This is a genomic window from Rhodococcus sp. PvR099, from assembly GCF_017833315.1.
Classification (GTDB): Bacteria; Actinomycetota; Actinomycetes; order Mycobacteriales; family Mycobacteriaceae; genus Rhodococcus_G; species Rhodococcus_G oryzae.
In genome coordinates this window covers 1207388-1265058 of sequence record NZ_JAFIBV010000001.1, presented here as the reverse complement: position 1 = coordinate 1265058, position 57671 = coordinate 1207388, and the positions used below count along the sequence as shown (strand labels likewise).

Below are 57671 nucleotides of genomic sequence, written 5' to 3'. Positions count from 1 at the left end.
TGCAGGCGGACAGGTTGACCGTGGTGCGACGCTCCTCGTCCATGATGCCGACCTTGAGCGTGTTCGCGGGCAGGCCGAGGACCTGCTCGACGCGACCGAACAGCTCGGTGGTGAACGCGACCTCTTCGGGGCCGTGCTGCTTCGGCTTCACGATGTAGACCGAGCCGGTGCGGCTGTTGTCGTGCGGTCCGTTGGCCTCGCTGATGGTCAGGCCGTGCACCGCGCAGAGGCTGGTGATCAGCGCGTCGAGGATGCCCTCGGGGACCTCGTTGCCGTCGGCGTCGAGGATCGCGGGGTTGGTCATCAGGTGCCCGACGTTGCGCACGAACAGCAGCGAACGACCGTGCAGGGTGAGTTCGCCGCCGTCGGCCGCGGTGTAGGTGCGGTCGTCGTTGAGCCTGCGGGTGAAGGACTTGCCGCCCTTGCTGATCTCCTCGGCGAGGTCGCCGCGGTTGAGTCCCAGCCAGTTGCGGTAGCCGACGACCTTGTCGTCGGCGTCGACAGCCGCGACCGAGTCCTCGAAGTCCATGATCGTGGTGAGCGCGGACTCGAGGACGACATCCTTGACCCCGGCCGCATCGGTCTGGCCGATGGGGGAGCTCGCGTCGATCTGGATCTCCGCGTGCAGTCCGTTGTTGCGCAGCAGGACCGAGGTGGGCGCGTCCTTCTCGCCGAGGTAGCCGACGTACTTCTCCGGCTGCGCGAGCGTGGTGACGGTGCCGTCGGTCAGCTCAACCTTCAGCTCGGCGCCGTCGACCCAGTAGCGCTTGGAGTCGGCGTGGCTGCCCGCCGCGAGCGGCGCCGCGGTGTCGAGGAACTCACGGGCCCAGGCGATCACCTTGTCGCCGCGGACCTTGTTGTAGCTCTTACCCTTTTCGGCGCCGTCCGCCTCGGAGATGGCGTCGGTGCCGTAGAGCGCGTCGTACAGCGAGCCCCAGCGAGCGTTCGAGGCGTTGAGTGCGAACCGGGCGTTGAGCACCGGCACCACGAGCTGCGGGCCTGCGGTCGTCGCGATCTCCGCGTCGACGTTCTGGGTCTCGATGCTGAACGGGGCAGGCGTCGGCAGCAGGTAGCCGATCTCCTGCAGGAATGCCTTGTACTCGGCGGCGTCGAAGGCCGGGCCGGAGTGATCGCGGTGCCAGGCATCGATCTGCGCCTGCAGGTCGTCGCGCTTGGCCAGCAGTGCCTTGTTCTTCGGGGCGAGGTCCTCGATGACCTTGACGGCACCCGCCCAGAACGCGTCTGCGTCTACGCCGGTACCCGGGAGAGCTTCGGTGCCCACGAAATCGTGGAGAACCTTGGCGACCTGAAGACCACCGACCTGCACGCGCTCAGTCATGAAATGCCTCACTTCTCTGGGAATGCCTCATGTAGACGGACTAGATGTTACTCGGCGGTAATCGTCTAGCTGTTTGTCCTGGTGGGCTAACAGTCCAACCGTACTGATTCGGCCGGTATTCCAGGGGGACACGGCGGTGGCCGGCTAAGCGGGCGGCGCGGCGGGCCCGATGAAGATCCCCTCGGCCTCCACGGTGACGCCGAGGGCGTCCGAGAGGGTCCCGACCACGATGGTCTTGCGGCCCTCGTTGCGATCGATCCGGGCCTCGGCGCGCAGCGGCCCGAGCGGGGTGCCGCGCCGATAGCGCAGCGTGAGGGTGCCGGTGAACCGCGGCTCGATCGAACTGGCGGTGGTGCCGAGCAGGTGATCCATCACCAGTGCGCAGATCCCGCCGTGCACGAGCCCCGGCGGGCCCTCGTAGGCGGCGCCGAGGCTGACCTCGGTCCAGTGCAGGCCTGCGTCGTCGGACTCGATGACCAGCGGGGGAGCGATCGCGTTCCGCAGGCCGATCCCCGCGTTGCCCCAGGCGATCGACTCGCCGTCGGCGGTGAACCGCATCCCGAACCCGCCGTCGATCTGGGTGGCGCGCAGCTTCGCGGTGGCGTCGACGATCGTGGCCTGGACCTCGCGGATCACCGCCTCGTCGACCTCGGTGCGAATGGTGGCGTCGACGAGGTCGCGGACCGCCGCGGTGAGCGGGCCGTAGAGCGCCCGGCGCCGGGCGAGTTCCTGGGTGTCGATGTCTTCTCGGGTGAACTTCACCGTGTGATCGTGCAGCACGCGTTCGAAGGACGCGAGCGATTCGGTGCCGCCCATGGCACTCTCGCGTTGCGTCACACCGGGACTCGAGCTGTGAAACCATGGATTCGTGATCGAGACCATGCAGAACCTGCCGGCGGGCACCCTGGGTTTCCGGGCGACCGGGACGGTGACCGCGCAGGACTACAGGGACGTACTCGACCCGGCCATCGACGCCAAGATCGCCGAGCACGAGAAGGTCAACATCGTCTATGTGCTCGGCGACGACCTGAGCCGCTACACCGCCGGTGCGCTGTGGCAGGACGCCGAACTCGAGACCCGCCCACGGCACAGTTGGGGTCGCATCGCGCTGGTCACTGATCACGAGTGGATCGGCACGGCCATTCACCTGGTCAGGTTCCTGATTCCCTGCGAGGTCCGCGCCTTCGCGCTTGCCGACGAGCAGGCCGCGATCGAGTGGGCCTCACAGGGCGGCTGATCGGGAGGGCAAGGACCTCGGCCGGGCGGCGGCGGGCTGGTGGCACGTCGCGCATATTCGCACTCACGATGTGGATCGGCCGGCGATGAGGTCGCGCACGGCGTGAAAGGCGGGCTTGGGCGTGTAGTCGTCGCGCAGGAGTCCGAAACGGCTGGTCCATTCCGCGCCGCTGTGCCCATCTCGCAGCCCGAAGAACTCGTATGCCGTGACACCCACGCCGGAATCGAGAGCGGCGTCGGCCACGGTCTCCAGGACGAAGCGCTGCGTTGCCTCGTCCCGATCGGCGCCCGTCGGCCACCCCGTTTCGGTGACGTGAATCGGGGTGCTCTCGGGGACCCCGGATTCTGCTGTGACGGAACGGAAACGCTCCAGTAGATACGTGACCGAAGCGGCGAGCCGATCGTGCGGGATGGGGTGGAATACATCGGGAAAAGCATCCAAGCCGATGTAGTCGAGTGCCTCGAGGTGTTCTACGCCGACGGTGTCGGCCAGCCGCCGCCAAAAGGCCGGATCGGCCATGCCGGCCGAGTTCACCCCGATCTCGACGTCGACGCCGAGTCGCTCACGTTCCTCGAATGCGGCAGCGATGCCGGCCGCAACGGCATCGAAGCATCCCGGGCTGCCCCCGTCCTGCGGTGCCGGCATGTTCAGCTCCTCACCGACCTGCACCTTGCCGCCGCCCCATTCGGCGACGTCTCGAACAGCGTCGCGGACGAACTCGGCGAAGCCACTCGCGTCCGGCGCCGGGCTCTGATAGCAGGCGACCAGGTCGATCAGACGCCCGTCTCCCGCGTACAACCCGGGGCGGTCGGGAGTTCGGGAGGTCGCCGTTCCCCGCTGTGCACCGACCCCGAAGTGTCGATAGCAGCGCACATAGAAGGCGGGCGCGTCACCTTGCAGACTCCGAAGGGCCGCCAGGGTCGCTGTGGGGTCTTCCGGTGGGCAGTCGAGTGGTCGAAAGTCGACAAGGTCGGCCGCGACCACGCCAGGCCAGATCCCGAAAATCACGTCACCTCCATTAGCCGTATACGGCTAAATGTATACGACTAGCCGTATACGGTCATTGGATAGGCTCCGATGGTGCCCAAGAACGCGCTCGACAATCCACTCGTGTTGCCGATGCTCGGCCTCCTGGTCGAGCAACCGCGCCACGCATACGCGCTGTTCCGCGAACTCACGCGGCGCTATGAGTACCTCCGAGTGCGCAATGCGACCGTCTACACCCTCCTGGACCGTCTGACCGCAGAAGGCTGGGTCACCGCGGCGAGCGGAAACGACTGCGCCGCCATTGCGGTGACCGAATCGGGTGTAGCTGAACTCGCCAAGCGGGTGCAGCAGCAACTTCGCGAAGCCGACCTGACCGGCGGTCCCACCTTCGTCACCGCACTCGCGTACCTCGGGATCCTGCGGCCCGCGGAAGCCGTCACGGTTCTCGAGAGGCGGGTCGAACTCATCAGAGGCGAGGTCCGCGAACTCGAACGGGCAGCCCACGACCCGGCCGAACCCGAGGTCCACATGATCGAGGTGCAGTACTTGCTGTCGCGTCTCCGGCACGACATCGACTGGCTTGAAGGCACTGCTCGGCGAATCGCGGCAGGGGAACTCAGCTGGATTCGCTGAACGAGGTCCGGTTCAGCAACGACCGGCAGCGACTCAGCAACTCAGCCCGCAGCGGTGCGGCCCGCTCCGCCAGCGCCGACTGCGCCCGCACGTAGTCCGCCCGGCCCGCCGCGGTCTCGATCGGCACCGGCTCGTAGCCGAGGGCGCTCAGGTCGTACGGGCTCGCCCGCATGTCGAGCTCCCGCGCGGCCATCGCCAGCTCGAAACACCGCAGCAGCAGGCCGGAGTCGACCAGCGGCGCCAGTTTGTAGCACCACTTGTAGAGATCCATGCCCGCATGCAGGCAGCCCGGCTGTTCCCGCGCCGCCTGGTCCTCGCGCTGCAAGGGGGTGTCGTTGCGGCCCACCGCGTCCGGGGTGAAGAACCGGAACGCGTCGTAGTGCGTGCAGCGCAGGTTCATCGACTCCACCACCGCGTCGGTGCCGTCCGGCCCGAGCCGCAGCGGGGTGCCCGAATGCCGGACCGCTTCCGCGCCGCCGCGATACACCATCGCCCACTCGTGCAGGCCGAAGCAGCCGAGCTGCGCGGGCCGCGCGGCGGTGCCCGCGAGCAGGCGCTCGGTGAACTCGAGCATCGTGCGGCGCTGGGTCAGCACGCGTGGATCGGCCTCGGCGTCGTCGCCGCGCCGGTGGTACCCGGAGTAGTCCCAGTACTCGCGCGCCGCGGGTCCGGTCAGCCGCACCCCGAGGCCGGGGTGCCAGCGTCGCAGCTGAGCTGGCCGCAGGCTGTAGTAGGTGAACAGGAAGTCGATCACCGGATGCTTCTCCCCGCGCGTCTGCCGGGACAGGTGCGCCCCGATCAGGGCATCCACCCGATCCCGGTGCGCGTCGCGGCGGGCGGTCCACTCGTCCTGCGTCAGAACGAGTGGACCGCTCGAGAGGTCCGGCTGTGTCACGGTGTCCGTTGCCCCGGCACCGCGTCGTCGATCCGGTGGGTGCCGTCGCGCACGGTACCGATGAACTCCTCCACCAGGTCCTCCAGCGCGACGATGCCGATCGTCTGCCCGGTCTCGTCGACCACCGACCCCAGGTGGCTGCTCGCGCGCCGCAGCGTGCCGAGCGCCTCGTCGAGCGGGGTCTGCACCTGCACCTGCGGCAGCGGTCGCACGTCCGAGCGGGGGATCACCGTGTCCGGACCCGCGTGGACGTCGCCGACCTCGTCGAGGACGTCCTTGAGATGCAGGTACCCGGCCAGCGTTCCGTCGGCCAGCCGCGCGGGATAGCGCGAGTAGCCGGTCTCGATCACCGCTTCCTCGACGGCGCCGAGCGTGGTCCCGTTCGCGGTCAAGGGCACGCTGCGCACCTTGTCGAGCGGGATCAGCACATCCGCGACGGTCCGGTCGGCTGTGTGCAGCGCCAAGGTCAGCCGGCGGTGCTCCTCCTCGTCGATCAGCCCTTCGGACCGGGACTCACCGATCATCTCGGCGAGCTCCAGCGCCGACACCGTCGTGTCCAGCTCGTTCTTCGGCTGCACCCGCATCAACCGCAGCGAAGCGTTCGCGCAGAAGTTGTAGAACGAGATGAGCGGGCGGACGAGCCGGATGAACGCCAGGTGCATGGGGACCAGCAGCATCGCGCTGCGCTCCGGCCCGGCGATGGCGATGTTCTTCGGCACCATCTCGCCGAGCAGGATGTGCAGCACCACCACCAGCGAGAGCGCCAGCGTGAACCCGATCGGGTGCAGGAACCCGGCAGGAACGCCGAGGGCGTCCAACGGCGCCTCGATCAGGTGCGCGATCGCGGGCTCGCCGACCCGGCCGAGCAGGATCGAACAGATCGTGATGCCCAGCTGTGCGCCGGCCAGCATCAGCGAGAGGTTCTCGCCGGCCCGGATCACCGTGCGCGCCCGCTTCTTGCCCTGCGACTCCAGCGCCTCGAGCCGGTCGCGTCGCGCCGAGATCAGCGCGAACTCGGCGGCCACGAAGAACGCGTTACCCGCGAGCAGGAGAACGGTCAGGGCGACCGCGAACAGGTCACTCATCGTCGTCCTCCTTCGTCTCCGCCGAGTGATCGGCCAGTGTCTCCGCCGAGTGATCGGCCAGTGTCTCCGCCGAGTGGTCGGCCAGGTCGGCGACCGGGGTCAGCACCACCCGGTCGATCCGGCGGCCGTCCATCGCGGCGACCCGGGCAATCCAGCCGCCCGCGGAGCGGCCGTCGTCGTCCGGATGAGGCAGGACGACCTGGTCACCGACCTCGGGGATCCGGCCCAGGTGGGCCAGGACGAGGCCGCCGAGGGTGTCGTACTCGCCCTCGGGCGCCGAGTAACCGGTGGTCTGGCTGACCTCGTCGATGCGGAGCAGGCCCGAGCAGATCCAGCTGTCGCCGCTGCGCTGCACCTCGATCTCCGGCTCGTCGTGCTCGTCGCGGACGTCGCCGACGATCTCCTCGATCAGGTCCTCCATTGTGACCATGCCCGCGGTGCCGCCGTACTCGTCGACCACGAGCGCGACCTGCATGCCGTCGGCGCGGACGCGTTCCATCAGCTCGTCGCCGTCGAGGCTCGACGGCACCACCGGGACCTTCTGCGCGAGGGTGATCAGCGGCGTGGTGGCGCGTCCCGTGGCGGGCACCGTGAACGCGTGCTTGATGTGCACGACGCCGACCGTGTCGTCCAGGTCGCCGTCGACGATCGGGAACCGCGAGAAGCCCGTCCGGGACGCGGCCTCGATCAGGTCGGCGACGGTGTCCCGGAGTTCGAGGGTCTCGACCTTCACCCGCGGGGTCATCAGCTCCTCCGCGGTGAGCTCGCCGAATCGCAGCGAGCGATCGACGAGCAGCGCGGTCCCGGCGTCGAGCGCGCCGCGGCGCGCGCTGGTGCGCACCAGCGAGCCCAGTTCCTGGGGAGAGCGTGCCGAGCGAAGTTCCTCGGCGGGTTCGATGCCGAGCCGTCGGACCACCCAGTTGGCGGATCCGTTGAGCCCGTTGATAGCCCATTTGAACACCGCCGAGAAGCCGGCCTGCAGGCCCGCGGTGGCGCGCGCGGTCTGCAGCGGACGCGCGATGGCCAGGTTCTTCGGCACCAGCTCGCCGTAGATCATCGACAGCGAGGTGGCCAGCACCAGGGCGAGGGTCAGCGAGATGCCGCTGGCCACGGATTCGCTGATGTTGACGGCTGTCAACAGCGGGTCGATGAGCTTGGCCAGCACCGGCTCCGCGAGATAGCCGGTGATCAGCGTGGTGATCGTGATGCCGAGCTGGGCGCCGGAGAGCTGGAACGAGAGCGTGCGGTGTGCGTGCTGCACCTGGCGCGAACGCCGGTCGCCGTCGCGCGCGTGGGAGTCGACGGTGCTGCGCTCGAGCGCGGTGAGCGAGAATTCCGCGGCCACGAACAACGCGGTGCCTGCGGTCAGGGCCGCGAACCCGATGAGGCTCAAGACGGTGAGTGCGATCTCCATCAGCTATCGCCGCCGAGCGTGGGTCCGAACAGTGGGGGATGTGCGCCGGGTTTGTCGCCCGGCTCGGTAGAGGAGCCCTCCGTAGAGGTGCTCTCGTCGCCGGACTCGGTCGAGTCGACGACGGTCAGAGTGGGTGCCTCAGGCACCTTGTTCCTTCCTGTTGTGCGCAGGCTTTCGCTGCGCGTGTGCGAGTGCAGACCACGATTCTACCGGGCACGGCGGACCGTGCCCGGTAGTAGTGGTGGTGCGTCGGTGTGTCGGCTCGCTACCAGCCGGCAGGCAGCGGGCGCCCCTCGGCGAACCCGGCCGCGGACTGGACCCCGAGCAGCGCCTTCTCGTGCAGCTCCTCGACCGTGCGGGCGCCTGCGTACGTGCAGGTGCTGCGCACGCCGGAGCAGATGTGGTCGATGAGGTCCTCGACGCCGGGGCGGTCCGGGTCCAGGCGCATGCGGGAACTCGAGATGCCCTCCTCGAACAGGCCCTTGCGGGCACGATCGAAGGCGCTGTCGGTGGCCGTCCTTGCCGCGACAGCGCGCTTGGACGCCATGCCGAAGCTCACCTTGTATGCGTTGCCCGCCTGGTCCATCCGCAGATCACCTGGCGACTCGTAGGTGCCCGCGAACCACGAACCGATCATCACGTTCGAGGCGCCCGCCGCGAGGGCCAGTGCCACATCGCGGGGGTGCCGGACGCCGCCGTCCGCCCACACGTGGGCGCCGAGTTCCCGTGCGGCCGCAGCACACTCGGCCACCGCGGAGAACTGCGGCCTGCCGACGCCGGTCATCATCCGGGTGGTGCACATCGCGCCGGGTCCGACGCCGACCTTGACGATGTTCGCGCCAGCGGCGATGAGGTCCCTTGTGCCTGCCGCGGAAACGACGTTGCCCGCGGCCAGCGGCACGCCGAGGTCGAGCTCCGCGACGGCGCCGAGGGCGTCGAGCATCTTCTGCTGGTGCCCGTGTGCGGTGTCCATCACGAGGACATCCGCGCCCGCCGTGACCAGTTCCTTCGCCTTCGCGGCCACGTCGCCGTTGATGCCGACGGCCGCGGCGACGCGCAGCCTGCCGTCCGAGTCGAGTGCCGGTTCGTAGATGCCCGCCCGGATCGCGCCGGTGCGGGTGAGCACGCCCGCCAGGGATCCGTCCTCGTTGACGATGACCGCCATCGGGTCGTGCTTGGTCTCGAGCAGCTCGAAGACCTCGCGCGGGGAGGCCGTCACGGGCGCGGTGACGAAGTCGGTGATGGCGACGGAGCGGAGCCTGGCGAACCGGTCGACGTCCGCGCACGCGGCTTCGGTGACGACGCCGATCGGCCGGTCGTTCTCGACGACGACCAGGGCGCCGTGCGCACGCTTGGGCAGCAGGGCTATCGCGTCGGAGACGGAGTCCTCGGGGCCGAGGGTGACCGGGGTGTCGGCCACCAGGTGGCGGCTCTTGACGAACGCGACGGTCTCGGCGACGGCGGAGGCCGGGATGTCCTGGGGGATGACGACGATCCCGCCGCGGCGCGCGACGGTCTCGGCCATCCGGCGGCCGGCGACCGCGGTCATGTTGGCGACGACGATCGGGATGGTGGTGCCGGATCCGTCGAGCGTGGACAGGTCCACATCGAAGCGCGAGGTCACATCGGTGCGATTGGGCACCAAGAAGACGTCGTCGTAGGTCAGGTCATAGGGCGGCTGCTGGCCGTCGAGGAAGCGCACGTCTTACGAGAGTACCGGCTGCGACGTCTGGGCGTGGGTGGTCACATCGGCCTGGGACCGGGACAGTCCGATCGTGGTCACGACCATGACGAGCACCGCGACGGCGATCAGGGCGATGCCGGGACCCTCCACCCGAAGCCGCTCACCGAGCACCGCGAACCCGAGGAAGGCGGCCACCAGCGGCTCGGCGATGGTGATGGCAGGCAGCGACGCCGAGAGCGAGCCGGCGTGGAATGCGCGCTGCTGGAGGTAGAACCCGGAGAGACCGGCGGCGATCAGGGCCCAGGTGGTCCAGCTGCCGAGCACGGCCGCCGGGCCCAGGTGCAGCAGGTCGATGACGGACTTGGTCAGCGCGACCGCGACGCCGTACAGTGCGCCGCTGGCGAACCCGAGCAGCAGGGCCCGGGGACCGGGGCCGATCCGGGTCATCGCGGCCGCGATCGCCGCGGCGACCAGCCCGAGCATCCCCGCGAGTGGTATCAGCCAGTCGGCGATCGCCGCCGAGTTGTGGCCCTCGGTCGGATTCCCGACGATCAGGAACACGACGAGCGCCGCCGCAAGCGCCAAGGCCATCGACCAGGTGCGGCCGGTCATCCGCGCGCCGCTGAACCGGGCAGAGAGGGGGAGCGCGAACAGCAGCGAGGCCACGATCAGTGGCTGCACCACGAGCACCGACCCGACGCCGAGCGCGATCGCCTGGAACACGTACCCGCCACCGTCGCCGAGCATGCCTGCCCACCATCGCTTGCTGCGCACCAGCTCGGCGAGCAGGGCGTCGCCCTCGGCGACCCCCGCCGCCGCGCTCTGCTGTGCGACCGAGCCGCAGGCGAACAACAGCGCGCCGATCAGCGCGAACGCGACTGCCAGCAGCGGGGTTCCGGACATGGCTCAGCGCCCTCCTCGGTTGCGGTGGCCGTGCGCACCGGCGCCGCCTCCGCGTCGCCCGCCGGTGCGAACCGTGGTCGCGCCCGGGCGCCTGCCGCGGGCACCTGGTCCGGTGGCCCGCTCCTTCGGTGCCGTCGGCGCCGGTGCGGACGGTGTGGGCACCGGGACGCCGGTCGGCTCGCGGGCACCGGTCAGGGCGGCGAGTTCGGCGGCGCCGGGGCGCACCTCGACGCCGATGACGTCCACGCCTGCCTTCGCGGTGAGCGCGGCGACCTCGGCGCGTTGGTCGTCGGTCACCAGGGTCACCACCGTCCCGGATTCGCCTGCGCGAGCGGTCCGTCCGGCGCGGTGCAGGTAGTCCTTCGCCTCGGCGGGCGGGTCCACGTGGACGACGAGATCGATCCCGTCCACGTGGATACCGCGGGCCGCGACATCGGTGGCGACCAGGACCGGGGTGTCGCCGTCGGCGAACGCGGCGAGGGTGCGGGTGCGGTTGCTCTGGGTCTTGTCGCCGTGCAGTGCCCCCGCGACGACGCCTGCCGCCCGTAGTTCCTCGGCCACCCGGTCCACGCCGTGCTTGGTCCGAACGAAGAGCAGGGTCTTGCCGCTCCGGGAGGCGATCTGGGCGAGCACCACCCACTTGTCGGCCTTGCGGACGTGGAGCAGGTGGTGCGCCATCGTGGCCACCGAGGCGGCCACCGGCGCGGTGGCGTGCGTGACGGGATCGTGCAGGTAGTCCCGGACGAGGTCGTCCACCCCGCCGTCGAGGGTGGCCGAGAAGAGCAGTCGCTGACCGTCTTTCGCCGTCTGGTCGAGCAGGGTGGTGACCTGCGACAGGAACCCGAGCTCAGCCATGTGGTCGGCCTCGTCGATCGTGGTCACGCGGACGTCGGCGAGGGAGGCCGCGCCCTGGGCGATCAGGTCGGCCATCCGGCCGGGCGTCGCCACCAGCAGGTCCACCCCGCGCGCGAGCCGCTGCGCCTGCGCCTTGATGGGGAGCCCGCCGACCACGCAGGCCAGGCGCAGTCCGAGCGAGAGCGCGGACTCGTCGAGGGCCTTCTCGATCTGCGCGGCCAGTTCCCTGGTCGGCGCGAGCACGAGCCCGCGGGGGCGCCCGGGTGCGCTGGGGGCTCCCTTGAGCCGGACCAGCATCGGCAGTCCGAAGGCGAGGGTCTTGCCGGAACCGGTCGGCCCGCGCCCGAGCACGTCCCGCCCGGCCAGGATGTCGGGGATCGCGGCGGCCTGGATCGGGAACGGGGCGGTGATCTTCTCCCGGTTCAGCGACTGCACCAGCAGCGGCGGGAGGCCGAGGCCCGCGAACGTGTCGGCGGGTCCTGTGGTGGCTGGGTCGGACATGTCGCGGTTGCCTCCGAGTGTTGGGCCGCGGGGCGCCCCCGATCTCACGGAACGTCGTCGGCGCGTGCTGTGAGGTTACCGCTCCGGCGGGTGTGTTTGGTCATTCGTCCTGCAAGACGGCTCCGTGGCCGTGTGGTGTCGGTGGCATGGCGCATGATCAACATCGAACATACATTCGATTTCGGGAGGGTGATCATGTGTGAGATCTGCGAGGGGATGACGCCTGAGCAGGCGCACCGGAAGATGCTGCGAACCATCGACAGATACGGCTGGGCGATGCAGTATGTCGAGTCCTCCGTCGACGAGCGGGGCGTCCATCCCGCCTTCTGTTACACGGTCGGGTTGACCGAGATCGGCTGTCCCGAGGTGATCGTCACCGGCCGGGCCGCCGACGAATCGGTGGCGGTCCTGGGCGACCTCGCCCATCGGTTGTGGCACGGCGATCGGCTCGGGCCGGGGGAGCGGCTCGAGGTCGGCGGGCTCGAGGTGTGCCTGATCCGGGCGCGCGAGTACGAATCCTGGCTGTTGCGCGCGGTCGCGTTGTACGGGCCGGCAGACGTGTCGGCGGTCCAGGCGGTGTGGGCCGACTGTCAGGGGCTGATGCCGTGGGAGGCCGAGATCAGTTCGACCATCGTGCAGCCGCTGCTGGGGCCGCCGCCCGGCGGCCAGATGGTCGCCTGACGAGTCGAGCCCGGCCTCCGGTCGGCGGACACCCTTCGGTGTGCGCCTCGGGAGGCCGGGCTCGTGGGTCGTCGGCGGTTGCTACGCCTCGACCTCGCTGCGGTCGCCGCTCCAGAGCGTGTGGAACTTGCCCGGACGGTCGGTGCGCTCGTAGGTGTGCGCGCCGAAGAAGTCGCGCTGCCCCTGCGTGAGCGCTGCGGGCAGGCGCTCGGCACGCAGGCCGTCGTAGTACGACAGGGAGGAGGCGAAACCGGGGACCGGGATGCCGAGCAGGGTCGCCGTCGCGACGACGCGGCGCCAGCTGTCGATGCCCGCCTCGATGGATTCCCGGAAGTACGGGGCGAGGATCAGGCTCGGCAGCGCCGGGTTCTCCTCGTACGCATCCTTGATGCGGTTGAGGAACTGCGCGCGGATGATGCAGCCGCCGCGCCAGATCGTGGCCAGGTCGGCGGGCTTGAGGTCCCAGTTGTACTCGGCGCTGCCCGCGGCGATCTGGTCGAAGCCCTGGGCGTACGCGATGATCTTCGACGCGTAGAGGGCGGCGCGGATGTCCTCGGTGAATTGCGCTGCATCGCTCGGCTTCTCGCCGAGCGCGCCGGAGGCGAGGCCGGCCGCCTGGGCGGCCGCGCGCTGGGTGCGCGAGCCGGAGAGGGCGCGCGCGAAGACCGCCTCGGCGATGCCGGTGACCGGGACCCCGAGGTCGAGCGCCGACTTGACCGTCCAGCGGCCGGTGCCCTTCTGTTCGGCGGCGTCGACGATCACGTCCACGAGCGCCTGACCTGTCTTGGAGTCCTTCTGGCGCAGTACCTCTGCGGTGATCTCGATCAGGTAGGACTCGAGGGTGCCTGCGTTCCACTCGGTGAACACGTCCGCGATCTGGCCGGCGTCGAGGCCGAGCGCGTCCCGGAAGAGGTGGTAGGCCTCGCCGATCAGCTGCATGTCGGCGTACTCGATGCCGTTGTGCACCATCTTCACGAAGTGGCCTGCGCCGTCGGGGCCGATGTGGGTGCAGCACGGGGTGCCGTCGACCTGAGCTGCCACCGACTCGAGCAGCGGTCCGAGGGACTCATACGACTCCTTGGGGCCGCCCGGCATGATCGACGGGCCGTTCAGCGCGCCCTCCTCGCCGCCGGAGATGCCTGCGCCGACGAAGTGCAGTCCGCGGTCGCGGAGGGAGGCCTCGCGACGGATCGTGTCCGTGTACAACGCATTGCCACCGTCGATGATGATGTCGCCCGGCTCCATCGCGGCGGCGAGCTCCTCGATCACCGAATCCGTGGCGTCTCCCGCCTTCACCATGATCAGGACGCGGCGCGGCTTCTGCAGTGCCGCAACGAACTCTTCGACGGTCTCGGTGCGGACGAAGTCTCCGTCACCGCCGTGCTCGGCGATGAGGGCGTCGGTCTTCGCGACGCTGCGGTTGTGCAGTGCCACGGTGTGTCCGTGCCGGGCGAAGTTACGGGCGATATTGGAGCCCATCACGGCAAGTCCGGTGACGCCGATCTGCGCGCGGGCGGTCGTGCTGCTGTTCTCGGTCATGCCGTACACCTTCCCTTGCTGGGCCCGCGAAGAAAAGCGCGGGGTCCCGATACCTGTCGACGGGGGCGGGTGCCGTCCGTCGCGTGCCGGATAGCCGAGACGCCACCGACCGCGTGTGCGGTCGGTGGCGTCTGGGTGTCTGTGTCGAACGCCGTGGGCGCTCAGCGATCAGCGATCGCCGCGGGGGCCTTCGAATCCGTCGTACGAGCGGCGCTCGGTCCGGCTGCGGAAGCCTCCGGAACGCGAGGAATCGCCGCTGCGCTGGGGGCGATCCCCGTAGCTGCGCTCGCCGTTGCCGGAGTCGCGGTTCGGGCGGTCGCCCTGCGGGCGGTCGCCGTAGGGACGGCTGCCGTGCGAACGCTGGTGACCGCCCTCGGAGCGGTTGCCCTGGTAGCCGCCCTCGGTGCGGGGTCGGCTGCCCTGGTAGCCGCCGCCGTCGCGCTGCGGCCGGTTGCCCTGGTAGCCACCCTCGCTGCGCTGGGGGCGGTCGTTGTACTTGCGCTCGCCCTGGTAGCCGCCTTCGGAGCGGTTGCCCTGGTAGCCGCCCTCGGTGCGGGGTCGGCTGCCCTGGTAGCCGCCGCCGTCGCGCTGCGGCCGGTTGCCCTGGTAGCCACCCTCGCTGCGCTGGGGGCGGTCGTTGTACTTGCGCTCGCCCTGGTAGCCGCCTTCGGAGCGGTTGCCCTGGTAGCCACCCTCGGTGCGGGGTCGGCTGCCCTGGTAGCCACCCTCGGTGCGGGGTCGGCTGCCCTGGTAGCCACCCTCGGTGCGCGGTCGGCTGCCCTGGTAGCCACCTTCGGAGCGGTTGCCCTGGTAACCGCCCTCGGTGCGGGGACGGCTGCCCTGGTAGCCGCCGCCACCCTCACGGCGGGGACGGCTGCCCTGGTAGCCGCCCTCGCGACGGGGCCGGTCGCCGAAGCGATCGCTCTTGAAGTGCTGTTCGCGGACCGGCTCGCCGCTCGGCGCCTTGGCGCCGGTGATGGTGGCCAGCTCCTCGGAACCGGGCGCGACGTTCACCGCGGTGGCGTCCACCCCCGCCATCCCGGTGAGCTTGCGCACCAGGCGACGCTGGTTCGGCAGCACGATCGCAACGACCGTGCCCTTCTCGCCCGCGCGGGCGGTCCGGCCTGCGCGGTGCAGGTAGTCCTTGTGATCGGCCGGCGGATCGACGTGCACGACCAGGTCGATGCCGTCGACGTGGATGCCGCGGGCCGCGACGTCGGTGGCGACCAGCACCGGGGTGCGGCCGCTCTTGAAGCGCTCGAGGACGCGGGTGCGCTGGTTCTGGGCCTTGCCGCCGTGCAGCGACTCTGCCGGGATGCCAACCGCGCGAAGACGATCGGTGATGCCCTCGCAACCGAGCTTGGTCCTGGCGAACATGATGGTGCGGCCGTCGCGGGCGCCGATCTCGGCGAGGACGACGTCCTTCTGTCCGCGATCGACGAGGAGCACGTAGTGCTCCATGGTGTCGACGCTGGCCTTGCCGTCCTCCGTCGAGTGCGTCACGTGATCGGCCAGGAACTGCCGGACCAGCGACTGCACCTCGCGGTCGAGGGTTGCGGAGAACAGCAGTCGCTGACCGTCGGGCCGGGTCTCGCCGAGGATCGAGCGGACCTCGGGCAGGAAGCCCATGTCGGCCATCTGGTCGGCCTCGTCGAGCGCGGTGATCTCGACCTGGTCGAGGATGCAGGTGCCCTGCCGCAGGTGGTCGCCGAGGCGGCCGGGGGTGGCGACGAGGATGTCGACGCCGCGGCGCAGCTGCTCGACCTGCTTGGTGAACGGCATGCCGCCGACTGCGGCGAGCACTCGCACGCCGACCGAGGACGCGTAGGGGTAGAGCGAGTCGACGACCTGGATCGCGAGCTCGCGGGTGGGCACCAGGACCAGGGCGCGCGGCCGCTTGGCCGCGGGACGGTCCTCGTGCTGCGCGAGCCGGGCCAGCATCGGCAGGCCGAAGGCGAGGGTCTTGCCCGACCCGGTCTGGGCGCGGCCGAGGACGTTCCTGCCCGCGATCGCGTCGGGCACGGACATCGCCTGGATCGGCGACGGCACGGTGATGCCGTTCTTGGCGAGGGCGGCGACCACGGGTGCGGGCAGGCCGATCTCGGCAAAGGTGATGGTGGGAGTCTCCTCGGCGGGCGAGGGGGACTCGAGCGGCGCCAGTTCCTCGGGGGAAACAGGGGCAGCAGAAGACATGTGGACAGCGTCGGTCACGCGGATACCTCTCCGGACGTCGGGCGCGTCGCGGAGCGCGAGCTGTCATGCAGCACGCAAAGAGACGAGCCGGGGCACATTTTCGCCTGGCCTTTCCCGGTGACATTACGGCCGGGGGCGGGGCTGGGTGCCTGAACAAACAATGGGTGGACCGCGATTGCGGCCGTCGTTCAGTGTACGCGAGGCGCCGGAAAACCACACGTCAGCGGGGTTGTGACGTGGGCAACTGCCGGTAGGTCGGCCGTTGAGGTGCGCGGAGTCCCTGTGCGCCACCGGGATTCACCGGTTAGCATCGCCTCGTGACCGACACCCACGTGACCGATGCGGCTATGGCCCTCGTCCGTCGTCGGTACATCGATCTTGCGCTGGTGTGTGCTGCCGCTTGTCGTGGCCGCTGATCCGACCTGAACCGCGACCGTCGCTCGCGGAGTCGAATCCTGCGACGTTCACCCACATCCTGCGCAAGGAGCCCTGTCCATGTCCACGATCAATGCTGCGCCCACGACCCCGAACCCCGATGCCGCGATCTCGCACCTGGGCGGCATCATCCGCGCGACCACCGACGCCGTCCGCAAGGATCGCGCCAACGCCCGGGTCCGGTTCACGGCGAACGCGACCGCGCACGACGCCGTCGCCAGCACCGTCCGAGCCGGCAAACACTTCGTCGAGGTGGACGAGCCGCCCGCGCTCGGCGGCGGATCCACCGCGCCCAATCCCGTCGAGTACTACCTGGCGGCGGTGCTGTCCTGCCAGGTGGTGACCTATCGGTTCTGGGCGGACAAGCTCGGCGTCGAGATCGAGGACATCACCGCCACGGCGGAGGGAGACCTCGACGTGCAGGGCTTCTTCGGCCTCGACGAGGCGGTTCGCCCCGGCTTCGGTGAGGTGCGGGTCACCGTCACACTCACCGGACCGGCGAGCGCCGAGCGGTACGCGGAGCTGCAGGAGGTGGTCGACGCGCACTGCCCGGTGCTGGACCTGACGCGCAATCCGACCCCGGTGCGGACCGTGCTCCAGGTCGCCTGACGCGGCGACGGGTCGGGCTCAGCCCCGGAACAGGCGGCTGAGCTCGACCAGCCAGGGCACCGCGACGGCGATCGTCGGCACCACGAGGATCGCCACCGACGCGAGATACGCGGCGGCCGCGAGCTGCAGATCGTTGCCGTCGCCGCCGAGTCGCTTGATCCGGGTCAGGGTGTGGGGACCGCCTGCGGCCATGGCGCCGACGGGGGCGCTGGAACCCGAGCACGCGACGAGCGCGCGGGCCAGGGGAGTGGGTCCGGTGACCTTGAGGGCCGAGTCGTCGGCGAGCATCTCGACGAGCAGCTGCACGCAGCCGAGCGCGGACTTGCTGCGGACTACCCGAGGGAAGGCCTCGTTCACCGCGGTGAAGGCCTCGAGCACCAGGTCGTGCCGGGCGCGCAGGTGGGAGCGCTCGTGCATCAGGATCGCCGTGATCTCCTCCCGCTGGAGGTTCGCCAGGGTGCCCTCGCTGAGCACCACCCGTTGGCGGAGGCCGGGCAGGCAGTACGCGATCGGTTCGGAGGCGCTGAGCACCCGGAGGTTCGAGTTGCGTCCACGCTGCGGGTCGCGCTGATCGAGGAGATCGACGAGCATCCGGTGCCGGGCGCGGCGCCTGCGCGTGCGCACGCCGACCGAGGCGATGGAGAACACCAGCTTCGCGCCGATCAGGAGGGTGAGCGCGAGCACCACCACGTAGGCGATCCACAGCGGGAGCCCGAGCGCGTCGATCTCGGCGGTGGGCGCGGTGGTCGGCCTGCCGTCCGGGCCGGGTACGAGCAGCTCCGTCGCGATCGCCAGTCCGGAACTGAACGCCGACAACACGGCCGCGAGCGCGATGGCCTGCCACAGCACCAGCGCCGCCCTTGGCGCCCGATAGGGCCAGGTCGCCCGGGAGAGGAGGGCTGGCACCGGCCCTGCAAGCAACAATGCGAGCAGCGCGAAGGCCAGTGCGGTGGTGGGGTTCATTGCCCACCCATCATCCACATTGTGGGGTCAGCTGGCGCGATCGGTCCCCGGATCGACGCTCCGGAGGGCGGGTTTGGCCGCCTCCGACGCCTCGAGCGCGGCGAGGGCCTCACGCAGCGCGGCCGCCTCGTCGGCGCCCACCTGCCCGACGAAATGCACCAGTGCGGCGACCCGTCCGTCGGACTCGTCCGCCTGCTGAAGCGCGTCGACCATCAGGCTCGCAACGAGCTCGTCGCGGCCGTGCACGGGCACGTAGCGGTGCGCGCGATCGTCGCGCTGCTGAATCACCAGGTTCTTCTTCGCGAGACGCTGCAGGACCGTCATCACGGTCGTGTACGCAAGCTCGCGGCGCGTGGCGAGAGCCTCGTGCACCTGTCGCACGGTCTGCGGTTCGGAACTGGACCAGAGGTGGTCCATGACTGCGCGCTCGAGTTCCCCAAGTCCTGCCATAGGAACAGTGTACGGACTGTCCGACGCGGATGCGTACTACTACTCGTAGTACGAAATCCCCTGATCCGTGCTATGTGTGGATGAGCTCGTTGCGGAACCGGACCGGCGCCGCCGGAGGGAATAGTCTGCTGTCACCCGTCGAGAGGCATACCCGTGGATTGGCTGCTTCGCTGGTCACTCACCTCCGGCCCGCTGCCGTGGTTCGTCGCGGCCCTCGGCGCGGTCGGTGGACTCTGGCTGCTGCTGGCACCGACCACGGACCCGCGCCGGTACCGGCAGCGGGCCATCCCGCTCGCCGCGGCGGTCACGCTCGGGTGCACCGTTGCCCTCTGGGTGGTAGTCGAGAAGTGGTGGCGGCCGTTCCCCGATCAGATCGAGACCGAGATCTACGTCTGGATCGGCCTCGGGATCCTCGCGGTGGCACTCCTGGTGGCGCGGCTGCTGCTCGACCGGCGGGTGTGGCGGGCGGTGGTCTCCGTGCTCGCGGCGGCGGCCGTGGTGGCGGCGGCGGGCGCGCAGATCAACCTGGTGTTCGCCGCATACCCGACGGTGCGCGACGTCCTCGGCCTCCCGAACCCCAACGAGATCGCATTCGGCGAGCTGCCGCCGTCCACACCTGACCCGATCATGGGTACCCCCCTCGAGTCGGTGTGGCGGCCACCGGCGGATCTGCCCACCGAGGGCAGGGTGACGACGGTGCCGATCCCCGGCGTCGCCTCCGGGTTCGGGGCGCGGGACGCGCAGATCTATCTCCCGCCCGCCTACTTCGCCGACCCCCGGCCCGCGCTGCCGGTGCTCGTGCTGCTGGCCGGACAGCCGGGTTCCCCGGCGGACTGGTTCAACGGGGGCAAGCTCGCGCAGACGATGGATGCCTTCGCCGCCCAGCACGGCGGCCTGGCCCCGGTGGTGGTCGTCGCCGATGCCACGGGGTCGCAGTTCGGCAACCCCCTCTGCCTTGACTCGAAGCTCGGCAACGTGGCGACGTACCTCGCCGAGGACGTGCCCGCCTGGGTCAAGTCGCACCTCGAGGTGAACCCCGACCCGCGGAGCTGGGCGATCGGTGGGCTGTCCTACGGCGGCACCTGTTCGCTGCAGATGGCCACCAACCACCCGGACGTGTATCCGACGTTCCTCGACCTGTCCGGGCAGGAGGAGCCGACGCTCGGGGACCGGGCCCGCACGGTCGACGAGGTGTTCGGCGGCGATGCGGCGAAGTTCGCGGCGGTGAATCCGATGGACCTGATGGCTGCACGCAAGTACCCGGGCTCGGCCGGGGTGATCGTCGCAGGCAGCGACGACGGCGAGTACAAGCCGGGGGCCAAGCGGGTGTATCAGGCGGCCAAGTCCGCGGGGATGGACGTCCAGTACGTGGAACTGCCGGGGGGACACAGCTTTGCGGTGTGGTCGGCCGGGCTCGAACACGAGCTTGGGTGGTTGGCGACGAAGATGGGGCTGATTTCGTGACTCAGGCGACGGCGACGGCGGCCACCAGGCAGACCCGAAGGCTCCTCGAGCTGGCCAGGTCCGGGGCATCCGGGGCGCCGGTCAGCATCGGGCTGCTCGTCCTGATCTGGGTCCTCGGTGCGGCGACCGCCAGCCTGCTGTCCGGCCCGGCGCGGTACGTGGACCGTCACTTCGCGGCGGGGATCGGGCCCTTCGAGGACGGTCGGGTCTGGACGTCGCTCACCGCCGGGCTCTGGGCGCCGGGCCTGGCCGGGTATCTGGTCGCGACGGCGCTGGTCCTGCTGGTGGCCGCACCGATCGAGCACCGGATCGGCTCGGGCCGCTTCGCGGTCGCGGCGGCGAGCACCCAGGTGCTGGGCACGCTGCTGGGGATCGGGGTGGCCGCGCTGGTGAAACTGGTCGACGAGGGGTGGGGCTTCCGGTTGCACATCGGTGCCGCGGTCGGCCCGACGACGTGGATCGTCGGCGTGGCCATGGTGGCGAGCTCGCGGATGGACACGCTGTGGCGACGGCGGACCCGGGTGGGGCTGCTCGCGCTGCTGATCACCCTCGCACTGTTCGGCGGGCACCTCGAGGACATCATCCGGCTCGCCGCGGCGGTGGTCGGGCTGGTCCTCGGTCCCTGGATCGTCGGCCGGTCGGCGCGCGGGGCTCGGCTCGCGGGGACCCGCCGCGAGGGCCGGGTGCTCGTCGCGATCGTGGTCGCGGCCGGCGCGCTCGGCCCGGCTCTGGCGGCCCTCTCGCCCAACGCGGTCGGACCGTTGGCCGTGCTGCGCGAGCTGTTCCGTGGGGTGCCCTGGACACCGGACGAGGTGCGGGCCATCTGTGCGGGCGCGTCGAACAGCGAGGAGTGCAGGCGCGGGCTGCTGGGGCTGCGACTTGGTGGGGTCGGGCCGACCCTGTTGAGCCTGATGCCCTCGATCTTCCTGTTGGTGCTCGCGGACGGCCTGCGCCGGGGCAGGCGGTTCGCGTGGATCGCGGCGGTGGTCGTGCACTCGATCCTGCTCGCGCTGTCCGTGGCGAACTATGTCGTCCGGTTCATCGAATCGGTCGGTGAGGAATCGCTCTTCTACGGCCTCGACTCGCCGAACCTGTACCGGACCATCACGCCGTTCCTGACGCCGCTCGCGATCCTCGTGGTGCTGCTTCTGACCCGGCGGTTCTTCGATGTCGCCGCGCCGAAGGGCACGTATCGCCGGCTGTGGACGATCCTCCTGGCCGTCGCCGCGGGGCTCGGCGTCGTGTATGTCCTCGGTGGGCTGCTGGTGCGCAAGGGGTTCGACCGGGATCCGGGGCTCGCGGGTCTGCTCGCCGACTATCCGCAGCGCCTGATCCCACCGGTCTACCTGCAGTGGCTGGACCCGCGCCTGCTGCCCGACAGCGCCGCCACCACGGTGCTGTTCGAGTGGACCGGAGTGGTGTTCTGGGTGGTCGCGTGCGTGGCGACGCTGGCCACGTTCCTCAAGCCGGCCTACGGCGCGGAGACCGAGGACACCGAACGGGCCAGGAAGCTGTTGTGCGCCAGCGGCGGCAGCCCGCTGTCCTGGATGACGACCTGGCGCGGCAACAAGTACTGGTTCAGTCCGGACGGGACGAGCTACGTGGCCTACCGGGTGATCGCGGGCGTCGCGCTGACCACCGGCGACCCCGTCGGTCCGCCGGACCGGTTGCGGGTCAACGTGACCGACTTCGCGGAGTTCGCGTCCGGCAGCGGATGGATTCCGTGCTTCTACTCGGTGACCGGCGAGCTGCGGGAGGTGACCGACTCGATGGGGTGGTCCGGAATCCAGGTCGCGGAGGAGACGGTGCTCCGGCTCGACGACCTCGCGTTCACCGGCAAGAAGTTCCAGGACGTGCGCACCGCGGTGAACCGGGCCAAGAAGGACGGGATCAGCGCCGAGTGGATCTCGTTCCCCGACGCCCCGCTGTCGATCACCGATCAGATCACCGCCATCTCGGAGGAATGGGTGGCGGACAAGGGGATGCCGGAGATGGGCTTCACGCTCGGCGGCCTCGAGGAGATCGACGATCCGCAGGTGCGGTGCCTGGTCGCCGTGGATGCCGAGCGCACCGTGCACGGGGTCACCTCGTGGATGCCCGTCTACCGGGACGGCCGGGTGGTCGGCTGGACCCTCGATTTCATGCGCCGCCGCTCCGAGGGCTTCCGGCCCGCAATGGAGTTCCTGATCGCCTCCGCGGCGATGCTCCTCAAGGAAGAGGGCGCCGAGTTCGTCAGCCTGTCCGGCGCGCCGCTGGCGAAGGTCGTCTCGCCGGAGGCAGCGGCCGATACCGAGGAGGACCTCGAGCGGTCCACCCTGTCGACGGTGCTGGACCGCCTCCTCGACGTGCTCGGCAAGACCCTGGAGCCGGTGTACGGGTTCCGGTCCCTGCTGGCCTTCAAGTCGAAGTTCCAGCCGGAGTACGTGCCGATGCACATGACGTTCGCCGATCCGGCGGCGTTGCCGAGCATCGGCAACGCCATCGGTCGGGCCTACCTGCCGGAGGTCTCGATCGGCCAGGGAGTTCGCCTGGTGCGCACCATGATCGGTGGCAACCGGACCTGACCTCAGGCCGAGCCGACGCCCACCGCGTCGGCCGCGGCCGCTGGCCCGCCGATCGACCCGTACACGTGCCGGGTCCCGATCGGCACGATCAGCGGCCGGTCGGAGACGGGGTCCTCGATGACGCGGGCCTCGAGCCCGAACACCTTCAACAGCAGCTCCTCCGAGATGACCTCGCTCGGGGTGCCGGACGCGACGACCGCGCCCTCGGACATGACGATCAGGCGGTCGCTGTACCGAATGGCGAGGTTCAGGTCGTGCAGCACCATCACCACCGTGCGTCCGAGTTCCTCGTGCATCCGGTCCACCAGGTCGAGGACCTCGACCGAATGCGCCAGGTCCAGGTACGTGGTCGGCTCGTCGAGCAGCAGGATGTCGGTGCCCTGGGCGAGCGCCATCGAGATCCAGGCGCGCTGGCGTTGTCCGCCGGAGAGCTGGTCGACGGGTCGGTCCGCGAGCTCGGACACCCCGGTCAGGGCCAGCGCCCTGGCCACCTCGCCCTCGTCGTCGGCCGACCACTGCCGGATCCAGGACTGGTGCGGGTGCCGTCCGCGGGCGACCAGGTCGGCCACGGTCAGTCCCTCGGGCGCGACGGGGGCCTGCGGGAGCATGCCGAGGGTGCGCGCGACGTCCTTGGTCTTGAGGGTGGAGATGGCCTTGCCGTCGAGCAGCACCTGGCCGGACTTCGGCTTGAGCAGTCGGCCGAGCGAGCGGAGCAGGGTGGACTTGCCGCAGCCGTTCGGCCCGATCACCGTCGTCACCACGCCGGTGGGGATCTCGAGGTCGAGCCCGTCGACGATGATGCGGTCGCCGTAGCCGACGGTGAGGGCCTCGGCCGCGAGCCGGGGCGCGGTGTGCTCGGTGGTGAGCTCGCTCATCAGACCGACACCTTTCGATTGTTTCGGACGAGCAGGTACAGCAGGAACGGTCCGCCGAGGGCCGAGGTCACGATGCCGACGGGGAGCTCGACGGGGAGGATGGTGCGCGCGATGACGTCGCTGCCGACCACCAGAACGGCCCCCACCAGGCCGGAGGCCAGGATCGGCGGTCCCGGGGTACGCAGCAGCCGGAGTGCGAGCTGCGGAGCGCACAGCGCGACGAATCCGATCGGGCCGACGGCGGCCGTCGCGATGGAGGCGAGCGCCACCGCGGCCAGCAGCAGGGTGGCCTGTCCGGCCTGCAACCGGACGCCGAGCGAGCGTGCGTTGTCGTCGCCGAGACGCAGCGCGCCCAGGGTGAACGAGGAGATCAGCGCGATCGTGCCGACCACCGCGACGCCGATCGCGACGGGCCACACCTGCGCCCAGTCGCTGCCGTTGAGGGAGCCGTTGAGCCAGACCTGCGCACGGGCGACGTCGTTGATGTCGGCGGAGATCAGCATCCACTGGATCGCGGCGATCAGCATGGCGTTGAACCCGATGCCGATCAGCACCACCCGGTAGCCCTGGACTCCGCCGCGCCACGCGAGCGCGTAGATGATGACGGCGGTCGCGATGCCGCCGATCAGCGCCGCGATCGGGATGCCGAGCACCGCGAGCAGTCCCACGAAGCTGCCGCCGCCCGCCAGCACGATGAGGGCCACGGCGGCCGCGCTGGCCCCGGCGGTGATGCCCAACAGGTCCGGGCTGGCCAGGGGATTGCGCAGGATGGACTGGGTGATCGCGCCCGAGATGCCCAGCGCGAGGCCGGTGAGCAGCGCGGTGAGGGCGCGAGGCAGGCGCAGGTCCATCACGATGAACCGCTCGACCTTGGTGCCGCCGCCGAAGAGGATCTCGGCGACGGTCGGCACCGAGATCGCGAAGTCGCCGCGGCCGATGTTGATGCACAGCAGCAGGAACGCGGCGAGCAGCAGGCCTGCGGTGATCGCGACCATGGTGGTGCGGCGGACCAGGGAGACCGGCCCGACCCGGAACCCCGGGCGCGACGGCACGGTGGTGGGGAGTTCGACTTTGTCGTCGATCAGGCTCACAGCGACACCAGCTTTCTGCGCCGGACGAGCGCGACGAAGAACGGTGCACCGAAGAGCGCCAACACGATGCCCACCTGGAGTTCGCCGGGGCGGACCACGACGCGGCCGATCACGTCCGCGAGCAGGACCATGATCGCGCCGATGATGCCTGCATAGGGCACCAGCCAGCGGTAGTCCGGTCCGGTGATCGACCGGGCGACATGGGGCACCACCAGTCCGACGAAGGCGATCGGGCCACAGGCGGCGGTGGCGGCGCCGGTGAGCAGGGTGATCGCGATGATGCCGATCGTCCGGCTCAACACGATGTTGGTGCCGAGGCCGCGGGCGACGTCGTCGCCGAGGCTGAGCACGTTCAGGCTCGGGGTGCTCGCCATCGCGATCAGCGTGCCGATCACCAGGAACGGCAGCACCTGCCAGAGCACCTCGGGTCCGCGCCCGGCGATGGAGCCGACGACCCAGAACCGGTAGCCGTCGAGGCTGGTCTGGTCGAGCAGGATGACGGTGTTCGTCATGGCGCTGAGGAACATCGCCACCGCGGCACCGGCGAGCGCGAGGCTCAGTGGGCTCGATCTGCCGTTGCCGATCGACGAGATGCCGAACACGACGATGCTCGCGGCGAGGGACCCGGCGAAGGCGAACCACAGGTACTCGTTCGGTCCGGCCAGCCCGAACAGGTAGATCGAGAGCACCACGAAGAACGCGGCGCCGCCGTTGAGGCCGAGCAGGCCCGCGTCGGCGAGCGGGTTACGGGTGTGGCCCTGGATGAGCGCGCCCGCGATGCCGAGCGCGATGCCGACCGCGATCCCGAGGGCGGTGCGCGGCACCCGCAGGGTGCGCACCACCAGGTCGGTGTCGAGGCCGGTCGGGGTGAACAGCGCGTGGAAGATCTCGGCGAAGGTCATCGGCCGGGCGCCGACGGCAACGCTGGCGAGGGCGGCCGCCGCGAGCAGCAGCACGAGGAGGGCGAGCCCGAGCAGTCGGCGCTTGCGGATCGCGGCCATCGAGGTGTCGCGGCGGATCGGGGTGAAACCCTCCGCGACCGCGGTCTTGAGCCGGACGACCTCGGAGCCGCTGCGGGGGAGCAGGGCCCGGCGGGTGCCGAGCGGCCTGCCGGACTCGGCGTCCCTGGTGACCAGGCCCAGCCAGCCCTTGCCGACGCTCTGGCCCGTGGCGCCCTCCCTGCTGCCGCGGTTCCAGACGAGCAGGGCGGCGGCGGTGATCAGCGCGACGCCGCCGAAGACCGCGCGATCCATCTGGCCGCCGCCGTTGTCGTCGCGCAGGGAGTCGACGATGAACCAGCCGATGACCAGGGGGAGGGCGACCACGCCGAGGTCCGCGAGGGCGGCGAGCAGCCGGCGTTGCAGCGGTGCCGGACCGGTCGGGACCTCCAGCGAACCGTAGATCTCGGTCGGGTGGGTCCCCCGGGTCTCGGTCGGCCCGGGGCGAGCGGCGACCGAACCGGGTGTGGGGGTGGACGTCACGGTCGGGGGCTCCTGATCGGCGAGGCGCAAGCTTGCGAGATTAGGTTACGGAACCCTATCCCCGGCCGGGGGCTCGGCTCCCGCTCGCCCGCAAGTAATGGTTAGGCTAACCTACATTCGCGGTCGACCCGCAAGCGGTCGCCCTGCAGTTGATCTCGACGAGATGTCCGAATGTCGCCGACCCAGGAGTGAGCAGTGTCATCCATCGCAGCGCCCCCGTTCGCAGTGTCATCGACCGCCGTTTCGGTGAAACCGGTGCGGAACGACCCGGCCGCCGCGCTCGACGACTCCTGTCTCCGACTCCGGGGCATCTATCCGGAGTACCCGCGGGTGTATGCCGTCGCTCTGATGGCCGACCAGGGCAAGCGTCGCTGGTGGTCTGCCGTCGAGGGGATTCACGGCGATCGCCTCGAGCGGATGGTCGAGCGGGCGCTGGCCGACCTCTGCGATCCGGAGGCGGCGGCCGCCTCGGTCGCGACCGCGCTCATCCACGCGGTGATCGGCCGGGTGGCGTCGCTGGTGGTGTTGGAGGGGCGCGCCTGGGATCCGGGTCTCGAGAACCTTTGGTTGCACATGGACAGCGACGGCTGCATCGACTGGGCCGGGGTAAGCGATCCGGTGCTGCGGGTGCTGCCCGGTGATCGCTGGGCCGGGACGCGTGCCGCGGTGACGTTGCCGTGCGAGGGCGCTCTGCTGGTGTGGACCGTGCACCGCTGCCACACCGCGCTGGTCGCGTTCTTCGATGCGCTGGACCTGATCGTGCCGCTCGATCGATCGCGCTTGTGGGCCATGGTCGGTGAGGCGATCCTCGGTGCCGCCACGCTTGTTCCCATTCTCGGCGGCGTGGGCGAGTCCGCCGCGATGCGCCGGGGGCAGGGCCTGCTCGACGCCTTTGAGGGTGCCGGGGTGCCGGTCCGGGCGCGTGCCGACCGGGCAGCTTTTCGCCGCGGCGTCGCTGCGCTTGCATGTTAGGCCAGGCTTGCCTATTGTCATTCTCGGAACGTGAATGATCGGACCGCGCCGGAGTCCTGAGGGCTGCAGAGACTCCCGGTCCTTCCCCGCGACGGGCCCCACACCTTCGGGTGCGGGGCCCGTCGGCATTTCGGGCGAAAGGTACATTCACTCGACCGGCAACGATGGAGTGTGAAGATGAGCAACGTGTCCTCGATGAGCGATCTGTCCGGGATGGACCCCGCGGCCGCAACCCCGTTCCTCAACAAGGGATTCGGTGAGGTGCTTGGGCTCGAGTACACCGAACTCAGCGGCGACCGGGTCCGGGCCCAGTGGACGGTCCGTCCCGAGCTGTACCAGCCGGCGGGCATCATGAACGGCGGCGTGCACTGCGCGGTCGTCGAGACGCTCGCCAGCATCGCGGGCAGCATCTGGCTGGGTGACCGGGGGCATGTGGTCGGCGTCAACAACAACACCGACTTCCTGCGGGCCACCCGCGACGGCGTCCTCTTCGCGGAGGCGACGCCGGTGCACCGCGGCCGCACGCAACAGCTGTGGCAGGTCGCCGTGGTGGACGAGCGGGACCGCCTGGTGGCCAAGGGGCAGGTGCGGCTCGCGAACGTCACAGACACGGACCGGCTCGGGGGCTAGCGAACGAACGAGAGATCGGTTCGTCACCCCCGACTGTCGCCATTGATCGCAGTCACTGATTGCGCAACGCATTTGTCGGCAGCACTGCCCCGCTCCGGAGGGGCGGGATCCGGCAACGAAGCGGTCCATTTGTGGGACTGCCGCCGCGCTTAGCCCAGCAAAGATGCGCCTTGCCAAGAAGACGCGCGATCCCTCATCTCGTAGGCGTCAAACCTGCGGCCGGTTCTTGTAGACGGCCCGGAGGACCAGGAACGCCAGCCCGGTGGCAACCGTGCAAACCAACAGGGTCACGGTTCCTTTGGTCCAACTACCAGCCGAGGCACCGAAAACGACGCCAAGGATTTCGGACATGAGGAGTCCTGCGGTCAATGCCTGCCGCTCGTTGATCCTCATGTGGCTACCGTGACTCCTGACGCATCAACCAGTCTCGAACAGCGTCGAGCACTGCGTCCTGCATGCGGAGGCCCTTGGCTGCGCAAGTCATTTTCAGTTGGCGCTGTACCTCGACAGGAAGCCGAGTCCCGAAGGGTGCGAGCGTCGCGCCCTTCAGCGATCGATCCTCCGGTTGAAGTGACCGTTGCGGTGCCCCTTGGACGGTTGGTAGTGCCGTATATGGCTGTAGTTCGCCTCGATGGGATCCAAAGAGGTGGCTAGATGTTCTCTTGTCCGCATTTGGTAGATGTGACCCCCCGCTGATCCCCACTTGTACTCCGTGTCTGATTTGTATATTTAGATACTTAGAGCATGCAATCCTAGTGCATTTCGGGGGCATTGTCTTCGAAAGTTACCTGCGAGTATCTAGCGGTGAGATCGCACGCCAAATCTCGCATGTATGCACGCATGATGGAGGCTGGCTGGTCATACCAACGGCGCCGCTGATTTACGGAATTGCAACCGAAATCCACAACCTCAGGTTGTTAGTCGTGCGGTCGCACTCCTTTTCTAGAGCTGTGGGCATGAACTCTGGGCTACTTATCGCCCTCGCGCGATTTCAGGCGAGCCCAGATCTTCCCGACAAGAATGGGCGCTAAAAGAGCGCCGAGGATCAGCCCCAACAGGGCATCTGTACTTAGATGCGACGCCATCGACACGAGGAAGGCGAGCGTCGCGACGAGCACAGCCCAGCCGCCGAACCGGGCAACGGGCGCAGTAGTCGGCCGCTCCAACCAACGGGCTGTCGTGGCCGTGATCGTGTAGACGATCACGGCCACGACAGCCATGGTGATCATGATCCACATCAGCTGCAGTATCCACCCGAGTAGTAGTCGACACCCAGAATGCCGGCGCCGAACGGAAGCGGGGAGCCGGGCAGCAACGGGAGTCCGCCGAGGCCGAAGCCTACCTTGAACTGAACGCACTGGCCGGATGCTGCAGCGAAAGCGGCAAGGCTGGCAAGTGTCCGCCCAGCCCACATCGCACCCGGATTCGGAAGCCAGGCGGCCACGCCTCCCCCTGCCCCCATCTTGGCAGTCTCCATTTTGTTGAGATAGACGTGGCCGGACACCCATCCCCAGTTCCAGGAGGGATCGGCGGTCACGGGGAAGGCTGTTTCCTCGGTGAAGTCGACATGCTGAACGAGGCTGTTTCCCTCTACTTTCAGCGAAGTGGAAATCGCGCCACCGTTCGCATCGGTCGCCCATGGCTTCTTGAAGCTGCCGACCGGGAGGCCGGCGGCGTTGTTCACTGTGATCGACCCATCTTCCTGAGGATCGGTGGTGAAGCCGGCCGGCAGGTTGAGGGGGAATTCGTAGCGGCTCGGCGCCGCCGCGTCGGGGATGGTGATGGTGGTCGAGACCTCGCCGTTCGGGCCAGTCTTGGTGTCGAACGACGTTGAAGCGCCAGGGATGGTGTCGAACGATGGTGAAGCGTCGCCCCGTTCGCCAAGAGTGTCGTGGGGGATTTGCCAGCTGATTTGTGAACCATCTGTTCCGGTCCCCTGAATCTCCTCACCAGGAGTGGACGGCGCAGCATTTGCAACTCCGCCAAGCGGCAGAATTGCGGCCATTGCAATAGTGGTCAACACGACACGAGAACGAACCTTCATGGATCTCCCTGCTTGGCGGGTTGGCGGACTTATCTCCGCCCGAGCCAAGGATGCTTCATCCGGATTTTTGCGTCAATGGCCAACCCGGAATAGCGGATGCATTTTCGAAATCCATATGCGGGTTATCTTGTTAGCATTCCAAAAATGCGCGTCAACCAGCACGGGAATGCAGTAAAGACAGAAATCTGACAACCTAACAATATTTGTAAATAGGTGGCGGCCTCGGGCTGGTTGCGGGCCAGGCGTCGCATCCCGCAACGGCCAGGGCGCCCGGCCGGCCATCACGTTGGTAGCAGTCGGCTGATCGGGGCGTGGCCGGGCACACCGAGGGCCGCGTCCAACGGAGTCTTCGTGCCGTTGATCGGAGAGTTGTTCGTAGTGTCGCGTCTGGCGCTATCGGGAAAGGAAGGCGATGCAGTGACTGAACCGATGAATCCAGTCGATCACCGGCAGGTCGATGCATCGCGCTTGCCGTTGCATCCAGCGTCCTAGATGCCTCGTGGTCGGGACGGGTCATCGGGGTCGGAATTGGTGTCGTGCTTGTCATGCTGGGAGAAAAGTTCCTACTTCCTCGGATGTCACGCCGAGATGCGATCAGACGGTGCCGCTCACCGCGTAGTGGGTGGTCCTAGGCCGGATGAATACCCCAAAGGCGTCGTTGCGGCGGCGAACTAGTTGGTAGCCTCCGGACCGGGGAATGCGGCCGGGGTGGTCCGCGTAGTAGACCTGCACTCCGCTGCAGGTAGTCCACAGGGGGACAAATTGGTAGTCGCCATCGCGCTCGTTGCTGGCTTTCTCGTACTCCTTGCCGGCGGAACGGCGCTCATCGAACGGCTGGATAGACCAGGGCGCAGAGAATCGGATGAGAAGTGGATGTCCCGCGGGCAACCCGAGGATCATCCCTAGATTCTCTCAAGTGTCGGTTCTGGCCAGGGCATCAACGGCGGCTGTCCAGCGAGGAGCGGACCGGTACTTCCCTTGCCGGCCCGCATCTCGCCAGGCAGCCCTGAAACGCAGTTCGTTCTGACGGGCACACAGGAACCCTCCGCTGCCCACCGGCTTCGCATCAGGTGAGGAACTGCGCCGCCCTGTCCGCCAGGTCGAGCACGGGCTGCGGCAGGATCCCGAGCATCAGCGTGACGACGGCGCACAGGCAGATCGCGGCCGCGGTCGCGGTGCTGGGCACGACCACCGTCGTCGCCTCGGATTCCGGCGTCGGGTCGGAGAAGTACATCAGCACGATGACCCGCACGTAGAAAAACGCGGCGATCGCGCTGCTGATCACGCCGACGATGACGAGGGGTACCGCCCCGCCCTCAGCGGCGGCCCGGAACACCGCGAACTTTCCGACGAACCCACTGGTCAACGGGATTCCGGCGAACGAGAGCAGGAACAGGGCGAAGACCGCGGCCAACAGCGGTGAGCGTCGGCCGAGGCCGGCCCAGCCGGCCATGTCGGTGGTTTCCTGGTGCCCGTCCCGCACCAACATCACGCAGGCGAAGGCGCCGAGCGTGCTGAAGCCGTAGGCGAGCAGATAGAACATCGTCGCCGAGAGTCCCGCGTCGTTCCCGGCGATCAGGCCGGTGAGGATGAATCCGGTGTGGGCGATCGCCGAATACGCGAGCATGCGTTTGACGTCGGTCTGGGTGATCGCCAGCACGGCACCGATCAGCATGGTCGCGATGGCGACGGCCCACAGCATCGGACGCCAGTCCGCCCGCAACTCCGGCAGGGCGACGTAGAAGATGCGCAGCATGGCGCCGAACGCGGCGACCTTGACGGCCGCCGCCATGAAGGCGGTGACCGGGGTGGGGGCGCCCTGGTACACGTCGGGCACCCACGAATGGAACGGCACCGCACCGACTTTGAACAGCAGGCCCACGCTCAGCAGCCCGGCACCGAGCAACGCCAGCACCGGCCGCTGCTCGCCGCCGTCGGCGATCGCGTCGGCTATGCCCGCGAGCCGCACCGTGCCCGCGTAGCCGTACAGCAACGCCACGCCGTAGAGAAAGAACGCCGAGGAGAACGCGCCGAGCAGGAAGTACTTCAGCGCTGCCTCCTGGGAGAGCAGGCGCCTGCGCCTGGCCAGTCCGCAGAGCAGGTACAGCGGCAGCGACAGCACCTCGAGCGCGACGAACATGGTGAGTAGGTCACCCGCCGCCGGGAACAGCAGCATCCCGCCGACCGCGAAGAGCGTCAGCGGGAACACCTCTGTCTGCATCACTCCCGCCCTGGTCGCCTCCAGTTCGTCGACGCTGCCGGGCACCGCGGCCGCCTGGGGGGCGAAGGCGTCGATGCCGCCGACCCCGGCCGCTGGACTCGGGACCGAGACGACCGCCGCCCGCCGCGCCCCGCCCGCGGCCCGCGGTCCGCTGCGTTCGGCGATCAGCAACACCGCGAGGATCGAGACCAGCAGGATCGTGCCCTGCAGGAACAGGGTGGGGCCGTCGACGACGACAGCGCCCATGACGGCGGTGCCGTGATCTCCCCTCAGCAGCACGACCGCGACGAACGCCGCGCCCAGGCCGCCGAGACTGAGCACCAGGTGGCTGGTGAGGCGGCCGCGGGTGGGCGCGAACGCCTCGACGATCACCGCCACGACCGCCACCCCGAACACGATCAACATCGGCGCGAGCCTGCCGTACTCGATGTCCGGTGCGGGCAGCGCAGCCTGGGCGAGGGCTTCATGGGACCTCATCGGGGCGCACCTCCGTGGTTGTCCTGATCGGCGACGAGGCCGGTGAGGGTCGGGCCGGTCGGTGCGGGATCGTGCTGACCGATCGTGGTCATGATCTGACTGACCGCGGGGTTGACGATGTCGAGGACCGGTTTCGGGTAGAAGCCGAGGACGAGGAGCAGCGCGATCAGCGGGGCCACGACCGCGAGTTCGCGGGGCACCAGGTCGCGGATGCGCTTGTTGTCCTCGGTCACCGGACCGGTCATCAGGCGTTGATACAGCCAGAGCACGTAGATCGCCGCGAGAACCAGCGCGCTGGTCGCGATCAGCGCGGCGGCCGGGTAGCGGGTGAAAGTGCCCACCAGGACCAGGAACTCGCTCACGAACGGGGCCAGCCCGGGCAGGGACAGGGTCGCGAGGCCCGCGACGAGGAAGGTGCCTGCCATCACAGGGGCGACCTTTTGCACGCCGCCGTACGCGGCGATGGCCCTTGTGCCGCGGCGGGAGACAAGGAATCCGGCCACCAGGAACAGGGCAGCGGTCGAGATGCCGTGGTTGACCATGTACAGCGTCGAGCCGGCCTGCCCCTGACTGGTCATCGCGAAGATGCCGAGAATGATGAACCCGAAGTGCGAGATCGACGTGTAGGCGATCAGCCGCATCACGTCGGTCTGACCGATCGCCAGCAACGCGCCGTAGACGATGCCGATCACCGACAGCGTGACGATCAGCGGCGCGAAGTACGCGGACGACTCGGGGAAGAGCTGCAGGCAGTAGCGGAGCATCGCGAAGGTGCCGACCTTGTCGACGACGGCCATCATGAGCACCGCGGTGGCCGGGGTGGCGGCAGTGGCCGCGCCCGGCAGCCAGGTGTGGAAGGGCCACAACGGCGCCTTCACTGCGAAGGCGAACATGAAGCCGAGGAACAGCGCATTGAGGACGCCGGGATCGACGCCGAGCCCGCCCGAGGAGGCGGCCGCGACGATCTCGCGGAAGTCGAAGGTCCCACCCGGAAGCGGGCTGCCCTCGCGCACCGTCACCACGTACAGTCCGATCACCGCGGCCAGCATGATCAGGCCGCCGAAGAGGTTGTACAGCAGGAACTTCACCGCCGCGCGAGACCGGTGCACGCTGGCCCTCCGGGTCACCGCGGTGGCATCGGTCCCGCCGAATCCGCCGATGAGGAAATACATCGGGAGCAGCATCGCCTCGAAGAACACGTAGAACAGCAGGATGTCGAGGGCGGTGAACGACACCAGCACCATCGATTCGACCACCAGGATCAACGCCACGTAGAAGTGGATCCTGCGCCTGCCGATCGGCTCCGGCTCGGGGACGTCGTTCCATCCTGCGAGCAGTAGCAGCGGCACCAGCACGGTTGTCAGCAGCACCATCACCAGCGCGATGCCGTCCACCCCGAGGGTGTACCGGGTGCCGAAAGCCGGGATCCAGGCGTGTGACTCGACGTACTGGTACTGCGCGCCCGCCGGATCGAAACCGACCGCCACGGACACCGCCAGCGCGAGCACCACGAGCGCGGTGCCGAGCGCGACGGACCGGGCGAGCCGGTGCTTGTCGGCGGGCAGCGTCAGGACAGCGGCGGCGCCGACGAGCGGTGCCACCCAGATCGCGGTCAACCAGGGCAGGCTCATCGGAGACCCACCAGCACCATCGTCGCGGCCACCGCGCCCGCGCCCGCGAACATGTACAGGGCGTAGGTCCGGACGAAGCCGGTCTGCAGCCGTCGGATCCGCGCCGACGAGCCGGCGATCGCCGCGGTCAACCCGCTCACCGCGCCGTCGATGCCCCTGCCGTCGAAGTAGCCGAGCCACCGCGTCAGATGTTGGCCAGGACGCATGAACACCGCCTCGTTGACTGCGTCGCCGTACAGGTCCTTGCGGGCCGCGACGGTGAGTGGGGAGACCGCGGCGGGCGCGACCTCGGGGATCTTCTGCCCCGCGTACTGCCGATAGGCCACAGCGACACCGGCGAGCACGACGACCAGGGTGGTCACGGTGATCACCCATACGGGGACGGCGAGATCGGGATGTTGGGCGCCGACCACCGGTTCGAGCCAATGCTGGAGCGCCCCACCGAAGGCCAGGATCGCGCCGGAGGTCACCGAACCGATCGCGATGAGGATCATCGGCCACGTCATCACGCCCGGCGACTCGTGCGGGTGGGCGACTGTGCCGTCTGGTCGCTCCGCAGGCTCCGCGCCTGTGCCTTCTGGTCGCTCCGCATGCTCCCCTCGCCATCGGGGCGTGCCGAAGAACGTCAGCAGCATCACCCGGGTCATGTAGAACGCGGTGATGCCCGCCCCGAGCAGGGCGGCCGTACCGAGGACGATGCCCTCGGTGCCGCCCGCGCCGAACGCCGCCTCGATGATCTTGTCCTTCGAGAAGTACCCGGAGAAGGGGGGAATGCCGAGGATCGCGAGATAGCCGAGCCCGAACGTGACGAAGGTGATCGGCATGAACGCCCGCAATCCGCCGTAGCGGCGCATGTCAGTCTCGTCGTTCATGCCGTGCATCACCGACCCGGCGCCGAGGAACAGTCCCGCCTTGAAGAAGCCGTGGGTGAGCAGGTGCATGATCGCGAACGCGTACCCCGCGGGGCCGAGGCCCGCGGCGAGCACCATGTAGCCGATCTGGCTCATCGTCGACGCCGCAAGCGCCTTCTTGATGTCGTCCTTGGCGCAGCCGATGATTGCGCCGAACAGCAGGGTGACCGCGCCGACCGCTACGACCGCGAGCTGCGCGCCCGGCGCCAGGTCGAAGATCACGTTGGACCGGACAATGAGATAGACGCCCGCGGTGACCATCGTGGCGGCGTGGATCAGCGCCGACACCGGGGTCGGGCCCTCCATCGCGTCGCCGAGCCAGGACTGCAGCGGCACCTGGGCCGACTTGCCGCACGCCGCGAGCAGCAGCGCCAATCCGATTGCCGTGACCGCGGACTCGCTCGCCCCGTCCGCCGCGGCGAAGACGCCGCTGAAGTTGATCGAACCGAACGTCGCGAACATCATCATGATCGCGACGACCAGGCCCATGTCGCCGACGCGGTTGACCACGAAGGCCTTCTTCGCCGCGGTCGCCGCCGACGGCTTGAACTGCCAGAAGCCGATCAGCAGGTAGGAGGCGAGGCCGACGCCCTCCCATCCGACATAGAGACCGAGGTAGTTGTCGGCGAGCACCAGGAGCAGCATCGCGGCCAGGAACAGGTTGAGGTAGGCGAAGAAACGACGCTTGGCCACATCGTCTTTCATGTAGCCGACCGAATAGATGTGGATCAGCGAGCCCACCCCGGTGATGAGCAGCACGAAGCAGATCGACAGCTGGTCCAGCAGGAGCCCGAAGTCCACCTGCAGGCCCGCGGCAGGTAGCCAGCTGAAGAGGTCCTCGGACAGGGCACGATCGGCGGTGTCGCGGCCCAGCATCTGGGCGAAGAACACGACACCGACCGCGAACGACGCCAACGCCATCGCACAGGCGAACAGATGGCCCCACCGGTCGGTTCGCCTGCCGCCGAGCAGCAGCACCGAGGCGCCCAGCAGCGGCAGGGCGGGCAGCAGCCAGATCCCCCCGGTCACGTCAGTACCTCAGGAGGTTCGCGCCGTCGACCGAGGCCGAACGTCGGGTGCGGAAGATGGTCATGATGATCGCCAGGCCGACAACGACTTCGGCGGCGGCGACCACCATGGTGAAGAACGCGAAGACCTGGCCGTCGAGGTTCTGGTGCATCCGGGCGAACGTCACGAACGCCAGATTGCTCGCGTTCAGCATCAGCTCGATGCACATGAACACGACGATGGCGTTGCGGCGGACGAGGACGCCCGCCGCACCGATGGTGAACAGCAGGGCGGACAGGTACAGGTAGTTCTCGGGGTTCACCGCGTGCCCTCCTCTCCTGGTGTCTCCGACTCGGATGCCGAGATGTCTCGCTGCTGGAGAATGCGGCTGACCGACGACGGGGCGTACGACCCGTCCGGCAGCAGTGCGGGCATGTCGACCGCGTTGCTGCGGGCGTAGACGCCGGGACTCGGCAACGGGGTCACCCGATCGCCGCCCGTGGCCCCCTCGCTCCATCGGCGAACCCGGTCGCGCGAGAGCTCCCGCTGGTCCGCGCGCGGCCACAACCGCTCGCGGTGTGCGAGCACCATGGCGCCTATGGTCGCGGTGATCAGCAGCGCGCCGGTCAGCTCGAACGCCCACACGTAGCGGATGAAGATGAGTTCCGCGAGGGCCTCGACGTTGCCCGCAGGCAGCTCGCCCGGCTCGGCGACGCCGCCGCCCACGTAGACGGACGCGGTGCCGATGGCCGCGATCAGCAGCACCCCGAATCCGAGCCCCGCCACGATCGCGGCGATCCGCTGGCCGCGAAGCGTTTCCACCAGCGAGTCGGAGGAGTCGACGCCGATGAGCATGAGGACGAACAGGAACAGCATCATCACCGCGCCGGTGTAGACGACGACCTGCACGACGCCGAGGAAGAGCGCGGCCTGGGCGATGTAGAACACCGCGAGAATGATCATGGTCAGCGCGAGGAAGATGGCCGAATAGACGGCCTTGGTGGCGCATACGACGCCGAGGGCGCCGATCACGGCCACCACGGCGAGGACCCAGAACTGGACCGCCTCGCCCGTGGACGTGCGTTCCAGGGGCTCGGCGGCGAGTAGCGCCGCGGCGGCGACCGCGGTCACGCTTGCGACCCATCTTCCGGTGCGGGCTCTTCCTGGGTGGGGTCCTCCGAGTCCGGCCGCACGGTGCCGAGGTAGTAGTCCTTGTCCGTGCTCCCGGGCTGCATCGGGTGTGGCGGCTCTGTCATGCCCGGCTCGAGCGGCGCCAGGAGGCGATCCTTCTCGTAGATCAATCCGGCCCGGTTGTCGTCGACCATCTCGTAGTCGTCGGTCATGGTCAGCGCCCGGGTCGGGCACGCCTCGATGCACAGTCCGCATCCGATGCACCGCAGGTAGTTGATCTGGTACACGCGGCCGTATCGCTCACCGGGCGAATAGCGTTCGGCCTCGGTGTTGTCGGCGCCCTCGACATAGATGGCGTCGGCGGGGCAGGCCCAGGCGCACAGCTCACACCCGATGCACTTCTCCAGCCCGTCCGGGTAGCGGTTGAGCTGATGCCTGCCGTGGAAGCCGGGGGCGGTCGGCGTTTTCTCCTCCGGATAGAACTCGGTGTTGGGCTTCGCGAACATCGTTCGGAAGGTCACGCCGAATCCCGATAGGGGACCTAGGAACTCAACCATCGTCGCCCTCCTTGGTGGTGGCGCCCGTGGATACCGGGGTGCGGCTGAACGCGGGCAAGATCTGGCCGGGTAGCGGCGGAACAGGGAAACCGCCCGCCATGGGGTCGAACGGCTCGTCGACCGGGGGGGCGATCGGGCCCCCGGTGACCTGCGGCACGGGCGCTGCCGCGGGCTTCGGTGCGGACCGGAGCCGTCGCCACACCAGTCCGAGGGCTACCAATGCGACGACCGTCCCCGCACCGAAGAGGAAGACCTGCAGGGAGCCGTACCCCTCGTTCCGCAGGGTCCGCATCGCGGCGACCACCAGGATCCAGACCAGTGCGGCGGGGATCAGGATCTTCCAGCCGAGGTTCATGAACTGGTCGTAACGCAGCCGGGGGAGCGTCCCGCGCAACCAGATGAAGACGAACAGGAAGCCCCAGACCTTGGCCGTGAACCACAGCAGGGGAAGCCATCCGGAATTCGCGCCCTCCCACATGTTCAGTGGCCACGGGGCGTGCCAGCCACCGAGGAACAGCGTGGTGGCGAGTGCCGAGACGGTCGCCATGTTGATGTACTCGGCGAGCATGAACATCGCGAAGCGGAGCGAGGAGTACTCGGTGTGGAAGCCGCCGACCAGCTCGCCCTCGGCCTCCGGGAGGTCGAACGGCGCGCGGTTGGTCTCGCCGACCATCGAGGTGGCGTAGATGAGGAACGAGGGCAGGAGCAGGAAGACGTACCAGGTGCCTTCCTGCGCGGCGACGATGCCCGAGGTGGCCATGGTGCCCGCCCACAGGAATACCGCGGCGAACGCCAACCCCATCGCGACCTCGTACGAGATGACCTGTGCCGTCGAGCGCAATCCGCCCAGCAGCGGGTAGGTCGAGCCCGACGCCCACCCGGCGAGCACGATGCCGTACACGCCGACCGAGGTGACCGCGAGGATGTACAGGACGGCGACCGGCAGATCGGTCAGTTGCAGCGGGGTCTGGTGGCCGAGGATCGACACCTCGGGACCGAACGGGATCACGGCGAACGCCATGAAGGCAGGCACCACCGCGATGATCGGTGCCAGCAGGTAGACCGGCCTGTCCACACCGCTCGGGACGATGCCCTCCTTGAGTGCCAGCTTGATGCCGTCGGCCAGGCTCTGCAGTGTCCCCTTCGGACCGACCCGGTTGGGCCCCACCCGCATCTGCATCCAGGCCAGCACCTTGCGTTCGACGAGGATCGCCAGCAGCGGGGTCAGGACGAGGAAGACGAAGACCGCCAGGGCCTTGCCGAGGACGAGCCACCACGGATCGTGGCCGAATGCCGACAGATCTGTGTACTCACTCGCCGTAGCCATCACCGCTCCGTTCCCGTTGTGGCGGAATGGATACGGACGAGGCCGCCGGGAAGCGTGGCGAGCTCACGGAACATCGCGGACCCGGGGGAGTTCAGCGGCAGCCACACCACCCGGTCCGGCAGGTCCGTGATGGCCAACGGCAGGGTGATCGATCCCCGCTCGGTGCTGACGGTCACCGGGGCCCCCTCTGCGGAGCCGATCTCGGTGGCGGTGGCGGCGGACAGACGCAGCACCGGTGTGCGCGCGGTCCCCGCGAGGTGCGGCTCCCCGTCCTGCATGCGGCCGGAGTCCAGCAGCATTCGCCAACCGGCCAGGACCGCCTCGCCCGGGCCCGGCCGCGTCGGCTCGGCGGGTGCAACGTCCGGCGCGGCGGGCGGCACACCGTCCCAGGGGCCGAGCCGCGCGAGTTCGGCGCGCGCGGCCGCGGCGTCGGGAAGGCCGAGCGGCGTGCCCATCCGGTCGGCGATGGCGTCCAGCACCCGCTGGTCGGGCATGGCGCCGCCGCCGGGAAGCGCGGCGCCGAAGACACGAGGGCGACCCTCCCAATTGAGGAAGGTGCCCGGCTTCTCCGTCACCGGGGCGACGGGGAACACCACATCGGCGCGTTCGGTGACCTCGCTGCGGCGCAACTCCAGGCTGACCACGAAACCGGCCGCCTCGATGGCGGCCAGGGCGGCCCGCGGGTCGGCCATGTCGCCCGGCTCGACCCCGCCGACCACCAGCGCCCCGATCCGGCCGTCGCGCGCGGCGGCGAGGATGTCCGCGGAGTCCCGGCCCGGCAGCGCGGGCAGATCCGTGAGGCCCCACGCCTGTGCCACCTGCCTGCGCGCGGCGTCATCGGCGACCGGCCTGCCGCCGGGCAGCAGCTGCGGGAGGGCACCCGCCTCCAGCGCACCCCGGTCGCCTGCCCGGCGGGGTACCCACACCAGGCGGGCCCCTGTCCGATCGGCGAGCCGGATCGCGGCGGACAGCGCACCAGGGATGGCCGCCAGGCGCTCGCCGACCATGATCACGGCGCCCGCCGCCCGCAGCGGCTCCGACTCCCTCAGTGAGTCGAGCGCCGCCGCCTCGCCGCCAGGCGCCGTCTGCAACAGCCGGCCCGACATCTTCGCCAGACCGCGGCTGGCGTAGGGCGCGATCGACAGCACTAGGAGCGCGCCCTGTCTCGCGGCCTTCCGCAGTCGCAGGTAGACGATCGGTGACTCCTCCTCGGGCTCGAAACCGACGAGCAGTACGGTCGGCGCGTTCTCCAGGTCGCGGTACGTAGCCGTGACCCGATGACGGGCGGCCAGGAAGTCGGCCTCTTCAGCGGAGTGCGGCCGGATGCGGAAGTCGATGTCGTTGGTGCCGAGCACCACCCGCGCGAACTTCGCGTAGGCGTAGGCATCCTCCAGGGTGGAGCGCCCGCCGACCAGGACTCCGGCACCGCTTGCGACTGCTTGCAGGTCGCTCGAAACGGCACTGCCCCTTACCGCGGAGCTCAAACCGCGCGCCGCCGTTGCCAGTGCCTCGGGCCAGGAGGCGGGCACCAGCGTGCCGTCGTCGGCGCGGACCATCGGTGTGGTGATGCGGTCGGGGGCGGTGGCGTAGGTGAACGCCCACCTGCCCTTGTCGCAGTTCCATTCCTCGTTGACCTCCGGGTCGTCGCCCGCCATCCGGCGCAACACGGTGCCGCGGCGGTGATCGGTGCGGAGGTCGCAACCGCTGGCGCAGTGTTCACAGGCGCTCGGGCTGGACACCAGGTCGAATGGCCGGGCGCGGAACCGGTAGGCGGCACCGGTCAGCGCGCCGACCGGGCAGATCTGCACGGTGTTGCCCGAGAAGTAGGACTCGAACGGTTCCTTGGCGTAGATGCCGACCTGCTGCAGCGCCCCGCGCTCCAACAACTCGATGAACGGGTCGCCCGCGATCTGCTGGGAGAAGCGGGTGCACCGGGCGCACAGCACGCACCGCTCCCGGTCGAGCAGGACCTCGGAGGACAGCGGAATCGGTTTGGGGAAGGTGCGTTTGACCCCGCCGAACCGCGATTCGGTCCGGCCGTTGGACATCGCCTGGTTCTGCAGCGGGCACTCGCCGCCCTTGTCGCAGACCGGGCAGTCCAGCGGATGGTTGATCAGCAGCAGTTCCATCACGCCCCGCTGCGCCTTGTCCGCGACGGGCGAGGTGAGCTGGGTGTGGACCGTCATGCCGTCCGTGACCGTCGTGGTGCACGATGCGAGCGGCTTGCGCTGACCCTCGACGTCGACCAGGCACTGGCGGCAGGCGCCGACCGGGTCGAGCAGCGGATGGTCGCAGAACCGGGGGATCTGGATGCCGATCATCTCCGCGGCGCGGATCACCAGCGTTCCCTTGGGAACTGCGATCGGGACGCCGTCGATGGTGGCCGACACGAGCTCCTCGGGGACGGGCAGTTCCGCCGCGTCGCTGTTCGTGTTCACCGTCATCAGATGTGTCCTCTCGGATAGAGAGTGGACCGGTCCGGATCGAACGGGCACCGGCCGAGCTCGAAATGCGCCAGGTACTCGTCACGAAAGTGCTTGATGGAGGAGATGATCGGGCTGGTCGCGCCGTCGCCGAGGGCGCAGAACGACTTCCCGAGGATGCTGTCGGAGATGTCGAGCAGCTTCTCCAGGTCCGCTTCGGTGCCGTCGCCCGCCTCCAGTCGTTCGAGGATCTGGACCAGCCAGTAGGTGCCCTCGCGGCAGGGGGTGCACTTGCCGCAGGACTCGTGCTCGTAGAACTCGGTCCAGCGCAGCACCGCTCGGACCACGCAGGTGGTCTCGTCGAAGATCTGCAGTGCCTTGGTGCCGAGCATCGAGCCGGCCGCGGCGACGTGTTCGTAGTCCAGCGGGACGTCCAGGTGATCAGCGGTGAAGAGGGGGGTCGACGATCCGCCCGGGGTCCAGAACTTGAGCGAATGACCGGCCCGCACGCCGCCCGAGTACTCGAGCAGCTCGCGCAGGGTGATGCCCAGCGGTGCCTCGTACTGCCCGGGTCGGGCAACATGGCCGGAGAGGGAGTACAGGGTGAAGCCGGGCGATTCCATGCTGCCCATGGAGCGGAACCACTGCGGCCCGCGCAGGATGATCGGCGGGACGCTGGCGATCGATTCGACGTTGTTGACCACGGTCGGGCTCGCGTACAGGCCGGCCACCGCCGGGAACGGCGGGCGCAGCCGGGGTTGTCCGCGGCGGCCCTCGAGCGAGTCCAGCAGCGCGGTCTCCTCGCCGCAGATGTAGGCCCCCGCGCCCGCGTGCACCACCAACTCCAGGTCGTAGCCGGAGCCGAGGATGTCCCGGCCGAGATACCCCGCCTCGTAGGCCTCGGCAACCGCGGCCTGCAGACGGCGCAGCACCGGCACGACCTCACCCCGCAGGTAGATGAAGGCGCGGCTCGAGCGGATGGCGTATGCCGCGATGATCACGCCCTCGACCAGTGCGTGCGGTGTTGCCAGGATGAGCGGCATGTCCTTGCAGGTGCCGGGCTCGGACTCGTCCGCGTTCACGACCAGGAAGTGCGGCTTGGCTGCGGGGCCGTCTGCATCTTTCGTTTGTGCATTCGGGTCGCTCTGCGGGCTCCGCTCCTGTGGGATGAACCCCCATTTGGTGCCGGTGGGGAATCCGGCACCCCCGCGTCCGCGCAGACCCGAGTCCTTCACGGTCCCGATCACCTGATCGGGATCCATGCGCAGGGCCTTGTCCAGCGCCAGGTAGCCGTCGTGCCTGCGGTAGGTCTCCAGCGTCCAGGATCGGGGGTCGTCCCAGTACCGGCTGAGGACAGGGGACAACGAGGTGGGCGAGGCGGACGGCTCCGGCGCCGCGTCGGCCAGCGGCTGGTCCGTCTCGTCGGGGGAGGCGGCGGGCTCGGGCGGGGGAGCGGCGTCGGGCGCCTCCATCCCCAGTTCGCGGGCGATTCGTAGGCCGACCACGGTGGGATCACCCGCGCCGCCGCCCGCCTCGAGCGCGCCTGGCCGGGTGTCCGGGAACCCGGCGAGGATCCGGGCGGTCTCCCGGAAGGTGCACAGCGGGGCGCCCCTGGTCGGGGTGACCTCGTCGCCTGCCGCGAGGCCGTCGACCAACTCCTTGGCCGAGTCAGGGGTCTGGTTGTCGAAGAACTCCCAGTTGACCATCACGACAGGGGCAAAGTCACACGCCGCGTTGCACTCGATGCGTTCGAGCGTGATCTTGCCGTCGGCGGTGGTGTCGCCGTTGCCGACGCCGAGATGCTCCTCCAGCGCGGCGGCGATCGCATCGCCACCCATCACCGCGCAGAGCGTGTTGGTGCAGACCCCGACGTGGAAGTCGCCGGTCGGATTGCGGCGGTACATCGAGTAGAAGGTCGCCACCGCGGTGACCTCGGCCCCGGTGAGGCCGAGTCGCGTTGCGCAGAACTCGATTCCGGCCGGGGTGAGGTAGCCGTCCTCGGCCTGGACGAGGTGCAGCAGTGGCAACAGCGCCGAGCGTGCCTCCGGGACCGCGCTCGTCTCGCCGTAGCGCGCGATGATCTCCGCCGCATCCGCCGCCAACCGGGCGTGGACATCGGGCGGGTAGTCCGCGCGGGCACCGGGGCGGACCAGCTGACCCTTCTCGTCCGGACGCGGCCCGAGCTCGAGGAAGATCGGTCCGGTGGCACCGGGTGGCCCGCTCACGGACACGTTGGTCGCGCGCTCGTCGCCTCGTCCCTGCAACATCAGCGATCAGCTCCGCCCATGACCGGATCGATGCTGGCAACCGAGGCGATTACGTCGGACACCATCCCGCCCTCGCACATGGCTGCCACTGCTTGGAGATTGGTGAACGAGGGGTCCCGGTAGTGGACCCGGAACGGGCGGGTGCCGCCGTCGCTGACCATGTGCACGCCCAGCTCGCCTCGGGGCGACTCGACCGCGGTGTAGACCTGTCCCGGCGGTACCCGGAGCCCCTCGGTGACGAGCTTGAAGTGGTGGATCAGCGATTCCATGGAGGTCCCCATGATCTTGCCGATGTGCTCGGGGGAGTTCCCGAGTCCGTCGCTGCCGAGGGCGAGATCGGCAGGCCAGGCGATCTTCTCGTCCTCGACCATGACGGGGCCGGGCCGCAGTCGGTCGAGACACTGTTCGACGATCTTCAGTGACTCAGCCATCTCGTCGACCCGGATCCGGTAGCGCCCGTAGCAGTCGCTGCCGGTGTCGGTGATGACGTCGAATTCGTAGTCCTCGTAGCCGCAGTAGGGCGCGCTCCTGCGCAGGTCGTGGGGCAGGCCGGTGGCCCGCAACACCGGACCGGTGATGCCGAGCGCCATGCAGCCGGTCAGATCGAGATAGCCGATCCCCTTGGTGCGGGCCTTCCAGATCGCGTTGTCGCTGAGCAGCAACTCGATGTCCCGCAGTCGTTTCGGCATGATCGCGAGCAGTTCGCGAACCTTCCGGTCCGCACCCGGAGGTAGGTCCCGGACGAGGCCGCCGGGACGGATGTATGCGTGGTTCATCCGCAGGCCGGTGATCACCTCGAAGACATCGAGGATCAACTCGCGCTCGCGGAACCCGAAGAGCATCGGGGTGATCGCGCCCAGCTCCATCCCGCCGGTGGCCAGCGCCACCAGATGGGAGGAGACCCGGTTGAGCTCCATGAGCATCACCCGGATGACGTCGGCCCGCTCCGGGATCTGGTCGGTGATGTCGAGGAGCTTCTCCACCCCGAGGCAGTACGCGGTCTCGTTGAAGAACGGTGACAGGTAGTCCATCCGCGTGACGAAGGTGACGCCCTGCATCCAGTTGCGGTACTCGAGGTTCTTCTCGATCCCGGTGTGCAGGTAGCCGATTCCGCAGCGCGCCTCGGTGACCGTCTCGCCCTCGATCTCGAGGATGAGGCGGAGGACCCCGTGCGTGGACGGGTGCTGCGGGCCCATGTTGACGACGATGCGCTCGGCGCCGGCAGGAGCGGAGCTTGCGGAGCGACCAGTGGTCGATGTTCCTGCAGTGGAGGAGACGACCTCGTCCCAGTCCTGTCCCGTGACAGTGAGGTTCTGTTCGGTCTCGTTCATCAGTTGTATGCCCTCCGCTCGTCCGGCGGTGGCACCTGCGCGCCCTTGTACTCGACGGGGATGCCGCCGAGCGGGTAGTCCTTGCGCTGCGGGTGCCCTTGCCAGTCGTCGGGCATCTCGATCCGGGTCAGCGACGGGTGGCCGTCGAACACGATGCCGAAGAAGTCGTAGGTCTCCCGCTCGTGCCAGTCGTTCGTCGGGTACACCCCGTACAGCGACGGAACGTGCGGATCGCCGTCGGGTACCGACACTTCGAGCCGGATGAGGCGGCCGAGGGTGATCGACCGGAGTGGGTAGACCGCGTGCAGTTCCCGGCCGGTGTCCTGCGGATAGTGCGCCCCGTTCACGCCGAGGCACAGCTCGAATCGGAGATCGGGTTCGTCGCGCAGGGTCCGCGCGACCAGAGGTAGGTGCTGCCGCCGGACGTGGAAGGTCAGCTCGTCCCGGAAGACGACGACCTTCTCGATCGCCTCCTCGAACGGCGTCCCCGCCTCGGTGAGCGCCGCCTGGAGGGCGTCCGCGACCTCGTCGAAGTAGCCGCCGTACGGGCGAGGGGCGCTGTCGGGCACGGTGACCGGGCGGATCAGCCGGCCGTAGCCGGAGGTGTCGCCGGTGCCGCGCACCCCGAACATGCCCCGGCGCACGCCGATCAACTCCTCGTCCTCGGGGTGCGCCGATGGCACGGCACCCTCCGGGCCCACGGTCGCCTCCGCGTCGATCCGCCGGGCTTCCTCGTCGCGGTCGTTTTCCTTGTTGGTCACCGGAGCAGACCTCCGGGGGTGCCGAGATCGAACGTCGGGGTGGAGGCCAGCGCGGCCTGCTCGGCGGCCCGCACCGCCTCCTCGCGGTTGGCGCCCAACGGCATCTGCTGGATCTTCTCGTGCAGCGTGATGATCGCGTTGAGCAGCATCTCCGGCCGCGGCGGGCACCCGGGCAGGTAGATGTCCACGGGGACGACGTGATCGACGCCCTGCACGATCGCGTAGTTGTTGAACATGCCGCCCGAGGACGCGCACACCCCCATCGCCAGCACCCACTTGGGTTCGACCATCTGGTCGTAGATCTGGCGGAGGACCGGGGCCATCTTCTGGCTGACCCGGCCTGCGACGATCATCAGATCCGCCTGCCGCGGCGAGGCGCGGAACGCCTCCATCCCGAAGCGGGCGAGGTCGTAGCGCCCCGATGTGGTGGCCATCATCTCGATCGCGCAGCAGGCGAGGCCGAAGCTCGCCGGCCAGAGGGAGCCCTTTCGGGCGAACCCCGCCAGCCCCTCGAGCGTGCTCAGCAGGAAGCCGCTCGGCAGTTTCTCCTCGAGACCCATCTCGCTACTCTTCTCGGTTCGGATTTCGTGTGAGATCGATTCCGGCACTACACGAACGGGCGCTCAATCCCAGCTCAGGCCGCCCCTGCGCCACTCGTACACGTAGGCAACGGCCACGTTGAAGATGAACAGGGCCATCGCGCCGAGACCGAAGATGCCCAGTGCGTCGAAATGCACGGCCCAGGGATAGAGGAAGACGATCTCGATGTCGAAGATGATGAAGAGCATCGCCGTCAGGTAGTACTTCACCGGGATGCGCTGGCCCGGAGCCTGGCCGCCCGCCGGCTGCTGAATCGGGTCGATGCCACACTCGTACGCCTCGAGCTTGGCCCGGTTGTACCGCTTCGGGCCGACGATCGAGGCCACCATCACCGAGAAGATCGCGAATCCCGTTGCGATCGCTCCGAGTACGAGGATCGGCACGTAGACGTTCATGCCGGGTGAGCTCCCCTCTGTGCGAGCCTGGCCGCCCGGTTCCGGACGGTCGTTCCAGCACGCGCGCGGGATCGATGCGGCAGTCGATCTCGGACCGACTCGTCGGTCCGAATTGCCAGGCTCGCCCCATACCACGCTCCCAAGATCCGAAGCACTTCCCGCGCGATCACTCCGGCCGAACGAGCCGCACTATCCCGACTCGGGTCGATGTGAGCTACATCTCACCCTACCGGTCTGGGGAGTTCGCGCTCGGTGGTTCGCGGGCGTGTCCGGCGGCGAACCGCGGAGCTACGCGGCGGCGCGCAGCAGGGTGACGACGGCCTCGGCGAGGCGGATCGGGTCGATCGGCCGCGGCACCGAGGCCTCGGCCCGCGACCAGTTTGCCAGCCAGGCGTCGTCGGGCCTGCCGGTCAGCACCAGGATGGGCGGGCAGTCGCGGATCTCGTCCTTCAGTTGCTTGGCGATGCCCATCCCGCCGACGGGGGTCGCCTCTCCGTCCAGGACGGCCAGGTCGATGCCGCCCGCGTCCAGGTGCCCGATCACGACGGGTCCGGTCGCCACCTCGACGTACTCCAGTTCCGGTAGATCCGGGTCGGGCCGAGTCCCGATCGCACCGATGACCTGGGCGCGGGTGTTCGCGTTGTCGCTGTACACGAGCACGCGCAACACGACTGGCGGGCTGGTGCGTTCCGTCGCCTCGGTCACAGGCTCGATGCTACTGGCGATCCGCTCCCATGGGCCGTCGCTGCGTCGAGAGAGGCGTGTTGCCTGCATGTTTCGGTCTTCTTACAGCCGTATCAACCGGCCGGGGAGGATGAGATCGCTCCCGGTCCGCGTGGCACCATTGCCCCTCCGGGTACCAGCCCGGCACATGACAAGGAGGACGGATGCGCCTGTCACCCCATGAGCAGGAACGGCTGCTGCTCAGCTACGCCGCCGAGCTCGCCAGGCGTCGCAGGGGCAGGGGTCTGCTCCTCAACCATCCCGAGGCGGTGGCCATCATCACCGACCACCTGCTCGAGGGCGCGCGGGACGGCCGCACCGTCGCCGAGCTGATGGCGTCTGGTCGCGAGGTTCTCGGCCGCGAGGACGTGATGGAGGGCGTGCCCGAGATGCTCGCCGACGTCCAGGTCGAGGCCACCTTCCCGGACGGCACCAAGCTCGTGACCGTCCACCATCCGATCGTGTAGGAGCAGAAGATGATCCCCGGTGAAATCCTCTGCGCCGACGGCGAGATCGAGCTGAATCCCGGTGCGCCGCGGACCGAGCTCGAGGTGCTCAACGTCGGCGACCGGCCGATCCAGGTCGGCAGCCACGTGCACTTCCCGCAAGCGAACGCGGCGCTGCGGTTCGACCGCGCGACCGCGCACGGGCTCCGTCTCGACATCCCCGCGGGTACCGCCGTTCGCTTCGAGCCAGGGCTGAGCCAGCGTGTGAGCCTGGTCCCGATCGGTGGCACCCGTGAAGTGCACGGCCTGAATCTGACCGCGCCAGGAAAGCTGGACCGCTGATGACCTCGTTGAACAGGCCCCGCTATGCCGCCCTGTTCGGACCCACCACCGGCGATCGGATCCGGTTGGCCGACACCGACCTGTTCATCGAGATCACCGAGGACCGCTCCGGCGGCCCGGGGCTGGCGGGCGAGGAAGCCGTCTTCGGCGGTGGCAAGGTGCTCCGCGAATCCATGGGGCAGGGCCGTGCGACCCGCGCCGAAGGTGCACCCGACACCGTCATCACCGGGGTGGTGGTCCTCGATCACTGGGGAATCATCAAGGCGGACGTCGGGATCCGGGACGGCCGGATCGTCGCGCTCGGCAAGGCAGGCAACCCTGACACCATGACGGGGGTGCATCCCGACCTGGTGGTCGGACCGTCCACCGAGATCATCGCGGGTAACGGACGGATCCTGACCGCGGGCGCGATCGACTGCCACGTGCACTTCATCTGCCCGCAGATCATGGAGGAAGCACTCGGTGGCGGGATCACCACCCTGATCGGCGGCGGCACCGGCCCGGCCGAGGGGTCGAAGGCCACCACCGTGACGCCGGGCGCCTGGCACCTGTCGCGGATGCTGGAGGCGCTCGACGGGTGGCCGATGAACATCGCGCTGCTCGGTAAGGGCAACACCGTCAGCGCGGAATCGATGTGGGAGCAGTTGCGCGGCGGCGCTTCCGGATTCAAGCTGCACGAGGACTGGGGCTCGACCCCGGCGGCGATCGATGCCTGCCTGTCCGTCGCCGATGCGGCGGCCGTCCAGGTCGCGCTCCACTCGGACACGCTGAACGAGGCCGGCTTCGTCGAGGACACGCTCGCGGCCATCGCGGGCCGCGGGATCCACGCGTACCACACCGAGGGGGCGGGCGGCGGGCACGCGCCGGACATCATCACCGTTGCCGCGCAGGGGCACGTGCTGCCCAGCTCGACGAACCCGACCCGCCCGCACACGGTGAACACCCTCGACGAGCACCTGGACATGCTCATGGTGTGCCACCACCTCGACCCGTCCATCCCCGAGGACCTGGCGTTCGCGGAGAGCCGGATCCGGCCGTCGACCATCGCGGCGGAGGACCTGCTGCACGACATGGGCGCCATCTCGATGATCGGCAGCGACGCGCAGGCGATGGGCCGGATCGGGGAGGTGGTGCTGCGCACGTGGCAGTCGGCGCACGTGATGAAGCGCCGGATCGGGGCCCTGCCCGGTGACGGCGCCGCGGACAACAACCGGGCCAGGCGCTACGTGGCCAAGTACACGATCTGCCCGGCGGTTGCGCACGGACTGGACGCCGAGATCGGGTCGGTGGAGGTGGGCAAGCTCGCTGACCTGGTGCTCTGGGAGCCCGCGTTCTTCGGGGTCCGTCCGCACGCGGTGATCAAGGGCGGCGCCATCGCCTGGGCCGCGATGGGCGATGCCAACGCCTCGATCCCGACCCCGCAGCCGGTGCTGCCGAGGCCGATGTTCGGGGCCGCCCCGAAGGTGGCCGCCGCGACCTCGGTGCACTTCGTGGCGCCCCAGGCGATCGAGGACGGGCTGGCCGACCGGCTGAACGTGGACCGCAGGCTGGTGCCGGTGCTCGATGTGCGCGCACGGGGCAAGGAGGACATGCCGCTCAACGACGCGCGACCCCACATCGAGGTGGACCCCGACACGTTCACCGTGCGGATCGACGGGCAGGTGTGGCGCGAGCAGCCCGCCACCGAACTGCCGATGGCCCAGCGGTACTTCCTGTTCTGATGGCGGTGCGTACGCGATGACCTCGAGACTGGCGAACCTGCTTGCGCTGGCCGACTCCCGGCTGCCCACCGGAGGGCACGTGCACTCCGGTGGAGTGGAGGAGGCCATCGCCTGCGGGCTGGTGCGGGATCTCGCGACGCTCGACGCCTACCTGCGCAGGCGTATCCGCAGCACCGGGCTGGTCGCCGGGTCGATCGCCGCGGCGGTGTGTGGCGGTGCGCTCGCCCCGGGCGTGGCCGATGCGGAGACCGACGCGCGGACCCCGTCCCCTGCGGGGCGTGCGGCGTCCCGGGCCCAGGGCCGGGGGCTGCTGCGGCTGTCCAAACGCGTGTGGCCCGAGCACGACTGGTCGGTTCTCGGCTCCCGCCCGCACCTGGCGGTGGCCTCCGGCGAGGCCGCGCGGGTCTGCGGGATGAGTGATGCCGAGGCCGCGATGGTCCTCGTCTACACCACGATGACGGGGTCCGCGATCGCCGCGCAGCGCCTGCTCGCCCTCGACCCTGCGGACGTGGCGGCCTGCACCTTCGCGCTCTCCGAGCTGTGTGACCGGACGGCGGATCTCGCGGCCACCGGAATCGCCGACCTGTCCGACCCGTTGCTCGACGTGGTCGCGCAGGCGCACCTGGACCGCGAACGCCCCCTGTTCGCCTCGTGAACTCCCCGACACCCCGAATGCCCGAGAACCGCACCACCCGAAGGAGATCGACATGCCCCCGCACCTGATCGACGGCGAACCGCATCAGCACACGCACGACCGACCCAAGCGGGTGCGGGTGCCGGGAGAGCCGCTGCGAGTGGGTATCGGCGGCCCGGTCGGATCCGGCAAGACCGCGCTGGTGGCCGCGCTCTGTCGTGAGCTGCGCGACGAACTCTCGCTCGCGGTGCTCACCAACGACATCTACACCACCGAGGACGCGGACTTCCTGCGCAGGCACGCGGTGCTGCCCGACGAGCGGATCACCGCGGTGCAGACGGGTGGCTGCCCGCATACCGCGATCCGCGACGACATCACCGCGAATCTCGACGCGATCGACGACCTGATCGAGGCGAACCCGCCCCTGGACCTGATCCTGGTCGAGTCCGGCGGCGACAACCTCACCGCCACCTTCTCCTCGGGGCTGATCGACGTGCAGATCTTCGTGGTCGACGTGGCGGGCGGCGACAAGGTGCCGCGCAAGGGCGGACCGGGCGTGACGTTCTCGGATCTGCTGGTGGTCAACAAGACCGATCTCGCCCCACTGGTCGGCGCGGACCTGACCGTGATGGAGACCGACGCGGCCCGGGTCCGCGAGGGCAGGCCGACGGCGTTGATCTCGCTGACCGCGGACCCGGCGGCGACACCGGTCCTGGCCTGGGTGCGCGAGCAGTTGGCCGCGGCGGTCTGATCGGGTGCACACCGCGCTGACCATCGTCGCCGAGCGGGGCCGTTCCCCGCGGATCCGGGCGAGCGGGGGACTGGCCGCCCGGATCACCGGGCCCGACACCGTGCACCTCATCTCCGCGGCGGCGACGCCGCTCGGCGGCGACCACCTCGAGATCGCGCTGCGCGTCGGGCCTGGCGCGAGCCTGACGGTGCGCACCGTCGCGGCGGCGCTCGCGTTGCCAGGGGCCGAGGAACTGGTCTCGACCGCGCGCTGGGACATCCGGGTGGACCGGGACGCGGAGTTGCTGCTCGACCCCGAGCCCATGGTCGTCGCGGCGGACGCGGACCACCGGACCCACACCCGGCTCGAGCTGACGTCCTCGTCGCGGGTGACGGTGCGCGAGCGGGCTCAGATCGGGCGCACCGGGGAGCGCGGCGGGCGATGGTCGGGCGCGCTGCACGCGGACCTGGACGGGATGCCGTTGCTGCGACATCGGCTGGAGCTGGGCGCGGGGACGGTGGGGCACGACCTGCTGGACGCGCCGATGGCGGTCCAGAGCGAGCTGGTGTTCCCCGACGAGCGGTCCGCGGTGGTCGAGAGGTACCCCGCGGGTGGGTCGTGGGTGCGGATGCCCCTTGCGGCGGGCGGCAGCCTCGGGACCCGGCTGGGCCGCGCGTTGACTACGGTGAACTCATGACCGGTACCCCGCCCGCGTTCGACCCGGAACAGGTCGCGCAGGCCCGCGCCGCCGTCGAGGCGGTGCCGGACCTACCGGAATGGGTGCGCCGGTTCGAACTGCTCGGCGACCCCACCCGGCTCCGGATCCTGCTCGGTCTGCACCGGGCCCCCGGCATCTACGTCTCGGATCTCGCGGCGGCGCTGGACATGAGCACCACGGCCGTCTCGCACGCGCTTCGGCTGCTGCGCAACCAGGGCTGGGTCGCGGTGCGGCGGGACGGCAAGAAGATGAGCTACTCGCTCGACGACGAGGTCGTGCACCGGATGCTGCACGACCTCGGCGCCACCCACGCACACAACGGCTAGCTAGCCGGCCTTCTCCCGCTCCTCGCCGGTCGAGACCGCCAGCGGATCGCCGATGAGACCGGCGTCCTTGGCTCGTTCGTAGTCCTGCAACAGGTCGATCGCGTTGCGCGCGAACACCTGCTGTTCCGTCGATGCCATCTGCGCGCGTCCGCGGCCGAGGAAGCTGACGGTCCAGGACAGGATCGTGGAGAACTTGCTGCGGAAGCCGACCAGGTACATCAGGTGGATCACCAGCCACGCCACCCAGCCGATGAATCCGCTGATCTCCAGCTTGCCGACCTTCGCGACCGCGCTGAAACGGGAGATGGTCGCCATCGAGCCCTTGTCGAAGTACTTGAAGGGGTGCCGCGTCTCGGGGGACTCACCCGCGACGGTCGCCTTGATCTGCTTGGCGGCGTACTTGCCGCCCTGCATCGCGACCTGCGCCAGTCCGGGCAGGTTGTCGAGCGACATCATGTCGCCGATGACGTAGACGTTGGGGTACCCGGGCAGCGACAGGTCGGGGTTGACGTGCACGCGGCCCGCGCGGTCGATCTCGGCGCCAGACTGCGCCGCGAGCTGCTTGCCGAGCGGGCTGGCCTGCACGCCCGCGGACCACACCTTGCACTGCGAGTCGATGCGGCGCTCGGTGCCGTCCTTCTCCTTGACGACCAGGCCGTCCACGTCGACGTCGGTGACCATCGCGTTGAGCTGGATCTCGACGCCCAGCTTCTCGAGCCGGCCGGCCGCCTTCTCGCTGAGCTTGCCGCCGTAGACAGGGAGCACCGCCGGGGCGCCGTCGAGGAGGATCACCCGGGACTCGCGGGAGTCGATGTTCCTGAAGGCGCCGGTGAGGGTGCGATGGGCCAATTCCGCGATCTGGCCTGCCAGTTCGACGCCGGTGGGGCCCGCGCCGACCACGACGAAGGTGAGCAGCCGGGCGCGCTCCTCCGGGTCGTGGGAGAGCTCGGCCTGCTCGAAGGCGCCGAGGATGCGGCCGCGCAGTTCGAGGGCGTCGTCGATGGTCTTCATGCCGGGCGCGAACTCGGCGAACTGGTCGTTGCCGAAGTAGGACTGACCGGCGCCCGCGGCGACGATCAGGCTGTCGAACTCGGTGACCGTCTCTCGCTCGAGCAGCCGCGACGTGACCGTCTTGGCCTCGAGGTCGACCTCGAGTACGTCGCCGAGCAGCACCTGGGTGTTCTTCTGCTTGCGCAGGACCAGGCGGGTCGCGGGGGCGATGTCGCCTACCGAGAGGATGCCGGTCGCCACCTGGTAGAGCAGCGGCTGGAACAGGTGGTGGGTGGTGCGAGCGATGAGGGTGACGTCGACGTCGGCGCGTTTGAGTGCCTGCGCACCGAACAGTCCGCCGAAACCGGAACCGATGACCACGACGCGATGGCGGCGCGACTCCACCGTCTGGATGCTCATTGACGCTCCTCCGCAGATCTGGAATGACGAATCTCACGGTAGTCCCAGGCTCACCTCCCGTCCCGGCAAGTCAGGGCCGCGCCCACCCGTGTCGCGCCCGCGGCAGGGTGTGGGATCGGTCACCGCGACGACGGGCATCACGGATACCCGCATGTTGCCGTGAGGAAGTCTTGTGATTGTCTTTACTTTCCATCCCTGCAGAGCAATGAGGAGGGCGGCCGCTGTGAGTGGGCATGTCCGTGAGCGCGTCGACAAGTACTTCGAGGAAGTTGTCCGTCGCAACGCCGGTGAGCCGGAGTTCCACCAGGCCGTCGCCGAGGTTTTCGAATCGCTCACGGTGGTGCTGGAGCGGCACCCGAACTACGCCGACGGCGCGCTGATCGAGCGGCTCTGCGAGCCGGAGCGCCAGATCATCTTCCGGGTGCCGTGGACCGACGACAACGGCAACGTGCACGTAAACCGCGGATTCCGGGTGCAGTACAACAGCGTGCTCGGCCCCTACAAGGGCGGCCTGCGCTTCCACCCGAGCGTCAACCTGGGCATCGTGAAGTTCCTCGGCTTCGAGCAGATCTTCAAGAACGCGCTGACCGGACTGCCCATCGGCGGCGGCAAGGGTGGCTCCGACTTCGACCCCAAGGGCCGCTCCGACGCGGAGATCATGCGGTTCTGCCAGTCGTTCATGACCGAGCTGCACCGGCACATCGGTGAGTACACCGACGTGCCCGCGGGCGACATCGGCGTCGGTGGCCGCGAGATCGGCTACCTGTTCGGCCAGTACAAGCGGCTGACGAACTCCTACGAGTCGGGCGTGCTCACCGGCAAGGGCCTGACCTGGGGTGGCTCCCAGGTGCGCAAGGAGGCGACCGGCTACGGCGCCGCCTACTTCGTCGCCGAGATGCTCAAGACGGCCGGCACCAGCATGGACGGCAAGCGGGTCGTGGTCTCCGGTTCCGGCAACGTGGCGATCTACGCGATCGAGAAGGTGCACCAGCTCGGTGGCACTGTGGTGGCCTGCTCGGATTCGGCCGGCTACATCGTGGACGAGCGCGGCATCGACCTGGAGCTGCTCAAGGAGATCAAGGAGGTCCGGCGCGGCCGGATCTGCGATTACGTCGACACCGTTCCGTCCGCCAAGTATGTTGCGGGCGGCTCGATCTGGGACGTGCCCTGCGAGGTCGCGATCCCGTCCGCCACCCAGAACGAGCTCGACGAGAAGGGCGCACTGACCCTGGTCGAGAACGGGGTCCGCGTGGTCGCGGAGGGTGCCAACATGCCGACCACCCCCGAGGCGTTGCGCGTGCTGCGCTCGGCGGGCGTCGCGTTCGCCCCCGGCAAGGCCGCGAACGCGGGCGGCGTGGCGACCTCGGCGCTGGAGATGCAGCAGAACGCCTCGCGCGACTCCTGGCACTTCGACTACACCGACGAGCGGCTCTCGAAGATCATGTCGGACATCCACTGCCGCTGTGTCGCGACCGCGGAGGAGTACGGCAAGCCGGGCGACTACGTCCTCGGTGCGAACATCGGCGGCTTCGTCAAGGTGGCGGATGCGATGCTCGCGATGGGCGTCATCTGACGCCCTCGGCGAGCGCCGCGGCTGTCGGCGCGTCGGCTGGGTAGAAGGTCTCGATCGCCAGCTCGGCGACCGTGACGTCCATCGGCGTGCCGAACACCGTGGTGGTGCTGAGAAACGCCAGTTCGCCTCCCGGCGTGGCGAATCGGAGCGGCACCACCAGGGCATCCGGGTCGTGGTCCGTCGGCGCCTCGCCGGGGTAGGCCGACAGTTCGTCGGCCAACGCGGCGAGGAACGGATCCCCGGTGGTGGCGATCTGGTGGTCGAGCCGGTGCAGCAGGTGACTGCGCCACTGACCGAGATTGACGATCCGCGGTGCCATGCCCTCCGGATGCAGGCTCAACCGCAGCACGTTGACGGGCGGTTCGAGCAGGTGGAGCGCGCATCCCTCGGTGAACATCGCGACCGCCGCGTTGCCGTCGATCATGTTCCAGTGCCGGTCGACGACCACGGCAGGGGCGGGCAGGTGCGCACCGAGGATCGCCGCGATCGCGTCGGCCACCGCGGCCATCGGCACGTCGGAGAGCTGGTGCTCCGGGTAGGCCGGGGCATAGCCGCCTGCCAGCAGCAGCGAGTTCCGCTCCCGCAGAGGGATCTCGAGCTGTTCGCTGAGCTTGAGCAGCATCGCCTTGGTCGGCTTGGACCTGCCGGTCTCGAGGAAGCTCACGTGCCGGGCCGAGACCTCGGCCCGGGACGCGAGGTCCAGTTGACTGAGCCTGCGTCGCTCACGCCACCGCCGGAGCAACGTGCCGACCGGCTGCTGGGCCTCGATGAGGGTGGTCATGAGGCAACCCTAGGGCGGGCCGGGAAGCGCCGCCATTACCTCGGAGGTAATCGACGCGGCGCACCGCGACGGTCAGAGTTGTGTTCCGACGGGGGCCGAGGCGGCCACCGCGACATCCGACAGGAGTGACGACATGACCTTCGAAAACCTTGCGGCCCAGTACATCGCGGTGTGGAACGAGACCGATGCGGACCGGCGTCGCGCCGCGATCGACGCGCTGTGGGCGGCCGACGGCCGGTACGTGGACCCGATGGCCGCGGCCACCGGCCGGGCCGAGATCGACGCCACCGTCGGCGCCGTGCAGCAGCAGTTCGCCGGGATGAGCTTCCGGCTCAACGGCCCGGTCGACGGTCACCACGACCAGGCGAGGTTCGGCTGGCAGCTCGGGCCCGCGGGTGCGGAGGACCTGATCGAGGGGTTCGACGTGATCGAGCGCGACGCCGACGGCCGGCTGATCCACGTGCTCGGCTTCCTCGACAAGGTGCCCTCCGCCTGAGGCGTGCCTCCTGGCCGGACGGCCACAGCGACTGCCTCGTAGGAGGCGGATACGTGGCGGGTCGTCCGGTCCGGGGAGGACCGCTTCGGGGCCTGTGGAGCTCGCCACAAGCAGGTCTTCCACTGGATGTGTCAAGTCGATGATCAGTAGTCTGCGGCGTGTGAAGCCATCGTCGAGGCGGCCCGAACCGCGGATGCTGGTCCCGTTGCTGGTGTTCATCGCCCTGGTCGTCGCGGCGGTCGGCAGCCTCGGGGCGCCGCTGATCACCAGCGTGGCGACCACATTCGATGTGTCACTGGCCAGCGCGCAGTGGACTCTCACCATCACCCTGCTGACCGGTGCCATCGCCACGCCTGTTCTCGGCCGCTTGGGGGCCGGTCCTCATCGCCGCGGCACCATCCTCGCCACCCTCGGGGTCGTGGTGGCGGGAAGCGTGCTCACGGTGCTTCCACTGCCCTTCGCCTGGCTGCTCGTCGGCCGGGCGGCTCAGGGCGTCGGCTTGGGGTTGACCGCGCTGATGATGGGCGTCGCCCGTGATCATCTTCCCGAAGGTCGCGCGGCCGCCACGATCGCCCTGGTGTCGGTCGCCTCCACCGTCGGTGTCGGCATCGGCTACCCGCTGGCAGGGTTGCTCACCGAACTCGGCGGTGTACGCGTCGCATACGGACTCGGGGTGTTCGTCACCGCCGTCGCGTTCCTGGCGGCCCTGCGCAGCATGCCCGTACCACCCGAGGGGCGCTCGGCTCGGGTCGACATACCTGGCGCGCTACTCCTGGCAGGCGGCCTGTTCCTCGTTCTTCTCCTGGCGAGCGAGACGGGCCTGTGGATCCGACACCTCGGCCTGGCGGTGGCTCTGGCGGCGATTGCCGCACTCCTGCTCGGCATCTGGGCGGCCTACGAACGCCGTAGCTCGGCGCCGCTTGTCGATATCCGGCTGATGCGACACCCGGCCGTCGCCGGAGCGAACGCCGCGATGCTCGTCGGCGGCGTTGGCATGTACCTGCTGCTGACCCTCATCACGCGCTACGCCCAGACACCCGAGAGCGCCGGTTACGGCTTCGGGCTCACCACCTTCGTTGCCGGGCTCGTGCTGGTTCCGTTCTCGCTGCTGGGATTCGTCGCAGGCAAGCTCACGCCTCGCCTGCGCGAGCGAATCGGCGCGCCGCCACTTCTGGCCGGTAGCGCCATCATCGTGCTGTTTGCTTTT

At 69.3% G+C, this 57671-nt stretch carries 53 protein-coding genes (2 of these 53 running past the window's edge); 18 read left to right on the top strand and 35 right to left on the bottom strand.

The features are described from left to right. Both JOE46_RS05675 and JOE46_RS05670 read right to left on the bottom strand, forming a co-directional pair. Positions 1-1339: the 5' portion of a malate synthase G gene (locus tag JOE46_RS05675; RefSeq protein WP_097213375.1), read on the bottom strand. Its footprint begins 845 nt before the window's first position; only the first 1339 of its 2184 coding nucleotides appear in the window; the start codon lies at positions 1337-1339; the stop codon falls past the left edge of the window. A 144-nt stretch (positions 1340-1483) separates the two neighbouring features. Then, complete coding sequence (locus JOE46_RS05670) at positions 1484-2155, bottom strand: PaaI family thioesterase (RefSeq protein WP_245221413.1); 672 nt, start codon at positions 2153-2155, stop codon at positions 1484-1486. Positions 2156-2207: 52 nt separating this feature from the next. Here JOE46_RS05670 and JOE46_RS05665 point away from each other — a divergent pair, with 52 nt between their 5' ends. After that, positions 2208-2576, top strand: a complete 369-nt coding sequence (locus JOE46_RS05665) for an STAS/SEC14 domain-containing protein (RefSeq protein ID WP_257017688.1) — start codon at positions 2208-2210, stop codon at positions 2574-2576. A gap of 63 nt (positions 2577-2639) precedes the next feature. On the opposite strand, the gene JOE46_RS05660 is transcribed toward JOE46_RS05665, so the two are convergent. Next, entirely contained in the window at positions 2640-3374 is a 735-nt protein-coding gene (locus tag JOE46_RS05660; protein WP_218840990.1) for a hypothetical protein, read from the bottom strand. Positions 3375-3695: 321 nt separating this feature from the next. Between JOE46_RS05660 and JOE46_RS05655 the strand changes: the two genes are divergently transcribed. Further along, positions 3696-4196, top strand: coding sequence for a PadR family transcriptional regulator (locus tag JOE46_RS05655; RefSeq protein ID WP_245221412.1), 501 nt, complete (start codon positions 3696-3698; stop codon positions 4194-4196). Here the strand turns inward: JOE46_RS05655 and JOE46_RS05650 are convergent. The 6 genes from JOE46_RS05650 to JOE46_RS05625 form a co-directional block, all read right to left on the bottom strand. Then, positions 4180-5091 carry a 3-methyladenine DNA glycosylase gene (locus tag JOE46_RS05650; protein ID WP_097213372.1) on the bottom strand — a complete coding sequence of 304 codons (912 nt, stop codon included), beginning with the start codon at positions 5089-5091 and terminating at the stop codon, positions 4180-4182. The genes JOE46_RS05655 and JOE46_RS05650 overlap by 17 nt on opposite strands. Next, entirely contained in the window at positions 5088-6176 is a 1089-nt protein-coding gene (locus JOE46_RS05645) for a hemolysin family protein (protein ID WP_097213371.1), read from the bottom strand. Before JOE46_RS05645 ends, JOE46_RS05650 begins: the two co-directional genes overlap by 4 nt. Next, positions 6169-7590 carry a hemolysin family protein gene (locus JOE46_RS05640; RefSeq protein ID WP_097213370.1) on the bottom strand — a complete coding sequence of 474 codons (1422 nt, stop codon included), beginning with the start codon at positions 7588-7590 and terminating at the stop codon, positions 6169-6171. Before JOE46_RS05640 ends, JOE46_RS05645 begins: the two co-directional genes overlap by 8 nt. Before the next feature lie 265 nt (positions 7591-7855). Beyond that, a complete protein-coding gene (locus tag JOE46_RS05635) occupies positions 7856-9292 on the bottom strand; it encodes a GuaB1 family IMP dehydrogenase-related protein (protein WP_097213369.1) in 1437 nt (478 codons plus the stop codon). A 3-nt stretch (positions 9293-9295) separates the two neighbouring features. Beyond that, the gene (locus tag JOE46_RS05630; protein WP_097213368.1) at positions 9296-10177 is read right to left on the bottom strand and encodes a DMT family transporter; all 882 of its coding nucleotides are present in this window, start codon (positions 10175-10177) and stop codon (positions 9296-9298) included. Positions 10178-10180: 3 nt separating this feature from the next. Continuing rightward, on the bottom strand, positions 10181-11533 hold the full coding sequence (locus JOE46_RS05625; protein WP_097213367.1) for a DEAD/DEAH box helicase: 1353 nt from the start codon (positions 11531-11533) through the stop codon (positions 10181-10183). 195 nt (positions 11534-11728) lie between these two features. Here JOE46_RS05625 and JOE46_RS05620 point away from each other — a divergent pair, with 195 nt between their 5' ends. After that, entirely contained in the window at positions 11729-12214 is a 486-nt protein-coding gene (locus JOE46_RS05620; RefSeq protein WP_179800664.1) for a DUF4262 domain-containing protein, read from the top strand. Between the two features lie 81 nt (positions 12215-12295). On the opposite strand, the gene gndA is transcribed toward JOE46_RS05620, so the two are convergent. Then, complete coding sequence (gene gndA, locus JOE46_RS05615) at positions 12296-13753, bottom strand: NADP-dependent phosphogluconate dehydrogenase (protein WP_209926505.1); 1458 nt, start codon at positions 13751-13753, stop codon at positions 12296-12298. A gap of 168 nt (positions 13754-13921) precedes the next feature. Continuing rightward, a complete protein-coding gene (locus tag JOE46_RS05610; protein ID WP_374102882.1) occupies positions 13922-15964 on the bottom strand; it encodes a DEAD/DEAH box helicase in 2043 nt (680 codons plus the stop codon). Positions 15965-16441: 477 nt separating this feature from the next. Here JOE46_RS05610 and JOE46_RS05605 point away from each other — a divergent pair, with 477 nt between their 5' ends. Continuing rightward, on the top strand, positions 16442-16990 hold the full coding sequence (locus JOE46_RS05605) for an OsmC family protein (RefSeq protein WP_209926501.1): 549 nt from the start codon (positions 16442-16444) through the stop codon (positions 16988-16990). Positions 16991-17008: 18 nt separating this feature from the next. Here JOE46_RS05605 and JOE46_RS05600 read toward each other — a convergent pair whose 3' ends face one another. After that, entirely contained in the window at positions 17009-17953 is a 945-nt protein-coding gene (locus tag JOE46_RS05600; RefSeq protein WP_077041754.1) for a M56 family metallopeptidase, read from the bottom strand. 27 nt (positions 17954-17980) lie between these two features. Further along, on the bottom strand, positions 17981-18403 hold the full coding sequence (locus JOE46_RS05595) for a BlaI/MecI/CopY family transcriptional regulator (protein ID WP_097213363.1): 423 nt from the start codon (positions 18401-18403) through the stop codon (positions 17981-17983). 153 nt (positions 18404-18556) lie between these two features. On the opposite strand from JOE46_RS05595, the gene JOE46_RS05590 reads away from it, so the two are divergent. Together JOE46_RS05590 and JOE46_RS05585 are read left to right on the top strand one after the other, a co-directional pair. Beyond that, positions 18557-19867 carry an esterase family protein gene (locus JOE46_RS05590; RefSeq protein ID WP_209926500.1) on the top strand — a complete coding sequence of 437 codons (1311 nt, stop codon included), beginning with the start codon at positions 18557-18559 and terminating at the stop codon, positions 19865-19867. Continuing rightward, positions 19864-22431 carry a DUF2156 domain-containing protein gene (locus JOE46_RS05585; protein WP_209926499.1) on the top strand — a complete coding sequence of 856 codons (2568 nt, stop codon included), beginning with the start codon at positions 19864-19866 and terminating at the stop codon, positions 22429-22431. The genes JOE46_RS05590 and JOE46_RS05585 overlap by 4 nt, the downstream gene beginning before the upstream one ends. A gap of 2 nt (positions 22432-22433) precedes the next feature. On the opposite strand, the gene JOE46_RS05580 is transcribed toward JOE46_RS05585, so the two are convergent. Genes JOE46_RS05580 through JOE46_RS05570 form a run of 3 tightly spaced genes read right to left on the bottom strand, consistent with a single transcriptional unit; the run spans position 22434 to position 25800 of the window. Then, complete coding sequence (locus tag JOE46_RS05580; RefSeq protein WP_209926498.1) at positions 22434-23306, bottom strand: ABC transporter ATP-binding protein; 873 nt, start codon at positions 23304-23306, stop codon at positions 22434-22436. Further along, complete coding sequence (locus JOE46_RS05575; RefSeq protein WP_097213359.1) at positions 23306-24397, bottom strand: iron chelate uptake ABC transporter family permease subunit; 1092 nt, start codon at positions 24395-24397, stop codon at positions 23306-23308. Before JOE46_RS05575 ends, JOE46_RS05580 begins: the two co-directional genes overlap by 1 nt. Beyond that, positions 24394-25800 (bottom strand): iron chelate uptake ABC transporter family permease subunit, encoded by a 1407-nt coding sequence (locus JOE46_RS05570; RefSeq protein WP_097213410.1) that lies wholly within the window; start codon positions 25798-25800, stop codon positions 24394-24396. The genes JOE46_RS05575 and JOE46_RS05570 overlap by 4 nt, the downstream gene beginning before the upstream one ends. A 324-nt stretch (positions 25801-26124) precedes the next feature. Here JOE46_RS05570 and JOE46_RS05565 point away from each other — a divergent pair, with 324 nt between their 5' ends. Then, positions 26125-26850: a hypothetical protein gene (locus JOE46_RS05565; protein ID WP_179800667.1), complete on the top strand. Its 726-nt coding sequence runs from the start codon at positions 26125-26127 to the stop codon at positions 26848-26850. Positions 26851-27045: 195 nt separating this feature from the next. Then, positions 27046-27480 carry a PaaI family thioesterase gene (locus tag JOE46_RS05560; protein WP_373560285.1) on the top strand — a complete coding sequence of 145 codons (435 nt, stop codon included), beginning with the start codon at positions 27046-27048 and terminating at the stop codon, positions 27478-27480. Between the two features lie 207 nt (positions 27481-27687). On the opposite strand, the gene JOE46_RS05555 is transcribed toward JOE46_RS05560, so the two are convergent. The 17 genes from JOE46_RS05555 to JOE46_RS05475 form a co-directional block, all read right to left on the bottom strand. Continuing rightward, positions 27688-27873, bottom strand: coding sequence for a hypothetical protein (locus tag JOE46_RS05555; protein ID WP_097213358.1), 186 nt, complete (start codon positions 27871-27873; stop codon positions 27688-27690). Positions 27874-28448: 575 nt separating this feature from the next. Further along, complete coding sequence (locus JOE46_RS05550; protein ID WP_097213357.1) at positions 28449-28718, bottom strand: hypothetical protein; 270 nt, start codon at positions 28716-28718, stop codon at positions 28449-28451. Continuing rightward, the gene (locus JOE46_RS05545) at positions 28718-29524 is read right to left on the bottom strand and encodes a hypothetical protein (RefSeq protein ID WP_209926497.1); all 807 of its coding nucleotides are present in this window, start codon (positions 29522-29524) and stop codon (positions 28718-28720) included. Before JOE46_RS05545 ends, JOE46_RS05550 begins: the two co-directional genes overlap by 1 nt. 1066 nt (positions 29525-30590) lie before the next feature. Further along, positions 30591-32222, bottom strand: coding sequence for an NADH-quinone oxidoreductase subunit NuoN (gene nuoN / locus JOE46_RS05540; RefSeq protein WP_097213354.1), 1632 nt, complete (start codon positions 32220-32222; stop codon positions 30591-30593). Further along, positions 32219-33853: an NADH-quinone oxidoreductase subunit M gene (locus tag JOE46_RS05535; RefSeq protein WP_097213353.1), complete on the bottom strand. Its 1635-nt coding sequence runs from the start codon at positions 33851-33853 to the stop codon at positions 32219-32221. The genes nuoN and JOE46_RS05535 overlap by 4 nt, the downstream gene beginning before the upstream one ends. Further along, positions 33850-35793 (bottom strand): NADH-quinone oxidoreductase subunit L, encoded by a 1944-nt coding sequence (nuoL, locus tag JOE46_RS05530; protein WP_097213352.1) that lies wholly within the window; start codon positions 35791-35793, stop codon positions 33850-33852. Before nuoL ends, JOE46_RS05535 begins: the two co-directional genes overlap by 4 nt. A gap of 1 nt (position 35794) precedes the next feature. Then, a complete protein-coding gene (gene nuoK, locus JOE46_RS05525) occupies positions 35795-36094 on the bottom strand; it encodes an NADH-quinone oxidoreductase subunit NuoK (protein WP_097213351.1) in 300 nt (99 codons plus the stop codon). Then, positions 36091-36903 carry an NADH-quinone oxidoreductase subunit J gene (locus tag JOE46_RS05520; RefSeq protein ID WP_097213350.1) on the bottom strand — a complete coding sequence of 271 codons (813 nt, stop codon included), beginning with the start codon at positions 36901-36903 and terminating at the stop codon, positions 36091-36093. The genes nuoK and JOE46_RS05520 overlap by 4 nt, the downstream gene beginning before the upstream one ends. Then, on the bottom strand, positions 36900-37460 hold the full coding sequence (nuoI, locus tag JOE46_RS05515; RefSeq protein ID WP_097213349.1) for an NADH-quinone oxidoreductase subunit NuoI: 561 nt from the start codon (positions 37458-37460) through the stop codon (positions 36900-36902). Before nuoI ends, JOE46_RS05520 begins: the two co-directional genes overlap by 4 nt. Continuing rightward, positions 37453-38787: an NADH-quinone oxidoreductase subunit NuoH gene (gene nuoH, locus JOE46_RS05510; protein ID WP_097213348.1), complete on the bottom strand. Its 1335-nt coding sequence runs from the start codon at positions 38785-38787 to the stop codon at positions 37453-37455. Before nuoH ends, nuoI begins: the two co-directional genes overlap by 8 nt. Further along, entirely contained in the window at positions 38787-41231 is a 2445-nt protein-coding gene (locus tag JOE46_RS05505) for an NADH-quinone oxidoreductase subunit G (RefSeq protein WP_097213347.1), read from the bottom strand. The genes nuoH and JOE46_RS05505 overlap by 1 nt, the downstream gene beginning before the upstream one ends. Further along, on the bottom strand, positions 41231-43477 hold the full coding sequence (gene nuoF, locus JOE46_RS05500; RefSeq protein ID WP_097213346.1) for an NADH-quinone oxidoreductase subunit NuoF: 2247 nt from the start codon (positions 43475-43477) through the stop codon (positions 41231-41233). Before nuoF ends, JOE46_RS05505 begins: the two co-directional genes overlap by 1 nt. Further along, a complete protein-coding gene (nuoD, locus tag JOE46_RS05495) occupies positions 43477-44808 on the bottom strand; it encodes an NADH dehydrogenase (quinone) subunit D (protein ID WP_097213345.1) in 1332 nt (443 codons plus the stop codon). Before nuoD ends, nuoF begins: the two co-directional genes overlap by 1 nt. After that, positions 44808-45509 (bottom strand): NADH-quinone oxidoreductase subunit C, encoded by a 702-nt coding sequence (locus tag JOE46_RS05490; protein ID WP_257017696.1) that lies wholly within the window; start codon positions 45507-45509, stop codon positions 44808-44810. The genes nuoD and JOE46_RS05490 overlap by 1 nt, the downstream gene beginning before the upstream one ends. Positions 45510-45565: 56 nt before the next feature. Continuing rightward, positions 45566-46129, bottom strand: coding sequence for an NADH-quinone oxidoreductase subunit B family protein (locus JOE46_RS05485; protein ID WP_097213344.1), 564 nt, complete (start codon positions 46127-46129; stop codon positions 45566-45568). Between the two features lie 63 nt (positions 46130-46192). Next, positions 46193-46564 carry an NADH-quinone oxidoreductase subunit A gene (locus tag JOE46_RS05480; RefSeq protein ID WP_097213343.1) on the bottom strand — a complete coding sequence of 124 codons (372 nt, stop codon included), beginning with the start codon at positions 46562-46564 and terminating at the stop codon, positions 46193-46195. Positions 46565-46852: 288 nt separating this feature from the next. Further along, positions 46853-47269 (bottom strand): response regulator transcription factor, encoded by a 417-nt coding sequence (locus JOE46_RS05475; RefSeq protein WP_097213342.1) that lies wholly within the window; start codon positions 47267-47269, stop codon positions 46853-46855. 182 nt (positions 47270-47451) lie between these two features. On the opposite strand from JOE46_RS05475, the gene JOE46_RS05470 reads away from it, so the two are divergent. The 7 genes from JOE46_RS05470 to JOE46_RS05440 are packed head-to-tail and all read left to right on the top strand — an operon-like array spanning position 47452 to position 52204. Next, entirely contained in the window at positions 47452-47754 is a 303-nt protein-coding gene (locus JOE46_RS05470; protein WP_097213341.1) for an urease subunit gamma, read from the top strand. Positions 47755-47763: 9 nt separating this feature from the next. Then, positions 47764-48075, top strand: coding sequence for an urease subunit beta (locus tag JOE46_RS05465; RefSeq protein WP_097213340.1), 312 nt, complete (start codon positions 47764-47766; stop codon positions 48073-48075). Then, on the top strand, positions 48075-49796 hold the full coding sequence (locus JOE46_RS05460) for an urease subunit alpha (RefSeq protein ID WP_097213339.1): 1722 nt from the start codon (positions 48075-48077) through the stop codon (positions 49794-49796). The genes JOE46_RS05465 and JOE46_RS05460 overlap by 1 nt, the downstream gene beginning before the upstream one ends. 16 nt (positions 49797-49812) lie before the next feature. Then, complete coding sequence (locus JOE46_RS05455) at positions 49813-50451, top strand: urease accessory protein UreF (RefSeq protein WP_097213338.1); 639 nt, start codon at positions 49813-49815, stop codon at positions 50449-50451. A 52-nt stretch (positions 50452-50503) separates the two neighbouring features. Beyond that, positions 50504-51181 carry an urease accessory protein UreG gene (gene ureG, locus JOE46_RS05450; protein ID WP_077041737.1) on the top strand — a complete coding sequence of 226 codons (678 nt, stop codon included), beginning with the start codon at positions 50504-50506 and terminating at the stop codon, positions 51179-51181. Positions 51182-51185: 4 nt separating this feature from the next. Beyond that, entirely contained in the window at positions 51186-51857 is a 672-nt protein-coding gene (locus JOE46_RS05445; protein WP_097213337.1) for an urease accessory protein UreD, read from the top strand. Next, entirely contained in the window at positions 51854-52204 is a 351-nt protein-coding gene (locus JOE46_RS05440; protein ID WP_027501474.1) for a helix-turn-helix transcriptional regulator, read from the top strand. The genes JOE46_RS05445 and JOE46_RS05440 overlap by 4 nt, the downstream gene beginning before the upstream one ends. On the opposite strand, the gene JOE46_RS05435 is transcribed toward JOE46_RS05440, so the two are convergent. Next, entirely contained in the window at positions 52205-53614 is a 1410-nt protein-coding gene (locus JOE46_RS05435) for an NAD(P)/FAD-dependent oxidoreductase (RefSeq protein ID WP_097213336.1), read from the bottom strand. Between the two features lie 223 nt (positions 53615-53837). On the opposite strand from JOE46_RS05435, the gene gdhA reads away from it, so the two are divergent. Continuing rightward, the gene (gene gdhA, locus JOE46_RS05430) at positions 53838-55187 is read left to right on the top strand and encodes an NADP-specific glutamate dehydrogenase (RefSeq protein WP_373560282.1); all 1350 of its coding nucleotides are present in this window, start codon (positions 53838-53840) and stop codon (positions 55185-55187) included. Here gdhA and JOE46_RS05425 read toward each other — a convergent pair. After that, complete coding sequence (locus JOE46_RS05425; RefSeq protein WP_097213334.1) at positions 55180-55968, bottom strand: helix-turn-helix domain-containing protein; 789 nt, start codon at positions 55966-55968, stop codon at positions 55180-55182. The genes gdhA and JOE46_RS05425 overlap by 8 nt on opposite strands. 133 nt (positions 55969-56101) lie before the next feature. On the opposite strand from JOE46_RS05425, the gene JOE46_RS05420 reads away from it, so the two are divergent. Both JOE46_RS05420 and JOE46_RS05415 read left to right on the top strand, forming a co-directional pair. Continuing rightward, positions 56102-56464: a nuclear transport factor 2 family protein gene (locus JOE46_RS05420; protein WP_097213333.1), complete on the top strand. Its 363-nt coding sequence runs from the start codon at positions 56102-56104 to the stop codon at positions 56462-56464. Between the two features lie 160 nt (positions 56465-56624). Then, positions 56625-57671: the 5' portion of an MFS transporter gene (locus JOE46_RS05415; RefSeq protein WP_257017681.1), read on the top strand. It continues 378 nt past the right edge of the window; the window shows 1047 of its 1425 coding nt (coding positions 1-1047); it begins with the start codon at positions 56625-56627; the stop codon falls past the right edge of the window.

Bases quoted from the DNA above. Each gene is read 5' to 3' on its own strand.
- nuoF (WP_097213346.1), bottom strand. From the start codon at position 43,477: ATGTTGCAGGGACGAGGCGACGAGCGCGCGACCAACGTGTCCGTGAGC.
- JOE46_RS05555 (WP_097213358.1), bottom strand. From the start codon at position 27,873: ATGAGGATCAACGAGCGGCAGGCATTGACCGCAGGACTCCTCATGTCC.
- JOE46_RS05600 (WP_077041754.1), bottom strand. From the start codon at position 17,953: ATGAACCCCACCACCGCACTGGCCTTCGCGCTGCTCGCATTGTTGCTT.
- JOE46_RS05580 (WP_209926498.1), bottom strand. From the start codon at position 23,306: ATGAGCGAGCTCACCACCGAGCACACCGCGCCCCGGCTCGCGGCCGAG.
- gndA (WP_209926505.1), bottom strand. From the start codon at position 13,753: ATGACCGAGAACAGCAGCACGACCGCCCGCGCGCAGATCGGCGTCACC.
- JOE46_RS05440 (WP_027501474.1), top strand. From the start codon at position 51,854: ATGACCGGTACCCCGCCCGCGTTCGACCCGGAACAGGTCGCGCAGGCC.
- JOE46_RS05605 (WP_209926501.1), top strand. From the start codon at position 16,442: ATGTCCACGATCAATGCTGCGCCCACGACCCCGAACCCCGATGCCGCG.
- JOE46_RS05535 (WP_097213353.1), bottom strand. From the start codon at position 33,853: ATGAGCCTGCCCTGGTTGACCGCGATCTGGGTGGCACCGCTCGTCGGC.
- nuoN (WP_097213354.1), bottom strand. From the start codon at position 32,222: ATGAGGTCCCATGAAGCCCTCGCCCAGGCTGCGCTGCCCGCACCGGAC.
- nuoI (WP_097213349.1), bottom strand. From the start codon at position 37,460: ATGGTTGAGTTCCTAGGTCCCCTATCGGGATTCGGCGTGACCTTCCGA.
- ureG (WP_077041737.1), top strand. From the start codon at position 50,504: ATGCCCCCGCACCTGATCGACGGCGAACCGCATCAGCACACGCACGAC.
- JOE46_RS05645 (WP_097213371.1), bottom strand. From the start codon at position 6,176: ATGAGTGACCTGTTCGCGGTCGCCCTGACCGTTCTCCTGCTCGCGGGT.
- JOE46_RS05640 (WP_097213370.1), bottom strand. From the start codon at position 7,590: ATGGAGATCGCACTCACCGTCTTGAGCCTCATCGGGTTCGCGGCCCTG.
- JOE46_RS05545 (WP_209926497.1), bottom strand. From the start codon at position 29,524: ATGAAGGTTCGTTCTCGTGTCGTGTTGACCACTATTGCAATGGCCGCA.
- JOE46_RS05505 (WP_097213347.1), bottom strand. From the start codon at position 41,231: ATGACGGTGAACACGAACAGCGACGCGGCGGAACTGCCCGTCCCCGAG.
- JOE46_RS05435 (WP_097213336.1), bottom strand. From the start codon at position 53,614: ATGAGCATCCAGACGGTGGAGTCGCGCCGCCATCGCGTCGTGGTCATC.
- JOE46_RS05550 (WP_097213357.1), bottom strand. From the start codon at position 28,718: ATGTGGATCATGATCACCATGGCTGTCGTGGCCGTGATCGTCTACACG.
- JOE46_RS05425 (WP_097213334.1), bottom strand. From the start codon at position 55,968: ATGACCACCCTCATCGAGGCCCAGCAGCCGGTCGGCACGTTGCTCCGG.
- JOE46_RS05420 (WP_097213333.1), top strand. From the start codon at position 56,102: ATGACCTTCGAAAACCTTGCGGCCCAGTACATCGCGGTGTGGAACGAG.
- JOE46_RS05465 (WP_097213340.1), top strand. From the start codon at position 47,764: ATGATCCCCGGTGAAATCCTCTGCGCCGACGGCGAGATCGAGCTGAAT.
- nuoD (WP_097213345.1), bottom strand. From the start codon at position 44,808: ATGAACGAGACCGAACAGAACCTCACTGTCACGGGACAGGACTGGGAC.
- JOE46_RS05655 (WP_245221412.1), top strand. From the start codon at position 3,696: ATGCTCGGCCTCCTGGTCGAGCAACCGCGCCACGCATACGCGCTGTTC.
- JOE46_RS05460 (WP_097213339.1), top strand. From the start codon at position 48,075: ATGACCTCGTTGAACAGGCCCCGCTATGCCGCCCTGTTCGGACCCACC.
- JOE46_RS05625 (WP_097213367.1), bottom strand. From the start codon at position 11,533: ATGTCCGACCCAGCCACCACAGGACCCGCCGACACGTTCGCGGGCCTC.
- JOE46_RS05455 (WP_097213338.1), top strand. From the start codon at position 49,813: ATGACCTCGAGACTGGCGAACCTGCTTGCGCTGGCCGACTCCCGGCTG.
- JOE46_RS05480 (WP_097213343.1), bottom strand. From the start codon at position 46,564: ATGAACGTCTACGTGCCGATCCTCGTACTCGGAGCGATCGCAACGGGA.
- JOE46_RS05595 (WP_097213363.1), bottom strand. From the start codon at position 18,403: ATGGCAGGACTTGGGGAACTCGAGCGCGCAGTCATGGACCACCTCTGG.
- JOE46_RS05485 (WP_097213344.1), bottom strand. From the start codon at position 46,129: ATGGGTCTCGAGGAGAAACTGCCGAGCGGCTTCCTGCTGAGCACGCTC.
- nuoH (WP_097213348.1), bottom strand. From the start codon at position 38,787: ATGGCTACGGCGAGTGAGTACACAGATCTGTCGGCATTCGGCCACGAT.
- JOE46_RS05670 (WP_245221413.1), bottom strand. From the start codon at position 2,155: ATGGGCGGCACCGAATCGCTCGCGTCCTTCGAACGCGTGCTGCACGAT.
- JOE46_RS05560 (WP_373560285.1), top strand. From the start codon at position 27,046: ATGAGCGATCTGTCCGGGATGGACCCCGCGGCCGCAACCCCGTTCCTC.
- JOE46_RS05470 (WP_097213341.1), top strand. From the start codon at position 47,452: ATGCGCCTGTCACCCCATGAGCAGGAACGGCTGCTGCTCAGCTACGCC.
- JOE46_RS05630 (WP_097213368.1), bottom strand. From the start codon at position 10,177: ATGTCCGGAACCCCGCTGCTGGCAGTCGCGTTCGCGCTGATCGGCGCG.
- JOE46_RS05620 (WP_179800664.1), top strand. From the start codon at position 11,729: ATGTGTGAGATCTGCGAGGGGATGACGCCTGAGCAGGCGCACCGGAAG.